This is a genomic window from Kitasatospora sp. NPDC038210, from assembly GCF_055600605.1.
Genome location: NZ_JBVJYK010000030.1, coordinates 1 through 56,799, shown reverse-complemented (window position 1 = coordinate 56,799; position 56,799 = coordinate 1). Strand labels below are relative to the sequence as shown.

49 protein-coding genes are annotated in these 56,799 nt (G+C 74.1%); 25 read left to right on the top strand and 24 right to left on the bottom strand.

Features of this window, described 5'->3' with window-relative positions; genetic code table 11:
* Positions 1-77: 77 nt before the first annotated feature.
* From ACZ7KX_RS36780 to ACZ7KX_RS36770, 3 genes are all read left to right on the top strand, one after another.
* The gene (locus ACZ7KX_RS36780; protein ID WP_470330308.1) at positions 78-1,241 is read left to right on the top strand and encodes a glycosyltransferase family 4 protein; all 1,164 of its coding nucleotides are present in this window, start codon (positions 78-80) and stop codon (positions 1,239-1,241) included.
* Between the two features lie 255 nt (positions 1,242-1,496).
* Entirely contained in the window at positions 1,497-2,168 is a 672-nt protein-coding gene (locus ACZ7KX_RS36775) for a thiol:disulfide interchange protein DsbA/DsbL (RefSeq protein ID WP_470330307.1), read from the top strand.
* A gap of 130 nt (positions 2,169-2,298) precedes the next feature.
* A complete protein-coding gene (locus ACZ7KX_RS36770) occupies positions 2,299-3,174 on the top strand; it encodes an alpha/beta fold hydrolase (RefSeq protein ID WP_470330306.1) in 876 nt (291 codons plus the stop codon).
* A 102-nt stretch (positions 3,175-3,276) separates the two neighbouring features.
* Here ACZ7KX_RS36770 and ACZ7KX_RS36765 read toward each other — a convergent pair whose 3' ends face one another.
* Together ACZ7KX_RS36765 and ACZ7KX_RS36760 are read right to left on the bottom strand one after the other, a co-directional pair.
* Positions 3,277-4,023 carry an SAM-dependent methyltransferase gene (locus ACZ7KX_RS36765; protein ID WP_470330305.1) on the bottom strand — a complete coding sequence of 249 codons (747 nt, stop codon included), beginning with the start codon at positions 4,021-4,023 and terminating at the stop codon, positions 3,277-3,279.
* 87 nt (positions 4,024-4,110) lie between these two features.
* The gene (locus tag ACZ7KX_RS36760) at positions 4,111-5,250 is read right to left on the bottom strand and encodes a glycosyltransferase (RefSeq protein ID WP_470330331.1); all 1,140 of its coding nucleotides are present in this window, start codon (positions 5,248-5,250) and stop codon (positions 4,111-4,113) included.
* Positions 5,251-5,316: 66 nt separating this feature from the next.
* On the opposite strand from ACZ7KX_RS36760, the gene ACZ7KX_RS36755 reads away from it, so the two are divergent.
* Positions 5,317-6,087: a glutamate racemase gene (locus tag ACZ7KX_RS36755; RefSeq protein ID WP_470330304.1), complete on the top strand. Its 771-nt coding sequence runs from the start codon at positions 5,317-5,319 to the stop codon at positions 6,085-6,087.
* A gap of 1,148 nt (positions 6,088-7,235) precedes the next feature.
* On the opposite strand, the gene ACZ7KX_RS36750 is transcribed toward ACZ7KX_RS36755, so the two are convergent.
* Positions 7,236-8,306 (bottom strand): polysaccharide deacetylase family protein, encoded by a 1,071-nt coding sequence (locus tag ACZ7KX_RS36750; RefSeq protein ID WP_470330303.1) that lies wholly within the window; start codon positions 8,304-8,306, stop codon positions 7,236-7,238.
* 501 nt (positions 8,307-8,807) lie between these two features.
* On the opposite strand from ACZ7KX_RS36750, the gene ACZ7KX_RS36745 reads away from it, so the two are divergent.
* Both ACZ7KX_RS36745 and ACZ7KX_RS36740 read left to right on the top strand, forming a co-directional pair.
* Complete coding sequence (locus ACZ7KX_RS36745) at positions 8,808-9,032, top strand: hypothetical protein (protein ID WP_350526197.1); 225 nt, start codon at positions 8,808-8,810, stop codon at positions 9,030-9,032.
* A gap of 548 nt (positions 9,033-9,580) precedes the next feature.
* Positions 9,581-10,069: an NUDIX hydrolase gene (locus ACZ7KX_RS36740; protein ID WP_470330302.1), complete on the top strand. Its 489-nt coding sequence runs from the start codon at positions 9,581-9,583 to the stop codon at positions 10,067-10,069.
* A gap of 22 nt (positions 10,070-10,091) precedes the next feature.
* Here ACZ7KX_RS36740 and ACZ7KX_RS36735 read toward each other — a convergent pair whose 3' ends face one another.
* On the bottom strand, positions 10,092-10,631 hold the full coding sequence (locus ACZ7KX_RS36735) for a PTS-dependent dihydroxyacetone kinase phosphotransferase subunit DhaM (RefSeq protein WP_396553098.1): 540 nt from the start codon (positions 10,629-10,631) through the stop codon (positions 10,092-10,094).
* Between the two features lie 348 nt (positions 10,632-10,979).
* Between ACZ7KX_RS36735 and ACZ7KX_RS36730 the strand changes: the two genes are divergently transcribed.
* The 4 genes from ACZ7KX_RS36730 to ACZ7KX_RS36715 all read left to right on the top strand — a co-directional run bounded on the left by ACZ7KX_RS36730 (position 10,980) and on the right by ACZ7KX_RS36715 (position 14,392).
* Positions 10,980-11,243: a DUF397 domain-containing protein gene (locus ACZ7KX_RS36730; protein ID WP_396553097.1), complete on the top strand. Its 264-nt coding sequence runs from the start codon at positions 10,980-10,982 to the stop codon at positions 11,241-11,243.
* Positions 11,244-11,981: 738 nt separating this feature from the next.
* A complete protein-coding gene (locus ACZ7KX_RS36725; protein ID WP_350526276.1) occupies positions 11,982-12,476 on the top strand; it encodes a hypothetical protein in 495 nt (164 codons plus the stop codon).
* A 115-nt stretch (positions 12,477-12,591) separates the two neighbouring features.
* On the top strand, positions 12,592-12,675 hold the full coding sequence (locus tag ACZ7KX_RS36720; RefSeq protein ID WP_350526312.1) for a putative leader peptide: 84 nt from the start codon (positions 12,592-12,594) through the stop codon (positions 12,673-12,675).
* Between the two features lie 538 nt (positions 12,676-13,213).
* Positions 13,214-14,392 (top strand): acyl-CoA dehydrogenase family protein, encoded by a 1,179-nt coding sequence (locus tag ACZ7KX_RS36715; protein ID WP_470330301.1) that lies wholly within the window; start codon positions 13,214-13,216, stop codon positions 14,390-14,392.
* A 34-nt stretch (positions 14,393-14,426) separates the two neighbouring features.
* On the opposite strand, the gene ACZ7KX_RS36710 is transcribed toward ACZ7KX_RS36715, so the two are convergent.
* On the bottom strand, positions 14,427-15,665 hold the full coding sequence (locus ACZ7KX_RS36710; RefSeq protein ID WP_350526278.1) for an aminoglycoside phosphotransferase family protein: 1,239 nt from the start codon (positions 15,663-15,665) through the stop codon (positions 14,427-14,429).
* 512 nt (positions 15,666-16,177) lie between these two features.
* Between ACZ7KX_RS36710 and ACZ7KX_RS36705 the strand changes: the two genes are divergently transcribed.
* Complete coding sequence (locus ACZ7KX_RS36705) at positions 16,178-17,659, top strand: DNA-binding protein NsdB (protein ID WP_470330300.1); 1,482 nt, start codon at positions 16,178-16,180, stop codon at positions 17,657-17,659.
* A 154-nt stretch (positions 17,660-17,813) separates the two neighbouring features.
* Here ACZ7KX_RS36705 and ACZ7KX_RS36700 read toward each other — a convergent pair whose 3' ends face one another.
* Positions 17,814-18,389, bottom strand: a complete 576-nt coding sequence (locus ACZ7KX_RS36700; RefSeq protein WP_470330299.1) for a hypothetical protein — start codon at positions 18,387-18,389, stop codon at positions 17,814-17,816.
* A gap of 287 nt (positions 18,390-18,676) precedes the next feature.
* Here ACZ7KX_RS36700 and ACZ7KX_RS36695 point away from each other — a divergent pair, with 287 nt between their 5' ends.
* Positions 18,677-20,188 (top strand): HEAT repeat domain-containing protein, encoded by a 1,512-nt coding sequence (locus ACZ7KX_RS36695; protein WP_470330298.1) that lies wholly within the window; start codon positions 18,677-18,679, stop codon positions 20,186-20,188.
* 149 nt (positions 20,189-20,337) lie between these two features.
* Here ACZ7KX_RS36695 and ACZ7KX_RS36690 read toward each other — a convergent pair whose 3' ends face one another.
* Positions 20,338-21,180 carry an undecaprenyl-diphosphate phosphatase gene (locus tag ACZ7KX_RS36690; RefSeq protein ID WP_470330330.1) on the bottom strand — a complete coding sequence of 281 codons (843 nt, stop codon included), beginning with the start codon at positions 21,178-21,180 and terminating at the stop codon, positions 20,338-20,340.
* 287 nt (positions 21,181-21,467) lie between these two features.
* Positions 21,468-22,211 (bottom strand): class I SAM-dependent methyltransferase, encoded by a 744-nt coding sequence (locus ACZ7KX_RS36685; protein ID WP_470330297.1) that lies wholly within the window; start codon positions 22,209-22,211, stop codon positions 21,468-21,470.
* Positions 22,212-22,353: 142 nt separating this feature from the next.
* Between ACZ7KX_RS36685 and ACZ7KX_RS36680 the strand changes: the two genes are divergently transcribed.
* Positions 22,354-22,881 (top strand): DUF4396 domain-containing protein, encoded by a 528-nt coding sequence (locus tag ACZ7KX_RS36680; protein ID WP_470330296.1) that lies wholly within the window; start codon positions 22,354-22,356, stop codon positions 22,879-22,881.
* 156 nt (positions 22,882-23,037) lie between these two features.
* On the opposite strand, the gene ACZ7KX_RS36675 is transcribed toward ACZ7KX_RS36680, so the two are convergent.
* A complete protein-coding gene (locus ACZ7KX_RS36675) occupies positions 23,038-23,571 on the bottom strand; it encodes a PadR family transcriptional regulator (protein ID WP_470330295.1) in 534 nt (177 codons plus the stop codon).
* Positions 23,572-23,700: 129 nt separating this feature from the next.
* Between ACZ7KX_RS36675 and ACZ7KX_RS36670 the strand changes: the two genes are divergently transcribed.
* Positions 23,701-24,468: an alpha/beta fold hydrolase gene (locus ACZ7KX_RS36670; RefSeq protein WP_470330294.1), complete on the top strand. Its 768-nt coding sequence runs from the start codon at positions 23,701-23,703 to the stop codon at positions 24,466-24,468.
* Between the two features lie 132 nt (positions 24,469-24,600).
* Positions 24,601-25,524 carry an aminoglycoside phosphotransferase family protein gene (locus ACZ7KX_RS36665; RefSeq protein ID WP_470330293.1) on the top strand — a complete coding sequence of 308 codons (924 nt, stop codon included), beginning with the start codon at positions 24,601-24,603 and terminating at the stop codon, positions 25,522-25,524.
* A gap of 82 nt (positions 25,525-25,606) precedes the next feature.
* Here ACZ7KX_RS36665 and ACZ7KX_RS36660 read toward each other — a convergent pair whose 3' ends face one another.
* The 5 genes from ACZ7KX_RS36660 to ACZ7KX_RS36640 all read right to left on the bottom strand — a co-directional run bounded on the left by ACZ7KX_RS36660 (position 25,607) and on the right by ACZ7KX_RS36640 (position 30,140).
* The gene (locus ACZ7KX_RS36660; RefSeq protein WP_470330292.1) at positions 25,607-26,470 is read right to left on the bottom strand and encodes a 5-oxoprolinase subunit C family protein; all 864 of its coding nucleotides are present in this window, start codon (positions 26,468-26,470) and stop codon (positions 25,607-25,609) included.
* A gap of 118 nt (positions 26,471-26,588) precedes the next feature.
* Entirely contained in the window at positions 26,589-27,338 is a 750-nt protein-coding gene (pxpB, locus tag ACZ7KX_RS36655; RefSeq protein ID WP_470330291.1) for a 5-oxoprolinase subunit PxpB, read from the bottom strand.
* Positions 27,335-28,111, bottom strand: a complete 777-nt coding sequence (locus tag ACZ7KX_RS36650; RefSeq protein ID WP_350526290.1) for a LamB/YcsF family protein — start codon at positions 28,109-28,111, stop codon at positions 27,335-27,337. Before ACZ7KX_RS36650 ends, pxpB begins: the two co-directional genes overlap by 4 nt.
* Before the next feature lie 152 nt (positions 28,112-28,263).
* Positions 28,264-28,797 (bottom strand): hypothetical protein, encoded by a 534-nt coding sequence (locus ACZ7KX_RS36645; RefSeq protein WP_470330290.1) that lies wholly within the window; start codon positions 28,795-28,797, stop codon positions 28,264-28,266.
* Positions 28,798-29,012: 215 nt separating this feature from the next.
* Positions 29,013-30,140, bottom strand: coding sequence for an IPT/TIG domain-containing protein (locus ACZ7KX_RS36640; RefSeq protein ID WP_470330289.1), 1,128 nt, complete (start codon positions 30,138-30,140; stop codon positions 29,013-29,015).
* 194 nt (positions 30,141-30,334) lie between these two features.
* On the opposite strand from ACZ7KX_RS36640, the gene ACZ7KX_RS36635 reads away from it, so the two are divergent.
* The 4 genes from ACZ7KX_RS36635 to ACZ7KX_RS36620 all read left to right on the top strand — a co-directional run bounded on the left by ACZ7KX_RS36635 (position 30,335) and on the right by ACZ7KX_RS36620 (position 38,272).
* Positions 30,335-31,864 (top strand): hypothetical protein, encoded by a 1,530-nt coding sequence (locus ACZ7KX_RS36635; protein WP_470330329.1) that lies wholly within the window; start codon positions 30,335-30,337, stop codon positions 31,862-31,864.
* A gap of 128 nt (positions 31,865-31,992) precedes the next feature.
* A complete protein-coding gene (locus ACZ7KX_RS36630) occupies positions 31,993-32,868 on the top strand; it encodes a hypothetical protein (RefSeq protein WP_470330288.1) in 876 nt (291 codons plus the stop codon).
* Positions 32,869-32,913: 45 nt separating this feature from the next.
* Positions 32,914-37,476, top strand: a complete 4,563-nt coding sequence (locus tag ACZ7KX_RS36625; RefSeq protein ID WP_470330287.1) for a hypothetical protein — start codon at positions 32,914-32,916, stop codon at positions 37,474-37,476.
* A gap of 19 nt (positions 37,477-37,495) precedes the next feature.
* Entirely contained in the window at positions 37,496-38,272 is a 777-nt protein-coding gene (locus ACZ7KX_RS36620) for a metallophosphoesterase (RefSeq protein WP_470330286.1), read from the top strand.
* 1 nt (position 38,273) lies between these two features.
* Here ACZ7KX_RS36620 and ACZ7KX_RS36615 read toward each other — a convergent pair whose 3' ends face one another.
* Both ACZ7KX_RS36615 and ACZ7KX_RS36610 read right to left on the bottom strand, forming a co-directional pair.
* The gene (locus ACZ7KX_RS36615) at positions 38,274-38,744 is read right to left on the bottom strand and encodes a hypothetical protein (RefSeq protein ID WP_470330285.1); all 471 of its coding nucleotides are present in this window, start codon (positions 38,742-38,744) and stop codon (positions 38,274-38,276) included.
* 177 nt (positions 38,745-38,921) lie between these two features.
* Positions 38,922-39,617, bottom strand: a complete 696-nt coding sequence (locus ACZ7KX_RS36610; protein ID WP_470330284.1) for a FadR/GntR family transcriptional regulator — start codon at positions 39,615-39,617, stop codon at positions 38,922-38,924.
* A gap of 149 nt (positions 39,618-39,766) precedes the next feature.
* On the opposite strand from ACZ7KX_RS36610, the gene ACZ7KX_RS36605 reads away from it, so the two are divergent.
* Together ACZ7KX_RS36605 and ACZ7KX_RS36600 are read left to right on the top strand one after the other, a co-directional pair.
* Positions 39,767-40,321 carry a gluconokinase gene (locus tag ACZ7KX_RS36605; protein ID WP_470330283.1) on the top strand — a complete coding sequence of 185 codons (555 nt, stop codon included), beginning with the start codon at positions 39,767-39,769 and terminating at the stop codon, positions 40,319-40,321.
* On the top strand, positions 40,318-41,712 hold the full coding sequence (locus ACZ7KX_RS36600; protein ID WP_470330282.1) for a GntT/GntP/DsdX family permease: 1,395 nt from the start codon (positions 40,318-40,320) through the stop codon (positions 41,710-41,712). Before ACZ7KX_RS36605 ends, ACZ7KX_RS36600 begins: the two co-directional genes overlap by 4 nt.
* 110 nt (positions 41,713-41,822) lie before the next feature.
* Here ACZ7KX_RS36600 and ACZ7KX_RS36595 read toward each other — a convergent pair whose 3' ends face one another.
* Positions 41,823-42,443 carry a TetR/AcrR family transcriptional regulator gene (locus tag ACZ7KX_RS36595; RefSeq protein ID WP_470330281.1) on the bottom strand — a complete coding sequence of 207 codons (621 nt, stop codon included), beginning with the start codon at positions 42,441-42,443 and terminating at the stop codon, positions 41,823-41,825.
* Positions 42,444-42,532: 89 nt separating this feature from the next.
* On the opposite strand from ACZ7KX_RS36595, the gene ACZ7KX_RS36590 reads away from it, so the two are divergent.
* Positions 42,533-43,753: a metal-dependent hydrolase family protein gene (locus ACZ7KX_RS36590; RefSeq protein WP_470330280.1), complete on the top strand. Its 1,221-nt coding sequence runs from the start codon at positions 42,533-42,535 to the stop codon at positions 43,751-43,753.
* A gap of 102 nt (positions 43,754-43,855) precedes the next feature.
* On the opposite strand, the gene ACZ7KX_RS36585 is transcribed toward ACZ7KX_RS36590, so the two are convergent.
* From ACZ7KX_RS36585 to mmuM, 5 genes are all read right to left on the bottom strand, one after another.
* The gene (locus ACZ7KX_RS36585) at positions 43,856-45,451 is read right to left on the bottom strand and encodes a glycerol-3-phosphate dehydrogenase/oxidase (protein ID WP_470330279.1); all 1,596 of its coding nucleotides are present in this window, start codon (positions 45,449-45,451) and stop codon (positions 43,856-43,858) included.
* A 173-nt stretch (positions 45,452-45,624) separates the two neighbouring features.
* On the bottom strand, positions 45,625-47,145 hold the full coding sequence (gene glpK, locus ACZ7KX_RS36580; protein ID WP_470330278.1) for a glycerol kinase GlpK: 1,521 nt from the start codon (positions 47,143-47,145) through the stop codon (positions 45,625-45,627).
* A gap of 132 nt (positions 47,146-47,277) precedes the next feature.
* Positions 47,278-48,015, bottom strand: a complete 738-nt coding sequence (locus ACZ7KX_RS36575; RefSeq protein ID WP_470330277.1) for an MIP/aquaporin family protein — start codon at positions 48,013-48,015, stop codon at positions 47,278-47,280.
* Between the two features lie 285 nt (positions 48,016-48,300).
* Entirely contained in the window at positions 48,301-49,065 is a 765-nt protein-coding gene (locus ACZ7KX_RS36570; protein ID WP_396553071.1) for an IclR family transcriptional regulator, read from the bottom strand.
* Between the two features lie 119 nt (positions 49,066-49,184).
* Positions 49,185-50,129 (bottom strand): homocysteine S-methyltransferase, encoded by a 945-nt coding sequence (gene mmuM / locus ACZ7KX_RS36565; RefSeq protein ID WP_396553070.1) that lies wholly within the window; start codon positions 50,127-50,129, stop codon positions 49,185-49,187.
* Between the two features lie 163 nt (positions 50,130-50,292).
* On the opposite strand from mmuM, the gene ACZ7KX_RS36560 reads away from it, so the two are divergent.
* The 3 genes from ACZ7KX_RS36560 to ACZ7KX_RS36550 all read left to right on the top strand — a co-directional run bounded on the left by ACZ7KX_RS36560 (position 50,293) and on the right by ACZ7KX_RS36550 (position 54,006).
* Entirely contained in the window at positions 50,293-51,240 is a 948-nt protein-coding gene (locus ACZ7KX_RS36560) for an NUDIX hydrolase (RefSeq protein ID WP_470330276.1), read from the top strand.
* A gap of 50 nt (positions 51,241-51,290) precedes the next feature.
* Positions 51,291-51,839, top strand: coding sequence for an NUDIX domain-containing protein (locus ACZ7KX_RS36555; protein WP_470330275.1), 549 nt, complete (start codon positions 51,291-51,293; stop codon positions 51,837-51,839).
* 130 nt (positions 51,840-51,969) lie between these two features.
* Positions 51,970-54,006 (top strand): acetoacetate--CoA ligase, encoded by a 2,037-nt coding sequence (locus tag ACZ7KX_RS36550; RefSeq protein WP_470330274.1) that lies wholly within the window; start codon positions 51,970-51,972, stop codon positions 54,004-54,006.
* A 78-nt stretch (positions 54,007-54,084) separates the two neighbouring features.
* Here the strand turns inward: ACZ7KX_RS36550 and ptsP are convergent, their stop codons facing one another.
* Together ptsP and ACZ7KX_RS36540 are read right to left on the bottom strand one after the other, a co-directional pair.
* Positions 54,085-55,755: a phosphoenolpyruvate--protein phosphotransferase gene (gene ptsP / locus ACZ7KX_RS36545; RefSeq protein WP_470330273.1), complete on the bottom strand. Its 1,671-nt coding sequence runs from the start codon at positions 55,753-55,755 to the stop codon at positions 54,085-54,087.
* A 101-nt stretch (positions 55,756-55,856) separates the two neighbouring features.
* A complete protein-coding gene (locus tag ACZ7KX_RS36540; protein ID WP_396553065.1) occupies positions 55,857-56,306 on the bottom strand; it encodes a PTS sugar transporter subunit IIA in 450 nt (149 codons plus the stop codon).
* Positions 56,307-56,799: the final 493 nt, after the last annotated feature.

Below are 56,799 nucleotides of genomic sequence, written 5' to 3'. Positions count from 1 at the left end.
CACGTGCGGGCGGATGGGCCACCATCAGGTTGCGCGAAGGGGCTGTCCCGGGCGGACCGCTGTGCCAAGGTCAGTCCATGTCCGACCATATGTCGGCCGATCCGGCCGGAACCCGTCCGCGTGTCCTGCACCTGATCAGTGATTCACGCCGCGGCGGCGCCCAGAACTTCGCCCGTGACCTCCACCGGGAACTGGGCCGCCGGGGCCAGTCCTCCGCGCTGTGCGCGCTCGCCCCGCACCCGGCGGTCCACCCGGGTGCTTCGGAGGCCGACCCGGGGGACTGTCCGGGCGCTTCCGGCCTGCGCACCGCCGCCGTCCTCGGTCCCGGCCGGCTGCGTCCGAGCACCCTGCGGGCGCTGCGTTCCGCCTCGCGCGCCGCCGACGTCGTCCTCGCACACGGCTCCGACACCCTGGCCGCCTGTGCGCTCGCCCTGGCCGGCACCCGCACCCCGTTCGTCTACGTCTCGGTCGGCCACCCCCGCTACTGGACCGCGAACCGGATGCGCCGGGTGCGCGGCGGCGCGCTGATGCACCGCGCCGCCGCCGTCACCACGCTCACCGACGAGGCGCGGGTCGTCCTGGAGGAGCAGTTCGCGCTGCCCGAGGGCAAGGTGCACGTGATTCCCAACTCCCGTGCCGCCGAGAGCTATCCGCCCGCCGACAGCCGGGACGACCGGCGCGCCGCCCGGCACGAGCTGGGCCTGCCGGCCGATGTCCTGCTGGTCGCCTGGATCGGCGCGATAGCGCCCGAGAAGCGGCTCGACCTCGCCCTCGACGTGCTCGACCGCCTCCCTGACGTCCGGCTCGCCGTCGCCGGGGACGGCCCGCTGCTGGAGACGCTGGCCCGCCACCCGGCCGCCGCCCGCGCCCACTTCCTCGGGCCCCTGCCCGATCCGGCCCCGCTCTACCGCGCCGCCGACGCGCTGCTGCTCACCAGCGACAGCGAGGGCGTTCCCGGAGCGCTGATCGAGGCAGCACTGGCCGGTGTGCCCGCCGTCGCCACCGACGTCGGCTGGGTGCGCGAGGTCGTCCGGGACGGCGCCACCGGCGCGCTCGTGGCCCCCGGCGACCCGCTCGCCCTCGCCGAGGCGCTGGGCAAGGTGCTGGCCGTCAACCGGGCGGGCCTCGGCGCGGCGGCCCGGGCGCACGCGCTGGAGCACTTCGAACTGGGCGCGGTGGTGGACGCCTGGCAGCGGCTGGTGGCCGAGGTGTGGACGGCGGGCACGGCTCCGGCGGACTGACGCGGGACCGGTCGGTCGGGCCCGGGCGGATCGGCCGGCTCGGGACCGACGGGCCAGGAACCGGCCGGCTCGGGACCGACGGGCCAGGAACCGGCCGGCTCGGGACCGACGGGCCAGGAACCGGCCGGCTCCGGACGGGTCGCCCCGAGGGACGGGCCGACGCCGCGGGCCCCGGCTGCGCCGTTCGGGCGAATTCCGGGACGCCGCCGCGCACGGACTCGCCGGTAATGAAACGCGGCCAGCACACTGCCCGGTGTGAACTCGAAGTCGCTGCTGCGGTCCACCGTCCTGTTCGTCGCCGCCGCCGGGATCGCCGCATCCCCCGTCCAGGCCGGCGCTGCGAGCCACCAACTCCCTTCCGAGGGTGCCCGGTTCGCGAGGTCCGACACCCCGCAGCCGGTGCGCGAGAGCGCCCGGACCGAGGCGGTGGAGTTCTTCTGGTACGACTGCGGTCACTCCCAGGCGCTCGAACAGCCCCTGCAGGCCTGGGCGGAGAAACACCGCGAGGACGTCTCGCTGAGCCGCGTCCCGGCGATCTGGCCGGGCAGCCCGGAGGAGAACGTACAGCGCGGCCACGCGCGGCTGTACTACACACTGGAGCGCCTCGGTCTGGTGGAACGCCTGCAGACCAGTGCGTTCCGCGCCATTCACAGCGATCACGTCGACCTCGGCACCGAGGACGCCTCCACCGACTGGGCCGCCCGCCACGGCGTCGACGCCCAACTCTTCCGCCGGACGTACCGGTCCACCGAGGTGGGGCAGTCGGTCGACGACGCTGCCGCCGCGTTCGTCCGCTACGGCATCAACGAGCTCCCGACGGTCATCGTCCAGGGTGAGTACCGGACTTCGCCGAGCAGGGCCGGCGGTGTCTCGGCGATGCCCGGGGTGCTCGACGAGCTGGTGCAGCAGGAGCAGATGAAGAAATGAGACTGCGACTCCACTGACGACGGATCAGGTGGAGTGCCTCGTCGAGATTCGACGGCCCGTGGCGACTCCACCACCCCCTGATGCCCCCAAAGCCCTTGTCTAACCATTCAGATGCTGTTTAATGGTTAGCATGAGTGAGCTGACGATCCCGCAGGTCCATCACCGCCGCGTCGACGTCGACGGGCTGCGCATCTTCTACCGCGAGACCGGCCCGGCCGACGCCCCCGTCCTCCTGCTGCTGCACGGCTTCCCGTCCGCCTCCCACCAGTACGCCAGGCTGCTCGACGCGCTCGGCACCCGCTACCGCCTGATAGCCCCCGACTACCCGGGCTTCGGCCACAGCGACAGCCCCGCGCCGGACGCCTTCACGTACCGGTTCGACACCCTCGCCGACGTGATCGAAGGCTTCTGCCTCACCCTCGGTCTGGACCGCTTCGCGCTGTACGCCTTCGACTTCGGAGCCCCCGTCGGCCTGCGCCTGGCCACCCGCCACCCGGAGTGGATCACCGGCCTGGTGGTCCAGAACGGCAACGCCTACGAGGAGGGACTCTCCGACCAGGCAAGGGAGTTCATCGCCAACCGGCGCGGCGCCCCGGGCGCCGGGGAAGCCGCGCGGTCGATCCTCACGCTGGAGATCACCCGCAGCCAGTACGAGGGCGGCACCGGGGACCCGAGCCTGGTCGCCCCCGACGGCTGGACCCTCGACCAGCACTTCCTCGACCTGCCCGGCCGCAAGGACATCCAGGTCGAGCTGGCCCTCGACTACTTCTCCAACGTCGAGCTCTACCCCTCCTGGCAGGCCTGGCTGCGCGCCGACCAGCCGCCGACGCTCGTCCTCTGGGGGCGCAACGACCCCTTCTTCACCGAGGCCGGCGCCCGCGCCTACCTGCGAGACCTGCCCGGGGCGGAACTGCACGTGTTCGACACCGGGCACTTCGCGCTGGAGGAGAAGCTGCCCGAGATCGCCCCGCTGATCGACGACTTCCTCGCCCGCACGCAGAAGTAGCCGGTAGCCCGCGGAAGTTCAGAGGTAGCCGGTCGTTCGGGGAACTGCAGAAGCAGACGGCCGTCCGGGGCGCTTCGGCCGTGGATCCCGGGTGGGTGGGCGTCAGTCGCGGCGCAGCAGGTAGGTGACGAAGCCGAGCGTCCCCCGGTAGCCGTGCAGCCACTCGGTGCGGTGCCGGTCCGCCGCCTCCCGGGCGGCCTCCGCGTCCGGGTGGTCCGGGTGGTCCAGCGCCCACTCGGCCAGCGCGCCCGTCCACGCGAACTCGTAGTCCTCCCACTCCCGTTCCGTGCTGACGTGCCCGAACACCGGGGTCCAGCCGTCCGCGAGGACCCGGTCGGTGGTCGTTGCCAGGTCCGCGAACTCGTCCCGGGTCGTACCCAGCCCGTCCAGGGCGGCCCGGGAAGGCTCGCGCTGCCAGAAGCCGTCGCCGACCAGCAACCGGCCACCCGGCGCCAGGAGTTCGCGGGCCGCCGCGAGCGTGGGCAGCAGTCCGCCGAACGCGTGGGCCGAACCGACGCACAGCACCAGGTCGAAGGGCTCCTTCGCGGTGAACTCCCGTGCGTCCAGGTGGTGCAGGCCGATCCGGCGCACCACACCGAGGGCGGTCGCGGTCTCCCGGGCGCGGGTCAGCGCCCCGGGGTCGAGGTCCACCCCCACGGCCCGCCAGCCCGGGCGCGCGGCCAGCGTCCGGATCAGCCAGGCGCCCTCGCCGCAGCCGAGGTCCAGGGCCCGGCCGTCCTCACGGCCCGCCGTCGCGCGGTCCAGCAGACGGGCCACCGACTCGTCCGCCAGCGGGGCCGCGATCGGGTGGTGGGCATGGGCGAGGCGGGAGATCTGCTGACGGTCCATCCGAGCAGTATGGATCCGATCGGGGTGCCGCGCCGGGGAAATCCCCGCCCGCGGGGGAGGCCGACTGCTCGCGGGCGGGTACGGGGGTCACGCCCGCGAGTAGGTCCGGCCCTTCCAGGCCGCGCCCCGGCCGCGCCAGTGCTGCACCGCCGAATCGACCGTCATCAGCAGGTACAGCCCCGCCGTGAACGGCAGCAGCAGCACGGCGGGGGCGGGCTGCCCGTAGTACCGGACCATCGGCAGGTACGTGCCCGCCATCAGTGCCCACGCCGCCCCGCCCAACGCCGCCACCGCCGGGTCCCCGGCCACCGGGCCGGCCACCGTCGCCAGCGGCGGCACCAGGTACACCAGCCCCAGCCCCAGCACCGTCCCGAGCAGCAGCAGCGGCGAGTGCCTCAGCTGGGCGTACGCGCTGCGCGACACCATCCGCCACAGCTGCTCCAGGCGCGGGTACGGCCGGACGCTGTCCACCTGCTCGGCGAGCCCCAGCCAGATCCGGCCGCCGGTGGACTTCACGGCCCGGGCCAGCGACACGTCGTCGATCACCGCGCCCCGGATCGCCGCCACCCCGCCGGCCCGCTCCAGCGCCTCGCGCCGCACCAGCGAGCAGCCGCCCGCCGCGGCCGCGGTCCGGGAGCCCGGACGGTTGCTCCGGCGGAACGGGTACAGCTGGGCGAAGAAGTACACGAAGGCCGGCACGATCAGGCGCTCCCAACGGGTCTCCACCCGCAGCCGGGCCATCTGCGACACCAGGTCCAGGTCGTTGGTCCCCGCTGCCGCCACCAGTTCGGCGAGCGAGTCCGGGCCGTGCGCGATGTCCGCATCCGTCAGCAGCAGGTACTCGACGTCCGGGCCGGCCAGCTCCACGCCGTGCCGCAGCGCCCACAGCTTGCCCGTCCAACCGGGCGGCAGCGGGGGCGGGGTGGTGACGGTCAGCTCCAGCCCGTCGATCGTCCGCAACGAGGCGGCCAGCGGGCCGGTGCCGTCCGAGCTGTGGTCGTCCACCAGGATCACCCGCGCCTGCCCCGGGTACTTCTGCGCCAGCAGCGTCGGCAGGCTCGCCGGGAGCACCCCCGCCTCGTCCCGGGCCGGCACCACGATCGCCGCCTGCGGCCAGCGGGCCGGCGGACGGCGCGGCGGCAGCCGCACGTCGGTGCGCCAGAACGAGCCGTGGCAGCACGCCAGCCAGACCCAGACCAGTAGGGAGAACGCGGCGATCCACAGCAGGACGGTCACCCCGGCAGTCTGCCGCAGGACGGGGTCGGGTGGGTGGATCGACTAAAGTCTTGACCCGTGAAGATCGCACTGATGGACTCCGGAATCGGCCTGCTGGCCGCCGCCGCCACCCTTCGGAAGCTGCGCCCGGACGCGGACCTGGTGCTGTCCTCCGACCCGGCCTCGATGCCCTGGGGGCCGCGGACGCCCGAAGAGGTCACCGAGCTGGCCCTCGGCTGCTGCCGGGCCGCCGCCGCGCTCGAACCCGACGCGCTGGTGATCGCCTGCAACACGGCCACCGTCCACGCGCTCGCCGCCCTCCGCGCCGAGCTGGAGCCCGGACTGCCGGTCATCGGCACCGTCCCCGCCATCAAGCCCGCCGCCGCGCTGGGCGGCCGGGTCGCGATCTGGGCCACCCCGGCCACCACCGGGAGCGACTACCAGCGCGGGCTGATCCGCGACTTCGGCGGGACGGCGGACATCACGGAGGTCGCCTGCCCGGGCCTCGCGGACGCCGTCGAGCACGGCGACGACGACGCCATCACGGCCGCCATCGCCGACGCCGCCGCCCGTACGCCGGCCGGCACCGACGTCCTCGTGCTGGGGTGCACCCACTACGAGCTCGTCGAGGACCGCATCCGCGCCGCCGTCACCCCGACCGCCTCCCCGGCGCTCACGCTGCTCGGTTCCGCCGACGCCGTCGCCGCCCAGGCCCTCCGGCGCGTCAGTGTCCCCACGCGCAAGGGGGCGGGCACCCTCACCGTGCTCCACGCCGGCGTCCCCGCCGTGCTCCCGCCGGCCGCCGCCCTCTACCCGCAGGGCAACGTGCTGGCCACGCTCATCGGCTGATCCCCGCACCACCGGCCACACCCTCACGGACCTCCCCGCACAGCGGGGAGGTCCGAGTCGTCTCCGCCGCCGCACCGGCCCCGATCGCCGCTCGGCATGAAGAACACCCCGCGCGCCCACCGTGCCGAATCCGGCCCTCCGGATTTCCCGCGGGCGAGCTTCGCATCCGATTTTCCTCGCCCGGGGGCGAAATCCGGTGGGGATATTCGGAGGGGTGATCCATATGACGTCCGGCATGAACTGACGGCGTCCGCGTGGATACGGCGCCCCCACCCGCGCCCGGCCCCGAAGATCGCGCACAGGAAGTCGGATCGGCCGACCTTCGGTGCGAGCCCGCATTCCATGATCAGGCCGCTGGCCTGGGCTTCAGTGTGTTGCACCGGAAGTCGGTCGATCCGACTTCCCGCGCCTGAGGGGAGTCGGCCCAGGGTGGATCTACTCGCGTAGATAGTTGAGGGCATTACTGTCGTGGACATGAAAGAAATCACCGCGGCCTCCGCGGGTGAATCGACATCAAGGGTTCGTGCGGCGCGTGGGGCTGCGGCTTGGCGCGCGGGAAGTCGGCGGGTCCGACTTTCCATGCTCGGTGAGGTGGCGTGCGGGTCGCTGTCTCGATCTACTCGCGTAGACGGGCTGCCTGTGTGGGTGCCCGTGCCCCGCACGGGAAGTCGGCCGGGTCGACTTCCCGTGCGGGGGCTGTTGTCGGATGGCCGATGGCTGCGGGCGGGGTGGTCGCGTTGCGCGAGCGGGTCGGTCCGCGCGGCCGGTTGTGTCGCCCGGGTGGATCTATCCGCGTAGATGGTGAGGGTGAGATACGTGTGACGCGTGGGAAGTCGGTCCTGTCGACTTCTCGCGCGCAGTGGTGTCTCGATGGCGCGCCGGTGTGCGGATATCGGGTGATTGGACTTCTCTGTCCGGTGATGTCCGGGATCTATCCGTGATCGTCCTTCCGTCCGGGCGGAAGGGGTGGCGCGCACAGGAAGTCGGTCGTGTCGACTTCCCGTGGAGAGCTACTCGCGTAGATTTCTCATGAGGGCCAATGTTGTGCCTTGGTGGCATTTCGGGTGACTTCCGGGCAATCGGGCAATCGACCCGTCTCCGTGGCCTGCGCGGGAAGTCGGCCCGGTCGACTTCCCGCGGTCCGGAGGTCAGGCGACGGCCTGGCGGCGCCAGCGGCGGTAGGCGGGTTCGAGGCCGGAGAGGATGGTGTCGAAGCGGCGGGTGGTGGTGGAGGAGTCGACCTGGAGGCGGCTGATCTGGAGGGGGTGGGAGGGGAGGCGGGGGCCCAGGCGGTGGTCGGAGAGGAAGCCGAGGCGGTAGCCGAGTTCCTGCAGAACGGTTTCGGCACGGGGGTCGTGGCCGCCGTCCGGGTACGCGAAGGCCGTCGGCGGCTCGCCGAGCCAGCGGGTGAGGGCCTCGTGCGCGCCGGTGATCTCGGCGCGGACGGTGTCGTCGTCGCAGCGCCCGAGGCACGGGTGCCCCTGGGTGTGGTTGCCGATCGCGACGCCCCCGTCCCGCAGGGCGAGGAGGTCGGCGGGAGTCAGCTGTTCCTGGCCGGGTGGCCGGCGGTCGGCGCTGACCCGCAACTCGTGCAGGCTGCGTCGGCGGTCCGGGTCGGGCATGGCCTTCAGCCGGCGGAGCAGCTGGGAGGGGTGGCCGCAGTCGAGGGACCGGGCGCGGCCGCCGTGTCGGGCGAGGAAGTCGGCCTCGTGCCACCAGAACGGCCGCTCGGTGCCGATGAGCTCCGAGATGACGAAGGCGGTGGCCGGGATGCCGCGGGCGTCGAGCGCGGGCAGGGCGTGGGTGAGGACGCTCCGGTCGGCGTCGTCGAAGGTGACCAGGACGCTCCGGGGTGGCAGCGGCCGCCGCTCGGTCACGGCCTGGAGGACCGCGGCGAGCGAGACGGGCGTGGCGAGCCGTTGGAGCCGGTCGAGCTGGGCGCCGAACGACCGGTGGTCGGTGACCCCGTGGTACGCCAGCACGGCGAGGCGTTGGGCGGCCCGGGCCCGGAACAGCGGCTGGACGGGGGCGAACCGCAGCCATTCGCCCCGCGTGTCCTGCTGTTCCGCCTCGACGGTCGGACGGCTACGGCCCCCGCCGTGCCCTCCGGCCTCGTGCCGGTCCGCCGCGTACCCGAGGGGCGGCGGCAGTGCGCGCACGCCAAGCGCGGGCCTGGCGCGGGCCGTGGAGATCGATGTTGTGGACTGGGACTGCGGCACGGTTCCCCCTCGTTCGCCGAGCGGCGTGGCGGTACCGCCGGAGGACGGAGCCCGGCCTCCGACTCCAGGGGTCGGCGGCTCCGCCCCTGGATTTTCCTGTTCTCGGTGGGGGGTTCTCGCCCACCCCTCGAACGGCTCCTGGATCACTCAATGCCATTGAGACCGTTGCACCACGGGGATGGTTGTACCGGGGGGACGAGGATTTTTCGTGGACTGATTGTGGAGTAGGAATGCGCATCCGCGGTTCCCGGACATCTCCGGCGGAAGTCTTCGGACGAGCCCCCGGGCCGCCCCCGGGGTCAACCCCCGGATCGGCCGGATCGGCCTCCGCTGCGCCCCCGCGACCACCCCCGTGACACCCCGAACCGGCTCGGGTGCCGCGGTTGCGCAGCGTGTCGGGTGCTGCACTCCGTGCGGGCTGCCTCCCGCGTCGGGCGGGGGTACCTTGGGCTCATGGCAGATGCGGACCGTGACCCCTTCCACTTGCACGGAGCCTCACGGATGGCCCGCGCGTGCAGTGGCGGAGCCCTGGTCACCCACCAGCTCCCGTTGGCCGTGGTGGGCCTGGCCTGCCTGGCAGCGGGCATCGTCGTCGCAGTGATCGTTCCGGACAGCGGCGGCCCGGCCTGGGCGATGGCGGTGGCCGGATGTCTGGCGGCCGGTGTCCTGCTGCTCGGCCGGATCGCCTTCGGGCGTCTCCGCGATCGGCGGCGCACGGCGGTCTAGCGGAGCCCGGTCCGAGCCGGGGGCCGGGACCGGACCGGCGAGACCGGGCCGGACCGGACGGGGGCACCGGGCCCGGCCGCAGCACATCACCCTCACCTGCCCGTCGTGTGTCGACGGTGTTCTGAATTCAGAAACAGCAGATCGAGCGGAATTGGTCAGGACGACCGGATACCGTCCGGCCGGACAGAATTAAGCCCCCTTCTTTCACCATTCTCGGACGACGTCCTCATCGCGTCCTTACTGTGAATGCGTTCTTCCGGCCGAAACACCGTGGAGGGGAGCGATGAGCGACAGGCCGGATAACGCCGTGCCCGTCTCGTGAAACGCGGTGGCGATCTCGCCGTTGTCGCCCCGGCCGCGATCGTGGCACCTCCGCCGGCCCCGTCCTGCTGCGCCGCACCGGCCGTGGTCCGGTGCTCCGGCGGCAGACCCGGGCCGGGCAGCACGCCCGGGGCGCGGCAGGCCACGCCCGGCAGAGCACATCGGGCCACGTCAGGCCGGTCGGCCGCCCCGCGCCGTCGGCGGACCACCCGACTAGGCTGCGGCCCATGGCCATTCCTCCCTTCCTCGCTGACCTCCGCGCCCTCGTGGGCAACCGCCCGCTCTGGCTGAGCGCCGTCGTCGCCGTCGTGCTGGACGACCGCGACCGGGTGCTGCTCGCCCGCCGCGCCGACGACGGCCGCTGGGCGCCGGTCGGCGGGATCCTCGACCCCGGTGAGCAGCCCGCCGACGGCGTGGTGCGCGAGTGCGAGGAGGAGACCGGCGTGGTGGCCGTGCCCGAGCTGCTCGCCTCGGTCACCGTCTCGCCGCAGGTGACGTACCCGAACGGCGACGTGACGCAGTACCTGGTGCTGACCTTCCGCTGCCGCGCGATCGGCGGCGAGGCGCGGGTGAACGACGACGAGTCGCTGGAGGTCGGCTGGTTCGCGCTGGACGAGCTGCCGCCGATGGTCGAGTCCGAGCACGAGCGGCTGCGCCACGCGATGGAGTGCGAGGGCCCGGCCGTCTTCACCTGGGACGGCAAGGAGCGCCCCTGACCCGCGCCGGCTCCGGCCGCGGTCAGCCCTTGTACTGCCGGTAGGCCTCCTCGGCGGCGTCCAGCACCGCCGCCAGGTCGCCGCCCGCCGTGGCGGTCGCTGCCGCGGCCACCGCGCCCTCGACGAACGGGGCGTTGGCGAACCGGACCGGGAACGGCAGGCCGTGCTCGTCGGCCTCGGAGAGCAGGGCGCGGACGGTGGTGACGGCGCCGCCCAGGTCGGCGAGCACCACCACGCCGTGGCCCTGGTCCACCCGGCGGGTCGCGGCAGCCACCAGGACGGCACTGATGCCGGGCCCGTCCGACGGGTCGCCGCCGGTCGCCGAGATCGGGGCGGGGGAGTCGGATCCGGTCAACGCGAGCGCGAGGTTGCGTACGGCGGTGGCCAGTTCCTGGCTGTGCGAGACCAGGGCGATGCCGACCCGCCCGTGCGCGGGGGGCCGGCCGGGGGTCGGCCGGGGCAGGGGCATGGGCGAGGGGGGCGTGCGGGGTGCCGGGGGGTGTGCCGAGGGTGCGTCGGAGATGGGGATGACGTCGGCGCGGGTGCCGTCCCGGCGGCTCATCGGCTGCTCCCTTGGGCGGGTCGTGGGGTTGGGGCGGGCGGGACCGTCCGCAGGCGCGCTCCGGTCCCCGTGCGGGGCCCCGGAGGTCCCGTACGGGCCACGGAGGTCCCCGTACGGCCCGGGGGTGCCCTCCCGCGCCCTCGCAGGCCCGGGCGGCGCCCTGGCAGCACTCTGGCAGCTGCCCGGCGCCCCCGCCGGTCGGGACACGCCTCGACCCTCCGCGGGGCGGTTCCACCGCCCCTCCGGCGGTGCCCGACCGGGGCCGGGGGAGTCCTCGTCAACCCGCTGACCGGGGCCGGGCGGTGTGGCTAGGCTGGCCCCGGAACGCCGTCGGGAGGAGATCGGTCAGTGGCAGTCAACAGCGGTACGGACACGGAGACCGTGGGCGCGCAGCCGGAGCTCGCGCCGAGCGGGAAGCCCAAGGTGGACTTCACCGGTGCGGAGTGGCTGTGCAGCAGCCAGGGGGTCGGAGACGTCCAGATCGCGTTCGTGGACGGGTACATCGGGATGCGGGACGGCCGCCAGGAGGACGGGCCGGTGCTGGTCTTCACGCCGGCGGAGTGGCGGGCCTTCGTGCTCGGCGCCCGGGACGGCGAGTTCGACCTCACCTGAGCCGCTCGTTCGAGCGCCTCGCCACTGCGGAGCGGGTCCCCGGATGACGACCGGGGACCCGCTCCGCAGGCGGTTTTCCGGTCGGAACATCACAACTGATGATCTATTGAGCGTGCCCCGTCAGAATTTCTGTTGACTGTTAGACAAACGCAGCTCAGAGTATGAGCACAGGCAGACGCCGTGCCCACCGCCCCCACGCGGCCAGACACGGCGCCTGCTGTGCGGCCCGGCAGTGCTGCCAGGCCATCCTCCCAGTCATCCCCTGCGCACCGGGGTGCGTCGGCCGGTCCCGGCCCACGAGGGGCCGGCAGTCGCCGGGAGGCTGGCGCCGATTCCGAGAGCGACTCGGAGGCCGGCACCGATGCTCGGGACCCGCACGCCCCCACGCGGCGGCGTCCCGAGCAGATCCGCGGGAGCGACGGGCCGGGGCCCCGCGGATCTGGCTTGTGATGCATGGAACTGTTGGCTTGTGTGTTCGTGCTGTGTGCGATGACGAAGCTGGGTGCTCGGCAGTTCGGCACGACAAGTGCACAGTGAGGGATACGCGTGTAGGGCCGCGTCGCGACATGCCGTCCCCCCGGAGGGTGAAACCCAGAACGGCTGTCGTGCTGAACCGAACGTAGCCCGGACGGTTGCTCAGAGTCAACATTGGTCTCTGAGCGTCGATCTCCCGCTCGTCCCCCGTCGGCGTCCCACCCACCTCGCGAGCGCGGTGTGCCGGACACGTACGATGTTCCCATGTCTTTTCTCCGCCGTCGCTCCGGACAGCCCGCCGGCCCGGACTTCGACGTGCTCGCGATGGACCCGGGTGACTGGCCCGGCGACTTCGGTGCGGCCATGATGACCGGCCCGGACGGCTCCTGCCAGGGGATTTTCCTGCGCTACGACCTGTTCGGCGGCAGAGGCCCGGCGATGTTCATCGGCAACCTCCCCGAGGGCTCGCCCGCCCGGGAGACCGGCGACAACGTGCCCTTCGAGGTGCGGCAGCTGCTCGCGGCGCTGGAGAACGACGAGCCGGTCGACTTCGTCTCGGCCGAGGACTTCCCGGTCATGCTCGGGGACGACCTGCTGATCGTGAAGAAGGTCAAGGTCAGCGAGGAGCGCGTGTTCTGCGCCCAGTTCGGCCGCAGCGACGGCGTCCTGGTCACGATCGCGTCCTGGGACCGACCGATTTCGGACGACCTGTATCAGCTGCTGAAGCCGCTCCCGGCGGACATGTTCCAGCAGGGCTGATCCCCGGGGGCCCGCCGAGGGGCCCGGGCACCGATTTCCGGCCGGTCGGCCGACGCCCGCCCGGTGCCGGTCCGCAGCTTGACGGTATCGATCAACGGTTCGTACAGTCGCGAACATGCCGTGCCGTCTCCCGCTGCTGACCCGTCGCAGGCACCTGGACCTGCGGCGCACCGCCAGCGCGGCGTGTCCGGGGCGCTGAGGGGGATCCGTCCCCCGGCGGCGGGTGTCGGCCGGGTCCGGTCGGCGCCGGATCCGGGGGCGGGCCGTGAACCGACCTCCGGGGCCGCCAGTCGGTACCGCGCGTCCGTACGGGCGTGCCGCCCGCCCGTCGAGCCCACGCTGCCGCCCGGAGGCACCGCATCATGACGACCCGCGCCGCCGACCGTCCGCCCGTCGACCGTGCGTCAGAGGGGCGGCCCCCCGGTGACGGCCCCCTCGACGGCGGTTGCCCTGCCGACCGTTCCCCCGCCGACCGTTCCCCCGCCGACCGTCCGGAGGCACCCCGTCCGTCGGCCGCCCGTTCCCGGGCCGCCTCGCCGTCGTCGACTTCCGGACAGGCCGATTCCGGCCAACCGGCCTCCCCGCCGGCCTCCCGATCGGCCGGCCGTTCCCGCTCGGGGGGCCGCCCGGGTTCCCGAGCGGCCTCCGGGTCGGCTTCCCCGCCGACCGAGCCGTCGACCGAACCGTCGCCGTCCGACCGCGCGGCGGTCGAGGACGCCCTGGCCGGGCTGCCCCGGGTGGTCGACCTGCTCGCCGCCCGGGCCGAGGAGCACGACCGCGACGCGACCTTCCCCTACCAGGGCATCGAGGCGGTCCACGAGGCCGGACTGCTCACCCTCACGGTCTCCCGCGCGTACGGCGGACCGGGCGGCACGCTCACCGACACCGTCCGGGTGCTCTCCCAACTCGGCCGCGGGGACGCCTCGGTGGCCGTGGTCACCGCCTTCACCCTGCTCCGGCACGCCGAGCAGGCCCGCCGCGCCGACTGGCCGACGGCCGGCTACCGGCGGCTGCTCACGGAGTCCCGGCGCGGCCCCGCGCTGGTCAACACGCTGCGCGCGGAGCCCGGCGCCGGACCGGGTGGACTGCCGGAGACGGTCGCCCGGCGGGACGGTGACGGCTGGCTGCTGACCGGCCGGAAGACCTACTGCACCGGCGCCGAGGCACTTGCTTGGATGGCGGTGACCGCGCGGACGGACGAGGAGGAGCCGAGGACCGGCACCTTCCTGGTGCGCGGGGAGAGCGAGGGCCTGGAGATCGACCCCACCTGGGACCAGCTCGGTCTGCGGGCCAGCGCCAGCCACGACGTCGTGCTGGACCGGGTCCGGGTGCCGGCCGACCTCGCGCTCGGCCTCGGCACCCGCGAGCCGCGGAAGGGCGCCGGGAGGAGCGGCGCCGAGCACGCCGCCGGTGCCGGGAGCAGTGCCGAGCACGGCGCCGGGAGCGTCGCCGAGGCCGAACTGTCGCGCGCCTGGCACGATCTGGCCCTCTCCGCCGTGGCGATCGGCGTGGCCCGGGCCGCCGAGTCCTGGCTGGTCCGCTTCCTCGGCCGGCGCACCCCGGCCGATCCGACCGAGCCGCTCGGCACCCCGTCCCGCCACCGCTGTGCGCTCGGCGAGATCGAGGCGCAGCTGATCGGCGCCGAGGAGCTCGTCGAGGGTCTGGCCCCCCGGGTGGACCGGGGCGAGCCGGACGCCGTCGCCAGGACCGGCCCGGCCCACCTGCTGGCCACCCGGGCCGCGACGGCGGCGGTCCAGCAGGCCGTCGCCCTGGCCGGCAACCCCGGCCTGAGCCGGCGCCACCCGCTGGAGCGCTACCTGCGGGACGTGCTCAGCAGCCGGGTGCACCTGGCTGCCGAGGAGGTCGTCCTGGAGGCCGCCGGCCGGGCCGCCCTGGAGCGTGGCGCCCGGCCGTGACGGGCCCGTTCGGCGGCGGGCCCGGGCCGCCGGTTCAGCGCGTCCCGACCGCCGCCCGGACGGCCCGGCGGGCGAGCGCCGCGTCGTCGTAGAGGCGGCGGATCATGATCCGCTGCTCCTCGCCGGCGCCCGGCACGTCGTACAGCCGGATCTCCCGCATCAGCACCAGCACCAGGTTCACCAGGAACGCGTCCCGGGCCATGGTGCCGCCGCTCTGGGCGAGTTGGCTGATCTGACGGCGGGCCGCGGTGTCCCCGGAGAGCACGCTCCACAGCACCGCCAGGTCGTAGCCGGGCAGGTACCAGCCAGCCTGTTCCCAGTCGACCAGCACCGGGCCGGACGGCGCCAGCAGCATGTTGCTGAGCAGGGCGTCGCCGTGGCACAGCTGCATCGGGGTGTGGCCGAGGCCGTGCAGCAGGCCGCGCAGGTCGCCGGCGTCCCGGTCGGTGAGCTGGCCCACCGAGTGGTAGCGGGCGATCTCCAACTGGTAGTCCAGGCGCGGCTGGAACACGTCGGTCGGCGGCCGCCACAGGTTCAGAGTCCGGACGGTGTTGAGCAGCGCCCGCACCTCGCCCGGGGTGGGCGCGTTGACCGGGTGGCGCTCCCGGGCGGCCGGGCGGCCGGGGACGCGTTCCATGACCAGCACGCAGCGGTCGTGGTCGGCCGCGACCAGCCGGGGCAGCCGTACCGGCGGGCGGTGCCGGACGAACGCCCGGTAGACCGCGACCTCGTGGTGGAAGTCGGCCACCAGCTGCTCGAAGTACTCACTCCGCACCGCCTGCGGCGCCAGGCACTTGGCGACCACCGGAGCCCGCCCGATGGTGCCCGCCACCAGGATGTGGCGGCTGCCCTCGCGCAGGACCTGGCGCGGGGTGAACGCGGGACATATCCGCGCGACGCCGGCCAGCGCGGCCCGGACCGACGGGGTCTGCAGCGCCGACGGGTCGATCCGCTCCGGCCCGCCGGGCTGGCCGGGCCGCCGGGCGCGCAGCACCTGGCCGTCGGCCTGGCGGGCGAGCGGGATCCGGCCGCCGACCGGCGGAGCGGTCTCGGGTGCGCGCAGCCCCAGCGCGGTACGGCCGGTGGGGCCCAGTGCCGTGCGGCCGGTCGGGACGACCCGGGTGTCCGTGGCCCGGCCCTCGACGCCCCGCGGAGCCACCGGGCGGCTGGCCGGGGGCACCTGCTTGGGGCCGGGTCGGCCGGTGGCTGCGGTGGGGGGGCGCAGCGCGGGGCGGGTCGCGGTCGGCGTGGGGGTCGTCGCTGAGGAGTACATGGGCTGAGGGAGGTCCCTTCCGGTCCGTCGGCGGGGTGCGGCCCCGCGGGGGCGGGGTAGGGCCGGTGCCGTGTGCTTCCTGGCGTGACGGCGGCCCTGCGGGTGGTGCGGTGCTGCGGGCGGGTCGTGCGCCGACGCGGTGCGGCGGGTGGTGCGCGGGCGCCGGGCACGGACGCGGGGTCAGGAACCCCTGTTCGGCGTGTGCTCCGGCCGTCCGCACCCTGGGGAATGCGGTCGGCCGGACTGCCGTGGCCGTGCCCGGCGCCCCCGCGCCACCCGGCCGCGCCACCCCCTCGGGTGAGTGCCGGGAGCGTCCCGTGACACCGTCGGGGGACTGCTCCGACGCCGGTGGGACGCCGTCCGACCCGGGGGGCGAGGTGGCGCACCCCTACAACACACCCGTCGGGCACTGGCTTAGTAGTCTGGCGGGCCCTGGCGAACGGTGGCGAATGCTCGCCTGGCACTTGCCGGAGCCTCTAGCCTCGAAGGAGCCGAGGAACCTGGGGGCTTCATTGAGCAGGGGACCCAACACCCGACTCGCCGATCTGTTCGTCCTGACCGGATGGTCCAAGGGCGAGCTCGCGCGGCTGGTCAACCGCCGGGGTGCCGCGATGGGGCAGATGCAACTGTCCACCGACACTTCGAGGGTACGGCGTTGGATCGAGCAGGGGGAGATCCCGCGCGATCCGGTGCCGAGGGTGCTGGCAGCCGTGTTCACGGAGCGGCTCGGCCGTGTCGTCACCACTGAGGACCTCGGTCTGGAACGACACCGGCCCACCAGGTCCGGAGCGGAGCCGTCCGCAGCAGTGCCATGGTCGCCGGATCGAACAGCCGCGGTCCTCACCGAGTTCACGGGAATGGACCTCATGCTGAACCGACGTGGATTGATGGGCGCCGGAGCCGCGCTCACGGCCGGGGCGGTCATCGCCGACTCGCTGAAGGGCTGGCTGGACGGGGACGCCGTCGCGTACGCGGCCTCCGTGCCCGGGCCGCGACAGGTGGTCACCGGGAGCGGGGCGCGCCCGGTGGTGGACGTGTACGACGCGGGCCCGGTCGGGCTCGACGAGGTGGAGTCGCTGGAGCGCTCGGTGCAGGTGTTCCGGGCCTGGGACGCGGCCCGCGGGGGCGGGTTGCAGCGCAAGGCGGTGGTCGGACAACTCAACGAGGTCGGCGGCCTGTTGACGCACCGGCACCCGCCCGCCGTGGAGCAGCGGCTGTGGGCGGTCGCGGCCAACCTCGCGGTGCTGGCGGGCTGGATGTCGCACGACGTGGGCCTGGAGCCCACCGCCCAGCGGTACTTCATGATCGCGGCCGAGGCGGCCAAGGAGTCCGGCGACCGGCCGCGGGCCGGTGAGGCGATCTCCCGCGCCGCGCGGCAGATGGTCCACCTGGGCCGGGCCGACGACGCGATCGACCTCATGGCGGCGGCCAAGGCGGCCGGCGGGAAGCCGGCGCCCAGAACGCGCGCCATGCTGAACACCGTCGAGGCCTGGGCGCACGCCTCGATCGGGCACTCCCAGGACACCTACCGGCTGCTCGGCGAGGCCGAGGACCTCTTCGCCGAGGATTCGCCGGAGCCGCCTCCGTGCTGGATGCAAGTGTTCGACGAAGCCGAACTGCGCGGCATGCAGGCCCTGGTGCTGCGCACGCTGGCCGAGCACGACCGGGCGGCGGCGCCCACGGCGCGCAGGCGCGCGGAGCAGGTGATCGCCCTGCGCGAGGGCACCGGGCAGCTGCGCTCGGCCCTGTTCGACCGGATCACGCTGGCCTCGGTGCACCTGATCACGGGCGAGCCGGACGCCGCGGAGCTTCAGGCCAAGATGGTGATGAACCTGATCGGCCAGAACTCCTCGCACCGGACGTGGGACCGGCTGCGGGAGATGTACCGGCTGACCGCGGAGTACCGGGGGCTGCCGGTGGTGGACGAGCTGCGGGCCGAGCTGGGACGGGAGTTGCGGGCGGCGGACGCCAAGAACCGGCCGCGGCTGACCTGAGGGGCCGGGCCGACGTGCGGGGCCCCGGGGTGCCGGGGTGTCGTGGTTCAGTTCGCTTCGGCCGCGCTTCGGCCGCGCTTCGGCTCAGTTCGGCTTGGCTCGGCTCGGTGGCCCGGCAGTGTCGCGGCCCGGGCCTGCCCGGCCGTGCCGTGGCTCAGTCCGGCGGTGCCGGGCGGAGCAGCATGCGCAGCGCGGTGACGGTGCCGTCGGAGCCGAGGACGGGTTCGCCCGAGCACTCGACGCTGTCGTGCCGTCCGCCGGGTCGGCGGATCCGCAGGGTGCCGGCGGCGATGCGGCCGTGCACCAGGGCGTCGGTCATCATCCGGCGCAGCAGCGGCCGGTCCGCCTCGGGGAGGCGGTCGGGCAGCCGGTCGAGGCTGAGCGGTCCGTGGTCCGGGTCGCACCCGAGGAGGAGGAAGGTCTCCGCGTTCCAGTGGACGCCGTCGGTCAGCAGGTCCCACTCGGCCGAGCCGAGGACGCCGTCCTCGCCGTCGCCGCCGAGGTAGGGGCCGGACGGCTCCTGCGCCGTGCCGTCCACTCTGCCGTCCGTTCCGCTGTCGGCGTCGCCGCCGCTGCCGTCGTCGCCCGTCCCGTCACCGGCGCGCCCCGCTCGGCCCGTACCCGGGCCGGCTGCGCAGGAGGCGTTCGCGCCGGAGCCGTTCGCGCCCGCCGGGGCGCCGTCCACCGTGGCGGTGCCCGGCGGGCGGGCGGCGCCTAAAGGCATGTTCATGACGGGTCCATCGCTCGGTTCGGCCCGCTTTGTGCGGGTCCTTCGGGTAGTGAGAAGACTGTCGCACAACGTCCTCACCCTCGTGGGCGATTTGGACAGATCGCAGGCAAAATTCCCCTGGCATATGCCACTGTGGCAGCGGGCGCCGTCGCCCTGTGTGCGGAAGCGGGCGCGAGGCGGTAACCTTCGGTGATTCCGGCGCCCGGGCGCCCACCGCAGTACCGACCAGAGACCCCGGCGACGGAAATCCCGTTGCCACTACGACCGCCGCAACGGATGCTGACCTCATGTTCGAGCCAGTGATAGCACCCAGTGCCAGCCTCCTAGGCCTCCTGCAGCGAGGCCGTGGTGACGGGCAGCTCCATGCGCTGGCCGCCGACCGTGCCGAGGCCATCGCCGCGCTGGAGGAGTGTGTCACCAGGGATCCGCGAGCCGACTGGCAGGTCGAGAGCCGCTCCCTCTACTACGCCCGCCTCTACATGGAGCTGGAAGCCCCCCTCGACGGCATCGAGGACCACCTCCACTCCGCCGAGGACCTCGTCACCGATGACGAGGGCCGCACGGGCCTCGCCCTCTCCGTCCTGGGCCACCTCGCCGCGTACGGCCGGCGCGACGCGCTGCTGATGCTGCGCGAGTACGCCGCCACGGGCGCCAACTGGGCCTGGGCCCTCGACGAGCTCGCCCTGCGCGACGACGACCGCGGCCTGCTGCTGCTCGGCACCGCCGTGCTGGACCACTTCCCGCCGGGCCCCGAGGGCGACGCCGAGCTGCGCGAGTTCATCCGCAACGCGTACGAGCCCCGGCCGTGGCGGCTGTGGGCGGCCTACCACCCGAGAGTGGCGTCCGCCGCCGAGCAGTCCCCCTTCGACCTCTGGCAGCGCCAGGTCAACCGCAGCGGGGTCACCCCAGGCTGGTCCACCGCCGACGTGCTGGCCTGGGCCGACCAGGGCGACCTGGGCGGCCTCGGCGCCGGCGCCTTCCTCGGCCGGCCCGACGCCCGGCCGGAGCCCGCGCGCGACACCGACTCCCCGGGCGGCCCCGACGCGGTGGACCGCCGCGCCGCCGCGGCCGCCCGCTGCCTGACCGCCGTCGTGCGGCCCGAGGACCGTCCGCTGCTGCTGGAGGCCGCCCGCAGCGGCCTGCCCGGCGCCCGCCGTGCGGCCCTGCGCCACCTCGTCGAGCAACGCGACCCGGCCGCCGTGGAGCTGATCGAGGCGGCCGCCGCCGACGTGGACGACCGGATCGTCCGGGCCGCCCTGGAGCTGCTCGGCCGGATGCGCGGTCCCGAGGTGCTGGCGCAGGCCCGCCGCTGGGCCGACCCGGCCACCGGGGGCGCGGACAGCGCGCTCGGCGAGGCCGCCGCCCAGCTGCTGGCCGACGCCGGGGAGCCGCAGGACGCGCCGCTGGTGGTCGCCGGGCTGCGCCGCTGGGTCTCCGTCCGGGGGGTCTCCGGTACCGGGCTCGGATCGTTGGTCGACGGTGCGGGGCGGCTGGCCGCCGCCGACGCCGTACCGGTCCTGCGCCACATCTACGGGGAGGCCGCCTCCTCCGAGCTGCGCGGACGTGCCGCCCGGGCGCTCGCCGCCACCGACGTGCACTTCCCCGAGGGGCCCGCCGTCGAGTGCCTCTGGGACTGCGAGGAGTCCACGCGTGAGCTCGCCGCGCGCCATGTCGCCACCACGGGCGACGCGCGTGTGCTGGAGCGGTTGCGCAGGCTCGCCGCCGACCCGGCCGAGGAGGCCGAGGTCCACGCCGCCGTGCGCGGCCGATTGACCGCAGCCCGGGAGTTCGGGCGTTAGGTCCTCGACGTTCAGTGGGCCGGGACACCGTCGGGTGTCCCGGCCCACTGCTTTCCCCGGAGCCGTCCGGCCGGATCCGCGCCGCTCCTCGGAGGTGGCGGGTTCCGGGCCGCGGTGATCCTGCGGCGCGCTGGTTCTGAAACGCGGTTCTACTTCACCGAGCCCGCGTCCGGGGTCAGGACGCCGCCGGCCACCAGTCCGACGATCAGGACGCCGAGCAGCACCCGGTACACCACGAACGGCATGAAGCTGTGCGTCGAGATGTACTTGAGGAACCAGGCGATCGCCGCGTAGCCGACCGCGAAGGCGATCAGGGTGGCCAGCACGGTCGGACCCCAGGCGGGTGCCGGGCCCTCGCCGATCTTGAACAGTTCCAGTGTCCCCGAGGCGAGCACCGCCGGGATGGCCAGCAGGAACGAGTAGCGGGCCGCCGCCTCCCGGCTGTAGCCGAGCAGCAGGCCCGCGCTGATCGTGCCGCCCGAGCGGGAGACGCCCGGGATCAGCGCCAGCGCCTGGGCGAAGCCGTAGATGCCCGCGTGCGGCAGCGTGAGGTCGCTGATCGGACGGGCGTGGCGGACCGCGCGGGTGCGGTCGGCGAAGGCCAGGATCAGGCCGAAGACGATCAGCGTGGTGCCGATGATCCGCAGGTCGCGCAGGTGGGTCTCGATGGTGTCCTGGAACAGCTTGCCGAGGATGCCGATCGGCAGGGTGCCGATGATCACGAACCAACCCATCCGGGCGTCCGGGTCCGAGCGCAGTGCCGGGCGGACCAGCGACCGCGCCCAGGTCTTCACGATCGCGGCGATGTCCTTGCGGAAGTAGATCAGCACCGCCGTCTCGGTGCCGAGCTGGGTCACGGCCGTGAAGGCCGCGCCCGGGTCGTCCCAGCCCAGCAGCGCGGAGAAGACCCGCAGATGGGCGCTGGAGGAGATCGGCAGGAACTCGGTGAGCCCCTGGATCAGGCCGAGGACGGCCCCGTGGAACCAGTTGATCACCGGGCACCCGCCGGGGGTATCCGTCGGGCAGTGGGCAGGGGCGGCATGGGCGGGTCCTTGCGGGTCGGAAGGGGCGTGCGGACGACCGCGACCCGCCCGGCCCGCAGGCCGCGCGCGCCCGGCGCGCGGCTGATGGTACGGGGTGAAAGTGACAGTTCTTTGTTCACCCTTTGTTCGGCCTTTGCGTGCAGGGCCCTTTCCGGCCGCGCAGCGGGGGCGCCCCGGTCCGGCCCCGTCCGGGGCCCGCATCCGGGACTACGTCCGGGGCTGCGACCGGGCCGCTCCTACTCCGGCGCCCGCTCCCCGGCCTGCTCGGAAGCCTGTGCCGGGAGCCGCTCCGAGGGTCGCGCCCGGACCCAGGTGCGGTCCTCCGTCAGGTAGTGCTCGACCGTCAGGCCGGCCTCGGCCAGGGCCTGCTCGAACACCTCGGTGCTGAGCGGGCGGGACAGGAAGGTCTGCGTCCAGACGCCGTCCGGGAACTCGTACTCGCAGCGGACGGAGTTCACGCCGTCGCCGACCGGAGTGGCGGAGACGAGCCGGGACCACGCGCCCGGGCCGATCGCGGTCTCGCGCGGCACGTTCAGGTGCCAGTCCTCGCCCTCGCGCTGCACCAGCACGCAGCCGTCCTCGGCGACGTGGCGGCGGCACGTCTCCAGCAATCCCTGACGGACCGTCACATCACCTGCGTGCACCAGGAAGGAGGCGAGCATGACGACGTCGAAGCGTTCGCTGAGGCTGAGGTGCTCGATCGGGCTGCGCACCGTGCGGACGTCCCCGCGGACCCGGGCCAGCATCTCGGCGGACTCGTCCACGGCCGTCACGGTGAAGCCGCGGTCGGTCAGCGGGTGCGTCATCCGGCCCACGCCACAGCCCAGTTCGAGGATGTGTGCGCCGGGCGGCACCGCCGCCTCGATCACGTCCGGGGCGTTGCCCGCGGGGAGCCGGCTCCACACCTCGACGGCGCAGCCGTCCGGCGTGATCGCGCCCTCGCCCGTTCCGTCGTAGCCCGTGCGGCGGTCGTCGGTCATGCCCTCATCCGAACACGGATGGGCGGGTGGGGGAAGAGGGCGTAGCCGGGGCTTGCGAGATACCCCCAGGGGGTATAACTTCGATCACTGACGGAGCGAGGGAAGCGGCGCCGGACGGGCGTCGGGGCAAGCGGAGGACGACATGGCACACCCCGCACAGCACGAGCACCACGGTCACCACGGTCACGACGGCCGGCCCGGACACGACCACCACGCCGCCGCCGGGGGCGGAACGAGCTGGCGGGCGGCCGCGCAGGCGACCCTGCACTGCCTCACCGGGTGCGCCATCGGCGAGATCCTCGGCATGGTCCTCGGTACGGCTTTCGGCCTGCACAACGGCGCGACCGTGGTGGTCTCGATCCTGCTGGCTTTCGTCTTCGGCTATGCGTTGACCATGCGCGGCGTGCTGAAGGCCGGTCTGGACGTCGGGGCCGCGGTGAAGGTCGCGCTGGCCGCCGACACGGTGTCGATCCTGGTGATGGAGCTGATCGACAACACCGTGATGGTCACCGTCCCCGGTGCGATGGACGCGGGCCTCGGCGACCTGTTGTTCTGGGTGTCGCTGGCGGGTTCGCTCGTCCTGGCCTTCGGGCTGACCGTGCCGGTCAACAGGTGGATGATCGGCCGGGGGCGCGGGCACGCCGTGGTCCACGCCCACCACCAGCACTGATCGGCCACCCGTCGGCGCCGATCGGCCATCCACCGGCACCGATTGCGCACCCGCCGATGCCGATCGCACTCCGGAGCACGTGCCGGAGACTCCGCCCGCTGCCCGTACCGACCGCTCGCCGGCCGGCGCGGGCAGCGGCGCGTTCCGGTGCGCCCGCTATCCCTCGCGGCCCTCAAGCTCCGCCAATGTCGCGTGCAGCCAGCCGAGTTCGGCCTCGGTGGTCGCGCGGGCGATCAGCAGCTGGCCGCGCCGGAACGGGTCGGGGAACTCCTCGGCGCCCATCGGGCGGTCGCCGTCGTAGAAGAAGCTGGCCGGCTCGGACAGGAACGCCAGCCGTCGGCGGAGCACGGCCGCCTGGGCGGTGGGGTCGTCGAGGTGGCGCAGGAAGGCGAGCAGGGTGAACCAGCGGTTCTCGTCGCTGATGTCCAACTGCTCGGGCTCGCGCAGCTGGTCGAGCAGTGCGGCCCGGCCGGCCTCGGTGAGGTGCAGGGTGTGCCGGGGTGCGGCGGCGCTGCCGGGCTCGGTCCGGCGGACCAGGAGTCCGGCGGTCTCCAGGCGCTTGATCGCGGGGTAGAGCGTTCCGTCGCTGATCGGCTGGACGTGTCCGGAGAGCGCGGAGAGGTGGCGGCGCAGCTCGTAGCCGTGCAAGGGCCGGTCGTACAGGAACCCGAGGATCGCGAGCTTGAACATGGGGCCACCCTCTCACGGCCGTCCCTCGATCCGCGGGTATATCGAATGCGGGGTACCTCGATGGCGAGGTATGGTCTCGACGTTCCCGGGAGCTCCCGGTGTTCCCCTTCCGGAAGAGGAGTCCGTGCGATGCGCCATGCCCCCGTCACCCCCGGCGGCGACCTGATCCGCTGGGTCGAACTGCCCGGCGCCGAGCCGGCCCGGCTCTACCTGCACGGTCTGGGCGCCACGTCGCCCGTCTACTTCGCCGCGGCCGCCGCCCACCCGCTGCTGGCCGGGCGCCGCTCGCTGCTGATGGACCTGCTCGGCTTCGGCATCAGCGACCGCCCGACGGACTTCGGGTACACGCTGGAGGAGCACGCCGACGCGGTCGCGGCAGCGGTGCGGGCGGCCGGGCCGAGTCGGGTCGAGGTGGTCGGCCACAGCATGGGCGGCGCCGTCGCGATCGTCCTCGCGCACCGGCACCCCGGTCTGGTCTCGCGGCTCGTCCTGGTGGACGCCAACCTGGACCCGATCGCGCCCGACCGGCAGCGGCTCGGCAGCAGCGGCATCGCGGGCTACACCGAGGAGGAGTTCCTGGCCGACGGCCGGGCCGAGGTCGCCGAGCGGGTCGGCCGGTTCTGGTGGTCCACGATGCGGCTGGCCGGCCCGGAAGCGCTCTACCGCAGCGCCCGCCACGTCGCCCGCGCAACGGTCCCGACCATGCGCGAGTTGCTGCTCGGCCTCGACCTCCCGCGCACCTTCCTCCATCCGGCGGCGGACGGCGAGCCGGCGGGTGCGGACGGGCTCCGAGCGGCAGGCGTACGGGTGGTCGCCGTCCCGGACTGCGGGCACAACATCATGCTCGACAACCCGGACGGCTTCGCCGCCGCCGCGGCGGAGGGGCTCCGAGCCTGACCACGGTCGGCCGGGGGCGATGGACGCCGCCCCCCGCCGGCCCCGCCGCCCAGGCCGCCCCACGCCGCCCCGGCCGGGCCGTTCCAGGCTGACCGAACCGTCTCGCGAGACCGCCCGAGAGGAGACCGTCCGATGACCGTCGAGGTCCCGCCCGCCCTGGCCGCGTCCCTGACGGAGTTCCTCGGCGCGACGGGCCACGCCTGGGCACTCCGACTGCCCGCCCTGGCAGGCGAGTTGCTCGACCGATGGGAGCTGCGCCCGGAGGGGCCGGCCGCGCACGGCGTCGTCGGCCTGGTGCTGCCCGTGCGGTGCGCCGACGGGACGCGTGCCGTGCTCAAGCTCCAGCCCGTGGACGAGGAGACGGCCGGCGAACCGCTCGCCCTCCGGGCCTGGGACGGGCACGGCGCCGTGCGACTGCTGGACCGCGAACCCGACTCGGGCTCCATGCTGTTGGAGCGCCTGGACCCGACGCGCTCGCTCCTCGCGCTGCCCGACGATCTCGCGGCCGTGCGTGTGATCGCCGATCTGCTCGGCGAATTGACGAAGCATCAAGCTCCTTCGGAACTGAGGACGTTGACCGACCTGGCGGCGCGGCTGTCGGACCGTGCCGCGGAGGTCGTCGCCGCCCTCGACCACCCGGAGGAGCGCCGCCTGCTCGCCGACTGCGCGGCCGCCCTCCGCGAGGTGCGCGCCGAACCCGGCGACCGGCTGCTCCACTGGGACCTCCACTACGGCAACGTCCTCGCCCCGCTCCCGGGCAGCGGTCGCGCCCCCTGGCTGGCCATCGACCCCAAGCCGCTCGCCGGGCACCCCGGCTTCGAGCTGCTTCCGGCGCTGCGCAACCGCTGGGACGACGCGGTGGCCGCCGGAGACCTCGCAGGGGCGCTGCGGCGGCGCTTCGACCTCCTGACGGAGGCGCTGGAGCTGGACCGCGAGGTCGCGGCGGCCTGGACGCTCGCTCGGGTGCTGCAGAACGCGGCCTGGGCGGCCGAGGAGGGTGAGACCGCGCTGGATCCGGCCCAACGGGCCATCGCCGAGGTGCTGTTGGGAGGATGAGCCGCACCGGACCGCACCGGGACCGCATCGAGGAGCGCCATCGACGCGCCCGCGGCGGTACGGACCGCACCGAGGAGTGCCGTCAACGCTCCCGTAGTGGCACGAACCGCACCGGCGTCCCCGGCCGGGCCTGCGCGGCGGCCGCGAGGTCGGCGGCCGGGACGACACCGATCACCGGATAGCCCCCGGTGGTCGGGTGGTCGGCCAGGAAGACCACCGGCTGCCCGTCCGGCGGGATCTGCACCGCACCCGACGCCATGCCCTCGCTGGGCAGTTCACCGTCCCGGGCCCGGGCGACCGCCGGGCCCTCGGTGCGCAGCCCGACCCGGTTGCTCGTCGAGGAGACCCGGTACCCGTCGCGGCCCAGCCGGGCCGCCGCCTCCGCCGTGAACCAGTCCGCGCGCGGCCCGAGCCGCAGCCGCAGCACCAGCTCGGCCGGGGGAGCGGGCAGCGGCACCAGTTCGGCCCGGGCCCGGTACGGCGGCGCGGCGCCGACCGGCAACCGGTCCGCGGCGGCCAGCGGGGCAGGCCCGAGGCCGGAGAGCAGGTCCGCCGAGCGGCTGCCGAGCACCGGGGGGACGGCGATCCCGCCGGCCACCGCCAGGTAGCCGCGCACCCCGTCCGTCGCTGTTCCCACCTCGACCACAGTGCCGTCCGGCACCACGACCGGCGCACCCCACGCCGCCGGTCGCCCGTCCACCCGGACGGGCGCGGGTGCGCCGGTGACCGCGACGACCACCGTCCCGACGGCACGCAGTGCGACCCCGCCGAGGGTGGTCTCCAACCCGGCGGCCCCGGGCTCGTTGCCGACCAGCCGGTTCGCCGCCCGCAGGGCCGGCTCGTCCAGCGCTCCGGCCCTGGGCACGCCGAGGTGGGCGACCCCGCGCCGCCCGAGGTCCTGAACCGTGGTCAGCGGTCCGGGCCGCACCACCACGAGTTCGCTCATCGCCGTCTCCTCCCGTCGGCCGCCGGAGCTCCGAACGGCCCTTCGCCCATCCTCCCGGCCGTCGGTCCGATGCGGTGCCGCGTCAGCGGGCCGAGCCGGTGCCGCCGGCCCGGCCGGCTCACCCGCGCTGCGCCGTGAAGCGGACCCGGACGCCCGGCGCCAGCAGGGCCGGAGGGTCCCGGTCGGTGTCCCAGAGCGGGAGCGCGGTGCGGCCGACGAGCTGCCAGCCGCCGGGGGAGGGGTGCGGGTAGACCCCGGTGTACGGGCCGGCCAGGGCGACCGAGCCGACCGGCACGGAGCTCCGCGGAGTGGCCCGGCGCGGGACCTCGTACCGTCCGGGCAGCCCGGTGAGGTAGCCGAAGCCGGGGGCGAAGCCGCAGAAGGCGACCACGTACTCGGGCTCGGTGTGGATCCGGACGGCCGCCTCCTCGGACACCCCCCACAGTGCGGCTACCTCGGCCAGGTCGGCGCCGTCGTACACGGTCGGGACCTCCAGCACCGGCCCGCGCTCCGCCCCGGCCGCCGCGGCCGCCGTCGGACGGGCGGTGCGCAGCAGCCGTGCCACGGCGTCGACGTCCGCGACGCCGTCCAGCAGCACCGTGCGGGCGGCCGGCACCAGCTCCTCGACCTCGCCGAGCGCGCCCGCCTCCCGCTGCTCGCGCAGCCATCCGTACAGCGACGTGACCTCGGCCGTGCCGGGCAGCTCGATCAGCAGTGCCCGCTCGCCGACCCGCCGTACCGGCCCGAGCGGCTGCCCCGATCCACCCGGCCGCGCAGCGTCAGGCCGGGGTTCGCCGCCGCTGCCGCCGCCGCTGTCGCCGCCGCTGTCGCCGGGGCCGGCGTCGCCGTCGGCGCTGCCGGCCGTCACGTGAAGGCCTCCACCCGGACCCCGGCCGAGGCCAGGGCGCCGCGCACCCGCCAGGCGAGCTGGGCGGCGCCGGGGGTGTCGCCGTGGACGCAGAGCGACCGGGCCTCGACCGTGATCCGGTCGCCGCCGACGGCCTCCACCGCGCCGTCCCGGGCGATGTCGACCGCGCGGGTGATCACGGACTCGGGGTCGTGCACCACCGCGCCGGGTTCGCGGCGCGGGACGAGGGTGCCGGTGCGGGTGTACGCCCGGTCGGCGAAGGCCTCGGCGACCACGGGCAGTCCGACGCCCTCGGCGACCTGGAGCAGCCGGGAGCCGGGCAGTCCGAGGACGGGCAGCGGGCCGTCGCAGACCGCGCCGGCCCGCAGCACGCCGGCCACCACGGCCTCGGCCTGGTCCGAGTCGGCGACCACCCGGTTGTAGAGGGCGCCGTGCGGCTTGACGTAGGAGACCTTCGAGCCGGCGGCGCGGGCGAAGACCTGGAGGGCGCCGATCTGGTACGCGATCTCGTCGGCGAGCTCCTCCGGGGGGACGTCCATCGCGCGGCGGCCGAAGCCGGCGAGGTCGCGGTAGGAGACCTGGGCGCCGATCCGGACGCCGCGCTCGGCGGCCAGTGCGCAGACCCGGCGCATCGTCGAGGGGTCTCCGGCGTGGAAGCCGCAGGCGACGTTGGCGCTGGTCACCACCGACAGCAGGGCCTCGTCGTCGGTCAGCGTCCAGCGTCCGAACCCCTCGCCGAGGTCCGCATTGAGATCGATCACCGCATCGGCCACGCCCGTCCGCCTCCCAGCAGCTGTTGAGCCAGATGGTAGGGCCTGCGGGTGAAGGCCGTTGTCGGTGACCCGGGGCCCACCGGACCCGCGGCGTGCGACCGGGCCCGCACGCCCCGGGGCGGCGCCACACGGGGCCTGCGGGCCGGGTGGGCTCAGCGCGCGGGCGCCGGTTCCGCGAAGGAACGTTCCAGCGGACGCAGCGCGCGCAGCACGAGCAGCAGCGGGATGACGCCGAAGACTCCGAACGACATGTCGACGAATCTCCACACCAGCGGGATGCCCCGCAGCGGCCCGCAGATCAGGGCCAGCGGGATGACGGCTCCGCAGGCCAGTGCGGCCCAGCGGATCACCCAGATGTTGCGGACCGGGTCCTTCAGCGGCCCCCAGAAGGCGGCGCCGATCACCAGGTGGGCGAAGGCCAGCCAGTCGGTGCCGTAGGCCAGGAAGGGGTAGCGCTCGTCGGTCTCGACGATGCCCGTGTGGACCCGCTCGAACCAGGCCGTCGCGGCGGGGAAGTGGTCGGCCAGCGGGGCGGCCGGGCCGGTCACGAATTCGACCAGCAGGCGGGTCTCGGTCTCCAGCGGGAAGGCGGTCAGACCGCTGAGCACCAGGCAGGCCAGGAAGAACCACAGCCAACGCCGGACCTTGCGAAGGACGACCGCGGGGTCGTCGTCCGTCTCGTACACCTCTGCACCTCCGAACTGCAGGCGGAGCCTTGTCCCGTCTGCGCGGAACCGACTCTAGACCCTCCTTTTGAACATGTTCAACTCCCGCCTCCGGCGGCCCCTGGCGGACCTCCGGAGGACCCCGGTCGGACCCCGGGCACGCCCGGGAGGCCCACGGAGTGTCCGGAAACGCGAGGTGCCCGGGTGCCGAGGCACCCGGGCACCGACGGTGGCCGCTACGCCGAGTAGGTGTACGTCACCGGCGCGCTGGTCCCGCCCGCCGTGGTGACCGTGACGTTCGCCGGCCCGGCCTGGGAGCCCGCCGGAGCGGTGGCCGTGCAGAAGGACGGGCCGCAGGACACGTGCGTGGCCGGCACCCCGCCGAACGCGACCGTCCCGTACGTCAGGTTGCTGCCGATCACGTTCACCCGGGTGCCGCCGGCGACCGGGCCGGTGGCCGGGCTCAGGCTGGTGACCGCCGGCGCGGGCGGCGCCGGGGGAGCGGCCCCGGTGTAGTCGAAGCCGGCCGGCGCGGCGGCGGTGCCGCCGGGCGTGACCACGCTGACGGGAGCGCTGCCCGAGCCGCCCGGCGTGGTCACCGTGCAGGCGGTGTCGGTGCAGGTGCCGGGCGCGGGGACGCCGCCGACCAGCACCATGCCGTGGGCGAGGTTGCTGCCGCTGACGGTCACCGCCGTGCCGCCGGTGCCCGGACCGGTGGTGGTGTCGAGGCCGGTGACGGCCGGGGCGGCCTGGACGGTCGCCGGCAGGTAGCCGCCGGTGCCGAGGTCGTAGCGGGAGACGTGGCCGGTCGGGTCGGTGTCGTTCGGGTTGGCGGCCGTCACCGTGATCACGCCGGTGATCGGGACGCCGGGCGTGGTGCTCAGGTTGAGCTTCATGAACTCACTCTTGCCGACCACCCGGGTGCCGGTGAGGACGGCCTCCAGGTGACGGTGGTCGGGCGAGAGGGTCGTGGTGAAGGTGTAGTCGTACGGCGTGGAGTAGAACATCGCGCCGTCGGTGATGACGCCGGGCGGCAGGTCGACGGTGAAGTGCGTCGGGCCGGTGAGGTCGGCGGTGCCGGCGGACACCCAGCTCGCCGACATGGTGCCGGTCTTGAAGAAGCCGCCGGGGTAGTTCCCGCTCTGCGACACGGTCACGTGCTGCGCGGAGGTCGAAGCCGTGGCGGTCGGCGCCTTGGTGGCCGGCGTCTTGGTGGTCGGCGCCTTGGTGGCCGGCGTCTTGGTGGTCGGCGCCTTGGCTGCCGGCGCCGCCGCGGCCGCGCCGGCGGTGAGGACGGCACCGGTGGTGAGCGTGGTCACGGACAGCGCGACGGCGAGGCCGGCTTTGGCCAGTCGGGTGATCATAGGTCGATCATCACCGAACCATTGCGCGGCCCCCACGGGTTTCTCGAATGTCGGTTCGAGAATGGCGGAATACCGTCGAAACCTCGTTCTGAAAACGATCCCCGGACCGCCGCCCACCTGCCGCTCCGTCCGGCCGCAAGGTCCGTTTCGGTCGATGTCGGTGCGAACCTCTAATCTTGTCCTCCGTGACCGCCATCGCAGACCCGTCCACCGAGCCCGGCATCCGTCCGTCCGCCGGCCCGGCCGTCGCGCGCCCCGCGCCCGGCCCCGCCGCCGACGAAGGACTGGCCCGCCGGCTCAAGGCGCTGGCCTGCACCGCCCCGCTGCACGACCTGGACAACCGCAAGGTCAACCTGGCCGGCGAGTACGGCGGCTACGCGATGGCCGAGGTCGGCCTCGCCGCGATCGACCTGGTCACCCTGAACATGGACTTCGACACCGGGGCCGACCGCGACGCCGTCCTCGCCCGCCTGCTGCCCCGGGTCGCCGCCCAGGCCGCCGGCCGTCCCGCCGCCGAGCACGAGCGGGTCGCCCGCTGGGTGCTGGAGTCGCTGATCAACGTCGGCAGCGTCGACCGAGGCTTCCGCGCCGTCTACGGCACCTTCGGCGCGGACGGCGCGTACGTGCGCCGCGACTACGACTTCAAGCTGATCGAAGAGGTCCCCGGCCCCGACGGCGGCGTCTACCTGCGCACCACCGACGAGGCGGTCAACGTCCTGGTCGGCGCGCTCGACACCGACGTCACCTCGGCCCAGATCGCCGCCGAGGTCAAGCTGGAGGTGCTGATCCGCCGCGGCCGCCTGGCCGACGCCCAGCTCGCCGCCGAGCAGGCCCGCTACCGCACCGTCCAGTACGCCGAGACGCTGCGCCGCGCCCTCGACGCGACCCGCCGCAACGTCCGGGCCGTCGACTGGATGCGCGCCGTCCCGGACCTCATCGAGGAGGCGCTGGACCACATCGCCGACCGCTACCGGCACGAGAACGCGATTCTCACCAACATCCGCAAGGCCCGCGACGAGGCCGAGGACCCGGAGCACAAGCGCCGCGCCGCCGAGCTGGTCGACATCGTCAAGGACTGCATCCGCCGCCACACCCAGCTGCAGACCCGCCTGCTGGAAGCCGGCCCGCTGTTCCGCGCCGAGCAGGACCGCCAGGCCTTCGCCACCCCCGGCGCCCGCAGCGGCATCGACCTGTACGGGCAGCTGCTCGCCCCGGTGCTGCGGCTGCCGGTGGAGCAGGCCGTCCGCCCGACCGGCGCCTTCTTCGCCCGCGGCGTAGGTCTGCGCACCCCGGTCTCGGTCCGGGTCGCCGACCTGGTCGACCTCCTGCTCACCCCGCCGGTCGAGCGCGAGCACCTCGGCGCCGAGCTGCCCGACCCGGACCTCGTCGCCACCCCGGACGACAGCCGGTTCTCCGAGGCCCAGCTGGAGGCCGCGCTGGTCCTGCTCGACCTGCCCGCGGACGCCCCCCGCCGGCTCTCCGGGCTGCTCGCCGACGCCCGCAAGCAGGACCCGGACCTGCCGTACCTGGTCGCCCTGCTCGCCGTGCACGCCGCCAGCCCGCCGGTCGGCACCGCCTACCGCCAGGGCGAGGAGCGGCTGCTCTTCGCGGTGGACGACGGCACCCCGCTGCGCGACCCGGAGTTCGGCGGCGCCGACCTGATCGTCGGCAGCGCCCTGCTCGACGCGGTCGGCATGGCCGCCGACCGCAAGGACGCCGGCTGACCGGCCGGGACGCACCGCCGGAACCCCCGCCGTGACGCACCGCCCGAACCCCCGAACGTGACGCACCACCCGAACACCCGCAGCGACACCCCGAACACCTGCAGCAACAGCCCCGAGGAGCACCGCCCGTGACGACCCACCACGACACGTCCTGGGCGACCGAGACCGAACCGGCCGCCCCCGCGCCGATCACCCCGGCCGACGTCGCCGACGCCGCCCGGCTGGTCTCCTTCGGCCTCCAGGCCAAGCTGCTGCCCGCCCGGGACGTCGAGTACGCCGAACTCGTGCGCCGCCACCGCGAGGACCCGCCGTTCGCCCGGCTCGCCGACGCCATCGCCACCGGCATGGGCCTGGTCGTCCTGGAGGTCTCGCCGCGCGCCGGCATGGCCGTGGCCGCCGCCGAGGACTCGCTGTTCGCCGTCCGGATGGGCGACTACTCGCGCCGCGCCGCCTCCGAGTCCACCGACCGCTTCCTGCACGGCCTGGCCCACCTGGCCGTCGCCGCGATGGCCTTCCCCCGCCCCGAGGACCTCGCCGACGACGCCTACCTCGGCCGGATCACCGTCAACGGCGTCGACTCCTTCGTCCGCCAGGCCTGCCGCCGCCTGGAGGAGCAGGCCGACGTCGAGGGCGCCAACACCGACCCGCACTCCGACGCCCCCGGCCTGGAGGCCGCCTGGCGGGTCTGGGCCCGGCGCACCGCCACCGGCGCCACCAAGGACGCCCGCCGGCTCTCCGGCTCCACCATCGGCATCGTCGCCAAGGCCGTGATGTTCCTGGTCGACTCCGGTTTCCTGCAGAAGGTCTCCGACGACTCCGGCGGCACCTACCGCACCACCGCCCGCTACCAGCTCCAGGTCCGCGACCTGGCCGGCAGCGCGGCCATGGCCGAACTGCTCGACCTGGGTGTCGTCCCGGTCTCCGACGGCACCGCCAGCCTGCTGCCGCCGGACACCTCCGACGAGCTGGTCGCCGACGCAGGCCTGCCGTTCCACTCGCTCTGACAACCCCATAGACGCACCCCACAGACGCACGGAGAACCGCCGCACATGTACGAGCTCAACCGGGTCCGCCTCTACTCGATCGGACCGGCCGGCGCCCGCTACGCCGACACGGTGCTCGACCTGCGCGGCGTCGGCGAGCCCGTCGCCGACCCGGCCCCGCAGCAGATCGGCCTGTTCGGCGAGGACATCGACGGCCCGGTCCGCCGCCCCGCCCCCGCCGGCGTGCTCTTCCTGGAGAACGGCGGCGGCAAGTCCGTCCTGCTCAAGCTGATCTTCTCGGTCATGCTCCCCGGCCACCGCAACACCCTCGGCGGCGCCAGCTCCGGCGTGCTGCGCAAGTTCCTGCTCGCCGACGACTGCGGCCACGTCGCCCTGGAGTGGCAGCACACCGTCACCGGCGAACTGATCGTGGTCGGCAAGGTCAGCGAGTGGCGCGGCCGCCAGGTCTCCTCCGACCCGCGCAAGTTCGCCGAGACCTGGTACTCCTTCCGCCCCGGCCCCGGCCTCACCCTCGACTCCCTGCCGGTCGCCGAGCGGGTCAGCCTGGCCGGCGACCAGAAGGCCCGCGGCCGCCGCCGCACCATGAAGGGCTTCCGCGACGCCCTCACCGAGGCCGGCAAGGCCCACCCCCACCTCGACCTGGTCTTCGAGGACGGCCACGACCGCTGGACCGAGCACCTCGGCGAACTCGGCCTCGACCCCGAACTCTTCCGCTACCAGCGCGAGATGAACGCCGACGAGGGCGAAGCCGCCGGCCTCTTCGCGGTCAAGCACGACAGCGACTTCACCGACCTCCTGCTGCGCGCCGTCACCGACACCCGGGACACCGACGGCCTCGCCGACCTCGTCCACGGCTTCGCCGCCAAGCTCGGCCGCCGCGCCGAACTCACCGCGGAACGCGACTTCACCGCCGGCTCGCTCGACCTGCTGGAGCGCATCGCCGAGGCCACCACCGCCCGCGAGACCGTCCGCGAGGCCCACCGCACCGCCGAGCGCCGCACCCGCCGCCTCGCCCACGCGCTCGCCTCCCGGGCCGGCGCCGAACGCGACCGCGCCCAGGACCTCGCCATCGAGGTCGCCGCCGCCGCGAGCGCCGTCACCGCCGCCGAGTCCGACCGCACCCGGCACACCCTCATCACCGAGGAACTCACCTACCGCCACGCCACCCTGAGCCTCGCCGCAGCCACCGCCGAAGCCGCCGCGCTGCGCCGCGAGCTGATCGACGCCCGCACCCTGCACTCCGCCTGGCAGGCCGCCGAAGCAGTGCTGCGCCAGCGCGCCGCCGCCGACCGGGTCACCCGGGTCGCCGCCGCCATCCGCGAGGCCGAGCTGGACGCCGCACCGGCGCTCGCCGCCCGCGCCCGCGCCGCGACCGCCCTCGCCCGCGCCCTGGAGGCCGCCGCCGCGGCCGCCGAGTCCCGCGCCGACACCGAGGAGCAGCGCGCGGGCGAACTCCAGGAGGACGGCGCAAAGGCGCAGTCCGGCGCCACCGAGGCCGCCACCGCCGCCCAGAAGGCCCGTAGCGAGGCCGAGCACCTGCGCCAGCGCCTCGCCGAGGTCGAGCAGGAGACCGAAGCCGCCGTCACGGCCGGCTTCATCGACGCCGACGGCGACGTGGACCCGGCCCGCGCCGCGCTGCACGCCGCCGACGTCGAGAAGGCCGCCACCGCCGCGCTCGCCCAGGCCCGTACGGCCGCCGAGGCCTGCGCCGCCCGGCTGCGCGAGGCCGCCGCCGCCACGTCGCGCGCCGAACTCGCCGCCGAGCGCGCGGGCGACGCCCGCAAGGCCGCCGCGCGGGCCCTGGCAGGCGAGCAGCGCACCGCCGCCCTGCTCGCCACCGAGCAGCGCCTCGCCGACCTGCTCTCCCTCACCCCTTACCAGGAGGACGCCGAGGAGGACGCCGGCTTCCTCACCCCCGCGCTCCTCGACCGCAACGCCGAGTACCTGCGCGAACTCCTCGACGAGGCCATCGCCACCGCCGAGCGCACCCTGTTCGACCTGCGGACGGCCGCCGCCGACGACTCCCGCATCCTCGCCGCCCTCGGCGACGGCGGCCTGCTGCCGCCCGGCCCGGACGTCCTCGCCACCGTCGAGTACCTCGCCGAGCACGGCATCCCGGCCCTGCCCGGCTGGCGCTACCTCGCCCAGTCCGTCGACCCGGCCGACCACGACGCGATCCTCGCCGCCCGACCCGAACTCGTCGACGGCGTCGTGGTCACCGACCCGTCCTCGCTGGAGCGCGCCCGCGAGGCCCTGCAGTCCGCCGCCCTGCTGCCGCGCTCCACCGTGGCCGTCGGCGCCGCCGCCTCCCTGATCGCGCCCATCACCGACGAGCCCGCCTTCTTCCTCGTGCCGCCGAACCCGGCCATGCACGACGAGTCCGCCGCCGACGGCGAGCGCCGTGAGCTGCGCGCCCGGGCGAGCGCCCGCGAGGAGCACATCCGCGAACTCGCCGGCCGCCTCGGCGCCGACCGCGCCCTCGCCGCCCGCCTCGCCTCGTGGCACGCCAGCTGCCCGCCCGGCACCCTCGCCGAACTCGCCGCCGCCGCGGAGGCCGCCCGCGAGCACGCCGAGCAGTCCGCCGCCGCCCTGGCCACCCTGCGCGCCGACCACGACGAGGCCGAGACCGACCACGCCGCCGCGGCCTCCGCCCACGAGGAGCACCGCGAGGCCGCCCAGCGCGCCCGCCGCCGCGCCGACGCGCTCTCCGGCCTCGCCTTCCGCCTGCGCGAGCGCTCCAACTGGGCCCGCCGCCAGCGCGAACTCGCCGAGGACGCCGCCGAGTGCGACCGCCGCCAGGCCCTGTGCGCCGACCGCGCCCGCACCTGCGACGAGGACCGCCGTGCCGCCCAGCGCGCCGCCGACGACGCCCGCCGGACGACCCGCGCGCTGCGCGCCGAACGCGCCGAGATCCCCGCCGCCGAGCAGACCGACGACCCGGCCGACACCGCCCCCGCCGCGCTGCCCGCCCTGCGCGAGGCCTACCGCGCCGCCTCCCAGCTGTACGAGAAGGTCGGCGTCGGCGCCGACCTGCGCGCCGAACAGGCCCGCGCCGAGGGCGACGAGGCCGCCGCCGCGGCCGAACTCGACCGCCTCACCAACAAGGTGCGCACCCGCGCCGAAGAGCTCCTCGGCAGCCCCGACGGCGCCGACGGCCCGGCCCGCCAGGCCGCCGCCGCCCGCGCCGAGGAACTGGTCGCCACCATCGAGGCCCGCTCCGCCGCCGCCAGCGAGCAGCTCGGCCGCCTGCGCGGCGACGCCGAGCGTTCCGCTCCCAGCGACGGCGAGGCGCACACCGAGCTGCCCGAGGACCTCGTCCCCGCCGACCCGGAGCACGCTCAGGCCCTGCTGCGCACCGCCACCAGCCGCCTCGCCGAACGCCGGGAGGCCCTGGACGCCGCCCGCACCGCGCACGCCGACCTGCAGCGCACCTTCGACACCGCCCAGTCCGCCGCCGCCGACTTCGACGAGCTGGCCGGCCAGCTGCGCGACGGCCTGCGCGACCACCAGGAGGACCCGGACGACCCGGTCGAGCCGTACCTCGGCTCCCTCACCGAGGCGCGCAACGGCGCCGCCGACGCCCGCCGCGGCCTGCGCACCGCCGCCGGTGAGCTGTCCAGCGCCGAACTCGCCGTGCGCGACGCCGCCGACGCCCTCGTCCGGCACGCCAACGCCGCCCGCTACGAGGCCGTCCGCACCCCCGCCCGCCAGCAGATCCGCGAACTGCCCGCCTCGGCGCTGCCCGAGCACGCCGCCGCCTGGGCCGCCGCCTTCGCGCCCCGACTGCGCGTGCTCACCGACGAACTCGCCCAGCTGGAGAAGAACCGCGGCTCGATCGTGGACCGCCTGCGCGGCCTGGTCGAGTCCTCGCTCACCACCCTGCGCGCCGCCCAGCGGCTGTCCCGGCTGCCCGAGGGCCTGGGGGAGTGGTCCGGCCAGGAGTTCCTCCGGATCCGCTTCGAGGACCCGGACCACGCCACCCTGGTCGAGCGCCTCGGCGAGGTCATCGACGAGGCCACCCGCGCCGCCGTCAGGAAGAACAGCGACCTGCGCCGCGACGGCATGTCCCTGCTGCTGCGCGGGGTCGCCGCCGCGATCGGCCCCAAGGGCGTCAGCGTCGAGATCCTCAAGCCGGACGCGGTGCTGCGCGCCGAGCGGGTCGGCGTCGGCCAGATGTCCGACGTGTTCTCCGGCGGGCAGCTGCTCACCGCCGCCATCGCGCTGTACTGCACGATGGCCGCGCTGCGCGCCAACGACCGCGGCCAGTCCCAGCTGCGGCACGCCGGCACGCTGTTCCTGGACAACCCGATCGGCCGCGCCAACGCCACCTACCTGCTGGAGCTCCAGCGCGCCGTCGCCGACGCGCTCGGCGTCCAGCTCATCTACACCACCGGTCTGTTCGACACCACCGCGCTCGCCGAGTTCCCCCTGGTGATCCGCCTGCGCAACGACGCCGACCTGCGGGCCGGCCTCAAGTACATCTCGGTCGAGGAGCATCTGCGCCCCGGCCTGCCCGCCGCGCAGGACCCGGACGGCCCGACCATCCACGGCGAGATCACCGCCACCCGGATGTTCAAGCGCCCTGCGGACGTTCCCGCCCAGCCGTGAACTGGCTAGCGTGATCGGCATGCTGACGATCGCGCACCTCAGTGACATCCACCTCGGACAGGACCACCGCCGGGACCGCGGCAAGCGGGCCCGGCGGCGGGCCGAGCAGGTGACGGCGTACCTCGACGCCCTGCCCGGCCCGCTGGACGCGGTGCTGGTCACCGGGGACCTCGCCGACCACGGCCTGCCCGCCGAGTACGAGCAGGTGGCCGAGGTGCTGAGCTCCCGGCACCCGGTGCTCACCTGCCCCGGGAACCACGACGCCCGGGCGCCCTACCGGGAGGTACTGCTCGGCGAGGCGTCGGGGGAGGGGCGCGGGTCGGGCCCGGTCAACCGGCTGCACGAACTCCCCGGCGCCGACGTGCTGATGCTCGACTCGTCGATACCCGGGCAGCACGACGGCCTGCTGGACGACGAGACGCTGGACTGGCTGGACACCCGACTCGCGGAGGGGCGCACCGGGTTGCCCGCCCTGGTGGCCTTCCACCACCCGCCGGTCGAGCTGCACATGCCGATGGTCGACGGGATCCGGCAGTTCGGCGAGGTGCGCCTGGCGCGGGTGCTGCGCCGGCACCCACGGGTGGCCGCCCTGCTCTGCGGTCACTCCCACACCCCGGCCGCGACCACCTTCGCCGGGCTGCCGCTGCTGGTCGCGCCCGGCGTGGTGTCCACCGTCACCCTGCCCTGCGAGGGCGGGCGCGGCATCTCCTTCGACCACCCGCCGATGCTCGCCTTCCACGTCCTGGACGGGGACGCCAGGATCACCACCCACTACCGGGTCGTCCCGGTCGACTGAGTCACGGCCGCGGGGCCGACACCCGTGGCTGGTGCGGCGGTTGTTGCGGCCGCTGCTGGTGGGGCTGCTGGTAGGGCTGCTGGTACACCGACTGGTGGGGTTGCTGGTAAGGCTGCTGGTAGACCGACTGGCTCGGCTGCGGCGGGGCCGACGAGCCGGGCCGGGGGAAGGGCCGGGCGGCCAACGGCTCGGGCGGCACCCTGCTGCCCGCCATCGGGTGCGCGGATCCCGGCGTCCGCATCCGCTGCGAGGCGACCTGACGGGAGATCAGGATCTCCAGCAGGCACCACATGGTGGCGAACACCCCGAGCCCCATGGCCATCAGCGCGGGTGTCAGCATCCAACTGCCCGCGTACGAGGCCAACGTCGCGACGACCACGCCCACCAGGGTGAAGGCGAGGGAGAGCACCGCCCGGACTGCGGCGGCGCGCACCTCGTCGGGCAGGCGGCGACGGCGGCGTGGCACGGACATCGGGCGACCCCCAGGCGCGGACTTCGATGACGGGTACGGACCGGGCGCACACGAAATGCGCCCCCCGAGGCTCACTCTGCCCCGCCGAACCGGGACTATGCGTCCGAAACCACCGAACTGGCCTCAAAACGTGCCATCCGGGAAACGGCCGCGGGAAGGCCCGGCCCACGCGTGCGCTCAGCCCAGCTGCTGGTTGAGCTCCTCCAGCGCGCCCGTGACGATCGTCCGCATCGCCTGCTCGGCCTCCTCGGCGTGGCCCGAACAGATCGCGTCGGCGACCTCGCGGTGCAGCCGGATCGCGTACGGCTCCGGCTGATGGGGCATCAGATGGTACTCGGTCCGCCCGGTGAGCACCGCCCCCACGGTGTCCCCGAGGTGGGCGAACATCTCGTTGCCGGAGGCGCGCAGCACCAGGGCGTGGAAGGCGATGTCGTGCCGGAGGAAGGTGGTCAGGTCGGCGTCGCGCGCGGCGACCGTCAACTCGACGGCCAGCGAGCTGAGTTCACGCCGGTCATCGTCGGTGGCGTGGGTCGCGGCGAGTGCCGCCGCGGCGGGTTCGACGGCCATCCGCAGCGAACCGAGCGAGCGCAGCTGGGCGGGCCGGTCGGCCCCGGCCAGGCGCCAGCGGATCACCATCGGATCGAAGACGTCCCAGAGCGACTTCGGCAGCACGGTGATCCCGACCCGGCGCCGGGACGCCACCATGCGCATTCCCTCCAGGACCCGCACCGCCTCCCGGACGACCGTCCGGGACACCCCGAACCGCTCCTCCAGTTCCTCGCCGCGCAGCACCGAACCCTCGGGAAGCTCCCCGGACGCGATCGCCGGCCCGAGCTCGTCAAGCAGCCGCCCGGGCAGCCCCTGGATCTCCATCCGCCCAGCCTAGACGTTCGACCCGAGGGCGGCCGCGCCGCCCTGCGACCCAGCCCACACCGTAAAAGTATGACGATTTGGTTTCCGGTACTTGAATACGTCATATCTTTGAGGCGATAGTGGCGGCCAGGAAACGAAGGAGCACCACCATGGCTCTCAGCGTCGAGAACCACGACCGCCCCACGGCTCCCCTCACCGTCGTGGTGATGGGCGTCTCGGGCGTCGGCAAGACCACCCTGGCCCGCATGCTGGCGGACCGCCTCGGCCTCCCCTTCGCCGAGGCGGACGACTTCCATCCGGCGGCCAACATCGCCAAGATGTCGGCCGGCATCCCGCTGGACGACGAGGACCGCGCCCCCTGGCTGCGCGCCATCGGCGCCTGGCTCAAGGAGCGGACCGAGGACGGCACCGGCGGCGTGGTCACCTGCTCGGCGCTGAAGCACCACTATCGCGACACCCTGCGCGCGTCCTGCCCGGGCGCCTTCTTCCTGCACCTCAGCGGTGGCCACGAGCTGGTCGAGGGCCGGCTCAACCACCGCACCGGCCACTTCATGCCGTCGTCGCTGCTCGACTCGCAGTACGCCACCCTGGAGCCCCTGGGGGCGGACGAGTGCGGCGCGGTCCTGGACGTCGGCCCGTCCCCCGAAGAACTCGTCGAGATGGCCGCGGCGCTGCTGCGGCCCGTCAATGGAGACCTCGCGTGAGAACTGCCCCCACCCTGCTGGCGGCCGCCCCACCGGCCCTGGCGCACGCCAGTAGCGACTCCCGGCTGCTGGTCGCGGTGCTGCTCAGTATCGGTGCGATCGTCATACTGATCACCAAGCTGAAGCTGCACCCGTTCCTCGCCCTCACGCTCGGCTCCGGCCTGCTGGCCGCCGTCGCGGGCGCTCCGTTCGACAAGCTGCTCAACAGCTTCTCCACGGGCTTCGGCGCCACCGTGGCCGGCGTCGGCCTGCTGATCGGCCTCGGCGCGATGCTCGGCAAGCTGCTCGCCGACTCCGGCGGCGCGAACATCATCGCGGACACCGTGCTCTCCCGCACCGGCACCAAGGCGCTGCCCTGGGCGATGGCGCTGATCGCGGCCGTGCTCGGCCTGCCGCTGTTCTTCGAGGTCGGCGTCGTCCTGCTGATCCCGATCGTGCTGCTGGTCGCCCGCCGCGGCAACGTGCCGCTGATGCGGGTCGGCATACCGGCCCTGGCCGGCCTCTCGGTGCTGCACGGCCTGGTGCCCCCGCACCCCGGTCCGCTGGTCGCCGTCGACGCCCTGAAGGCCGACCTCGGCATCACCCTGGCCCTCGGCCTGCTGATCGCCGTCCCGACGCTGGTCATCGCCGGCCCGCTGTTCGCGCGGGTCGCCGAGCGCTGGGTCGGCCCGCTGGAGATCCCGGCCGCCACCGCCCCCGAGGCGACGGCCGAGCACGACCGCACCCCGTCCTTCGGCGCGGTGCTGGCGACCATCCTGCTGCCGGTCGTCCTGATGCTCGGCAAGGCACTGGCCGACGTGGTGATCGACGACCCGAAGGCCGTGGCCCAGCGGGTGTTCGACTTCATCGGCTCCCCGCTGATCGCCCTGCTCGCCGCGACCCTGCTCGGCATGGTGACCCTCGGCCGGGCGGCCGGCTTCGACAAGGCCCGGATCTCCGAGACCGTCGGCAAGTCCCTCGGCCCGATCGCGGGCATCGTGTTCATCGTCGGCGCGGGCGGCGGGTTCAAGCAGACCCTGATCGACGTGGGCGTCGGCAACGCGGTGAGCGAGTGGTCGAGCGAGTGGCACATCTCGGCACTGCTGCTGGGCTGGCTGATCGCCGTGCTGATCCGCCTGGCCACCGGCTCGGCGACGGTCGCCACGATCACCGCGGCGGGCATCGTCTCCCCGCTCGCGGCGAACATGTCCTCGACCCACGCGGCCCTGCTGGTGCTCGCGATCGGGGCCGGCTCGCTGTTCTTCTCGCACGTCAACGACGCCGGCTTCTGGCTGGTGAAGGAGTACTTCGGGATGAGCGTCGGGCAGACGCTGAAGTCCTGGTCGGTCATGGAGACGGTGATCTCGGTCGTCGCCATCGCCCTGATCCTGCCGCTGAGCCTGGTCGTCTAGCGGCCCTCCGGTTCCACCACAGCCGCACGTCGCGCCCGCGCGCTTCGGCCGCCGCAGCACCGCCGAGGGGCGGCACCCGTGACCGTACGGGTGCCGCCCCTCGGCGTTCCTCAGCCCAGCAGTCCCGACAGCACCGCCGCCGTCGCCTCCAGCAGGTCCTCCGCGACCACCCCGCCCGCCGCGGTACGGGCCAGCAGCCCCTCCCGGGCGGCCAGGATCACCAGCGCGGCCTGCCCGGCGCTCACGCCCGGGGGCACCAGCTCCGGCAGCGCCCGCTCCAGGACGTCGGCCAGCGCCGTGGCGACCGCCCGGTCGTGGGCGGCGACCTGCTCGGCCAGCGCCTCCGTACGGGCCGCGACCAGGCGGAACTCCAGGAACAGCAGGATCCATCCGCTCTCCGCGGGCTCGACCCGCAGCAGTGCCCCGACCAGCCGCCGGGCCCGTTCCTGCGGAGCCAACTCCTCGCAGGCGGTGGCGAGTTGCTCCAGCTCGGCCATCCGCAGCGCCGCCTGGTCGTCGAAGAGCGCCAGCAGCAGGTCCTCCTTGCTGCCGAAGTTCGAGTAGAAGGCGCCGCGGGTGTAGCCGGCGGCGGCGCAGACGTCCTCGATGCTCGTCCGCGCGAAGCCGACGGCGAGGAACAGCTCGCTCGCCGCGGCCAGCAGCCGGGCCCGGGTGTGGACGCGGCGGCGGGGCGGCCGGGGAGCGGCGGTATCGGCGGGGGGTGGGTTCACAGGAGAACGATACATGGTGTATTCAGTACGAGTCGTATTCAATACGAGCCGTACTGAACCTGTCGCCGGACCCGAGGGGGACCACCGCCGTGAGCCGACTGCTGATCACCAACGCCCACCTGCTCCACCCCGAGGACGGAACCCGCACCGACCTCGGCTGGCTGGAGGCCGCCGACGGCCGGATCGCCGCCACCGGAACCGGCCGCCCACCCGTCGCGAGCGAGGGCGTCCGGGTGGTCGACGCCGGCGGTGCCACCGTGTTGCCGGGCCTGATCGACGCCCACGTCCACCTGCTGGTCACCACGCTCGACCTGCACGACGTCGCCGGCTGGACCCCGGGCTACGCGACCGTCCGCGCCCTCGCCGAGGCCGAGCGCATGCTGCGCCGCGGCTTCACCACCGTCCGGGACGTCGGCGGCGCCGACCACGGCATGGCCCGCGCCCTGGCCGAGGGCCTGGCGCTCGGCCCCCGGCTGCTGCACGGCGGCAAGGCGCTGTCCCAGACCGGCGGCCACGGGGACCTGCGCCCGCTCGGCGACGACGCCCTGCCCTGTTGCGAGTCCCGGCCGAACTTCGGCCGGATCGCCGACGGCGTGGACGCGGTCCGGGCCGCCGCCCGGGACGAGTTCCGCAAGGGCGCGCGCCACCTCAAGGTGCTGCTCTCCGGCGGCGTCGCCTCCCCGCACGACGAGATCGCCGCCGTCCAGTACAGCGAGGAGGAGATCCGCGCCGCCGTCGAGGAGGCGGAGAACCACAACCGCTACGTCACCGTGCACGCCTACCACCCGCGCGCGATCGACCGCGCCCTGCGGGCCGGGGTGCGCTGCGTCGAGCACGGCAACCTGCTGGACGACGCCACGATCGCCCTGCTGCTGGAGAAGGACGCCTTCCTCGTCCCGACCCTCGTCGCCTACGAGCAGACCGCCAAGCTGGGCGCGGCCTCCGGCCTGCCGCCCGCCTCCGTCGGCAAGCTCGCCGAGGTCCGCGACCGGGGCCTCGACGCCCTGGAGCGCGCCCACCGGGCGGGCGTCAACCTCGTCTACGGCAGCGACCTGCTCGGTCCGCTGCACCCCGCCCAGCTGGAGGAGTTCACCCTCCGCGCGCAGGTCCAGCCGGCCGCGGACGTGCTGCGCTCGGCGACCACAACGGCGGCCCGGCTGCTCGGCATGGCGGGGGAGATCGGCACCCTCGCGCCCGGCGCCCACGCCGACCTGCTCGTCGTCGACGGCGACCCGCTGGCCGACCTCTCCGTCCTCACCCGCCCGGAGCGGCACCTCAGGCACGTGGTGAAGGCCGGCGCGCCGATCTGACCCCACGCCCGAGCAGTGACGCTCCCGCGCAACGGCGGCCGGGCACGACGACGGGCGGGCGCCCGGGGAAACCCCGAACGCCCGCCCGCCGTACGACAGCCGTTACTTGCCGGCCCGCTTCGCGAGGAAGGCGTCGACCTCGTCCCGGATCTCCGGGGTGTCCAGGCCGCGCACCGTCATCGTGGTGCGGCGGCGCAGCACGTCGTCGGCCGTGTACGCCCACTCGTTGTCGGCCGCGTACGCGACCTGCGCCCAGACGTCCGGCCCGTCCTGGTGGATCGGCCGGCCGAGCTCCGGGTTCTCGTCGATCATGCGGGCGATCTCGAAGGAGAGCGTGCCGTAGTGGCTGGCCAGGTGCTTGGCGACCAGCGGCTCCATGCGCGAGCCCGGCTCGCGGTCGATCAGCAGGCGGTGGGCCACCGCGTTCGGCGCGCCGACGCCCGGCAGCGGGACGGTCGGGGCGATCGGGGACATGTCCTCGCCGAGGCTGGTGCCGGGCACGTGGGCCAGCTTCTCCAGCACGGTGCGGCCGATGTGGCGGTAGGTGGTCCACTTGCCGCCGGAGACCGACAGCATGCCGCCGCGGCCCTCGGTGACGACCGTCTCGCGCTTGGCGGCGGCGGTGTCGCCCGGGCCGCCCGGCAGGACGCGCAGGCCGGCGAAGGAGTAGGTGATCAGGTCGCGGTCGAGGTGCTCGTCGCGGATCGCGTGCGCGGCCTCGCCCATGATCTGGTCGATGTCCGCGTCGGTGGCCCGGACGTCCTTCGGGTCGCCGGTGTACTCCTCGTCGGTGGTGCCGAGCAGGACGTGGTCCTCCCACGGGATGGCGAAGGAGACGCGGTACTTGTCGATCGGGATGGTCAGCGCGGCGCGCCACGGCGAGCGGCGCTTGACCACGACGTGCGCGCCCTTGGAGAGGCGGATCGACGGCGCGGCGCCGGCGTCCTCCATCTTGCGCAGGTGGTCGACCCACGGGCCGGTGGCGTTGAGCACCAGGCGGGCGTCGATGCCGAACTCGCTGCCGTCCAGACGGTCGCGGAGCTCGGCGCCGGTGACCCGGCCGCCGGTGAAGCGCAGCCCGGTGACCTCGGCGTGGTTGAGCACGACGGCGCCGGCGTCGACCGCGGCGCGCACGGTCATCACGGCGACGCGCGAGTCGTTCATCTGGTGGTCGCCGTAGACGGCCACCGAGCGCAGGCCCTCGGTGCGCAGCGCGGGCACCTGCTGGGCGGCGTGCGCGGCGGTGGAGACCCGGCCCATGCCGTCGCGGAAGGCGGACAGCGCCGAGTAGAGGAAGACGCCGGCGCCGAGCTTGGCGGCGCCGTGCGGGCCGCCCTTGTAGACCGGCACGAAGAAGGTCAGCGGGTTGACCAGGTGCGGGGCGACGTCGGTGGAGAGCGCGCGGCGCTCCTTGTGGTTCTCCGCGACGAGCTTGACCGCGCCGGTCTGCAGGTAGCGCAGACCGCCGTGGACGAGCTTGGAGGAGGCGCTGGAGGTGGCGCCGGCGAAGTCGCCGGCGTCGACCATGGCGACCTTCAGGCCGGCCTGGGACGCGGTCCAGGCGACGGCCGTGCCGAGGATGCCGCCCCCGATCACCAGCAGGTCGTAGGTGGCCTTGCCGAGCAGTTCGCGGGTCTCGGCGCGGGAGGCGGTGCGGCCGGCGGTGCGCTCGGCGCCCAGGGTCGGGATGGTTGCCATGGTGATTGTGTACGGCGCGCGGGTCGGGCGCGCCGTTACTCCTCTCGTGTGCGGTGCGGCCCCTGCGGGAGGGACCGGTCGGCCCGGTGCGGCGGGCCGGTGAAACGCGGTGACACCCGCTGCCGGAACAGCGGGCGGCCGGCCGGGGCCAGCGGCCCCGACCGGCTCGTCGGTCAGTTGTTCTCTTCCTCCTCCACCCAGCCCATGGTGCGCTCCACGGCCTTGAGCCACTTCTTGTACTCGCGCTCCCGGGTGGCCTCGTCCATGCGCGGGGTCCACTCGGCGGCGCGGTGCCAGTTGGCCCGCAGGGTGTCGAGGTCGTTCCAGAAGCCGACGGCGAGACCCGCCGCGTAGGCGGCGCCGAGGGCGGTGGTCTCGGCCACGTACGGGCGCTCGACCGGGGCGTCCAGGACGTCGGCGATGTTCTGCATGAGCAGGTTGTTGCTGGTCATGCCGCCGTCGACCTTGAGGGCGGTGAGCTCGACCCCGGAGTCCTTCTGCATGGCGTCGACGACCTCGCGGGTCTGCCAGGCGGTGGCCTCCAGGACGGCCCGGGCCAGGTGGCCCTTGGTGACGTACCGGGTCAGACCGGCGATCACACCGCGGGCGTCGGAGCGCCAGTACGGGGCGAACAGGCCGGAGAAGGCCGGGACGAAGTAGGCGCCGCCGTTGTCCTCGACCGTGTTGGCGAGGGTCTCGATCTCGGCGGCGGTGGAGATGATGCCGAGCTGGTCGCGCAGCCACTGGACGAGCGAGCCGGTGACGGCGATCGAGCCTTCCAGGGCGTACACCGGGGCCTGGTCGCCGATCCGGTAGCCGACGGTGGTCAGCAGGCCGTGGTAGGAGTTGACGATCTTCTCGCCGGTGTTCAGCAGCAGGAAGGTGCCGGTGCCGTAGGTGGACTTGGCCTCGCCCTCGTTGAAGCAGGTCTGGCCGAACAGCGCGGCCTGCTGGTCGCCGAGCGCGGAGGCGACCGGGACGCCGGCCAGGTCGCCGACGGCCTCGCCGTACACCTCGGCGGAGGAGCGGATCTCCGGCAGGACGGCCATCGGCACGCCCATGGACTCGGCGATGCTCTCGTCCCAGGCGAGGGTCTTGAGGTTCATCAGCATGGTGCGGCTGGCGTTGGTCACGTCGGTGACGTGCTTGCCGCCGTCGACACCGCCGGTGAGGTTCCAGATGACCCAGGTGTCCATGGTGCCGAACAGGATGTCGCCGGCCTCGGCGCGCTCGCGCAGGCCCTCGACGTTGTCCAGCAGCCAGCGGATCTTCGGGCCGGCGAAGTAGCTGGCCAGCGGGAGGCCGGTCTCGCGGCGGAAGCGGTCCTGGCCGACGTTGCGGCCGAGCTCGCGGCACAGCCCCTCGGTACGGGTGTCCTGCCACACCAGCGCGTTGTGCACCGGCTCACCGGTGTTCTTGTCCCACAGGACGGTGGTCTCGCGCTGGTTGGTGATGCCGATGGCGCGGATGTCGTCCTTGGTCAGTCCGGCCTTCTCCAGCGCACCGCGCACGACCGACTGCACCCGGGTCCAGATCTCGGCGGCGTCGTGCTCGACGTAGCCGGGCTGCGGGAAGATCTGCCGGTGCTCCTGCTGGTCGACGGCGACGATCCGGCCGTCGGCGCCGAAGATGATGCAGCGGCTGGAGGTGGTGCCCTGGTCGATCGCGGCGATGTAGTTACCGGTGGAGGTCATGGGGAGGGTCCTCGGCTCGGGTTGAGGGGTACGGGGTGGGTGGGCCTGACACGCTTCTCGGTCAGTCCCCGTGTTCGGCGGGGTCCACTCTGCTGTTCGGCGGGGAGCCTTCAGAAGAGGGCGTCGTACCGCTTAGAAGAGGGCGTTGTAGACGCCGCCGGCCGCGAGGCCGCCGATGACCGGGCCGACGACCGGGACCCAGGCGTACGACCAGTCGGAGCCGCCCTTGTGGGGGATCGGCAGCAGGGCGTGGGCGATGCGCGGGCCGAGGTCACGGGCCGGGTTGATCGCGTAGCCGGTCGGGCCGCCCAGCGAGAGGCCGATGCCGACGACGGTGAAGGCGACCATCAGGGTGCCGGTGCCGGACTGCGAGAGGCCGGCGTTGGTGCCGATGGTGAGGATCGCGAAGCAGAGCACGAAGGTGCCGATGACTTCGGTGAGCACGTTCTGGAACGGGTTCCGGATCTCGGGCCCGGTCGAGAAGATGCCGAGGGTGGGCTCCTCGTTGGCGTTGAACTGGCCGAGGTAGGTCGCCCAGACGAGGACGGCGCCGATGATCGCGCCGAGCATCTGCGAGCCGATGTAGAGCGGCACCTGGCTCCACTCGCCGCTCTTGACCGCGAGCGCGAGGGTGACGGCGGGGTTGAGGTGCGCGCCGGACTTCGGAGCCGACATGTAAGCGGCGATGAGGACCGCGAATCCCCAGCCGAAGGTGATCGCCAGCCAGCCGGCGTTGATCGCCTTCGACTTCTTGAGGGTCACGGCGGCGCAGACGCCGCCGCCGAGGAGTATCAGGGCGGCGGTGCCGAGGGTTTCGCCGACGAAGACGTCGCCGTTGGAGAACGCGGACACAAAGACTCCCTTGTCCATATGGCCCGGAGGTGCGGGTGGGGGTGGGCGGCCGGGTCGATCGCTGTGCGGGTGAGCGCGCTGTGGGAGTGATCTCCCGGCCATCGTTCGACAATGTCGACCGTCATGCGGAAGCTTCCTCCCCAGGTCGCCTCCACGTCAAGGCAGGGTTACGCAGCTGTGACCCTTGTCCCCGCCCGTCCCCAGAAGTTACCGAGCGGAGCGCCCCGAAACGGGGCAAAACGCCAAGGCGCGGACAGGCCGACCGCCCGTCCGCGCCTCAGCGTGACGAAATGAATGCGTCCCTCAGAACCGGCCTGCGCCCAGGTCGCGCGAGATCGCGCGCGCCGCACTGCGCACCGAGGCCACCAGCGAGGGCTTCACGAAGCCGTCCTCGCAGACCCGTTCGACCGGCCCGCTGATGCAGACCGCACCCACCGGATTACGCCGTCGGTCCTGGATCAGCGCGCCGATCGAGGCCACGCCCTCCCAGGTCTCCTCGATCGAGTCCGCCCAGCCGCGTTCGCGGATCAGCGCGCACTCGGCGTCCACGTCAGCCGCCTCGGTGAGCGTGCGCACGGTGTACGACTCGTACGGCCCGTCGCCCAACTCCCCCCGCGCGACAGGGTCGTAGGCCACCAGCACCTTGCCCAGCGCGGTGCTGTGCAGCGGCTGCATCGAGCCGACCTCCAGCACTTGCCGGGTGTCGTCCGGCCGGAACACGTGGTGCACGATCAGCACGCCCTGCTGGTGCAGCACCCCCAGGTAGACCGTCTCCCCGGCCGCCCGGGCCAGGTCGTCGGCCCACACCAGGGCCCGCGCCCGCAGCTCGTGCACGTCCAGGTAGCTCTGCCCCAGCCGCAGCAGCTCGGCGCCCAGCTGGTACTTGCCGCTCTCCGGGTCCTGCTCGACGAACCCCTCCTGCTGCAGCGTGCGCAGGATGCCGTGCGCCGTCCCCTTGGCCAGGTCCAGCGCCGTCGCGACCTCGGACAGGCCCAGGCGGCGCTCACCGCCGGCCAGCAGTCGCATGATCGCGGCGGCCCGGGAAAGCGACTGGATCGGGCCGGGCATGAGAACCTCCGCGCTGACAGGCGGTCGACAATGTCGACCACAGTGGTGACGGCACGAGTCTGCCAGGCCGTACTGACTCCGTGCACCTTCCCCCTCGGTAACCCGCCCTCGGCCGGGTGTTAACCTTCCGCGCCGCTCGACGGCCCCCGGCGCACCGCCACCTCCGCCGCGAGCGCCGCGATCCCGTCCGGTCCGACCCGGCAGCAGCCGCCCACCAACCGGGCCCCGTCCGCGAGCCAGCCGCCCACCCGGGCCGAGCGGAAGGTCGCCTCGCCGCGCCAGCCCCGGCACTCGGCGTCCCACTGCTCCCCGCTGTTGGGGTAGACGACCACCGGCTTCCCGGTCACGTCGGCCGCCACCGCCACCGCCCGGTCCGCGTCCCGCGGCGTGCAGCAGTTGACGCCCACCGCCAGCACCTCGTCCACCTCCGCCGCGAGCGCGAACGCCTCCGCCAGCGGCTGCCCGGCCCGGGTCCGGTCGCCCTCGACGCTGTACGACAGCCAGGCCGGCACCCCCAGCCCGCGCACCAGCTCCAGCAGCGCCCGCGCCTCGTCCGCGTCCGGCACCGTCTCCAGCGCCAGCACGTCCGGCCGAGCCGCCGCCAGCACCTCCAGCCGGGGCCGGTGGAAGGCCACCAGCTCGGCGACGCCCAGCCCGTAGCGGCCCCGGTACTCGGAACCGTCCGCCAGCACCGCCCCGTACGGGCCCACCGACGCCGCCACGAAGCGTCGCCGCCCGCCCGGCTCGGCCCGCGCCGCCTCCCGGGCCAGCTCCACGCTGCTCGCCAGCAGCCGGGCCGCCTCCGCCCGGCCGATGCCGCGGTGCGCGAAGCCCTCGAAGCTCGCCTGGTAGCTCGCCGTGATGGCGACGTCCGCGCCGGCCTCGAAGTACGCCCGGTGCGCCGCCACCACCGCCGCCGGTTCGTCCGCCAGCAGCCGCGCCGACCACAGCTCGTCCGAGAGGTCGTGCCCCTCCGCCGCCAGCTGGTTCGACATCCCGCCGTCCAGCACCAACGGACCGGCGGCCAGGGCCGCGGCGAAGTCCGGCGGGGGAGCAGTGGGCATGTCGGTCTCCTCTGGCGCGGTCGTTGCTGGTCACAGCCTAGAAGGCGGACGCCCCGGCCGACCGGGAAAACCATTTGCCGCCGGGGAACGCAAATCGCTACGTTGTGCTCATTCCGAGAACGACACGACCGATCAGCGAAGCGAGCACGGAGAGGGCAGGGCGATGGCAGCGGACGACCGGCCCGGCAGCGGGCCCGCGGCCGAGCAGGAATGGCTCGCCGCGTACGACCCGCGCGCCTACGCCCCCATCGCCGTCACCGTCGACGTCGTCGCCCTGACCCTGCGCGACGGCCTCCTGCACGTCCTGCTCGTCGAGCGCGGCGCCCCGCCCCACCAGGGCTGCTGGGCGCTGCCCGGCGGCTTCCTGCGGGCCGGCGAGGAGGGCCTGGACGAGGCCGCGGCCCGCGAACTCGCGGAGGAGACGGGCCTGCAGGGCGCCGCCGACGCCGAGGCCAGGCTCTGCCGGCTCCACCTGGAGCAGCTCGGCACCTACGGCGCGCCCGAGCGGGACCCGCGGATGCACGTCGTCTCCGTCGCCTACCTCGCCTTCGCACCGGACCTCCCCGACCCCCGGGCCGGGACGGACGCCGCGGCCGCCGCCTGGCACCCCGTCCGCGACCTGGACCTCCGGCCCGGCGGCCGGTCCCGAGCCGCCGGCGCGCCCGCCGACACCCACGGGGGTGGCGTCGACGGGCGCGCCGGCACCACTGCGCTCACGCTGGCTTTCGACCACGCCCGGATCCTCGCAGACGGGCTCGACCGGGTCCGCGCCAAACTCGAATACAGCCCGCTGGCCACGGCCTTCCTGCCCCACGACTTCACCATCCCCGACCTCCGTGCCGTCTACGAGGCGGTCTGGGACGAGAAGCTGCACCCCGGCAACTTCCACCGCAAGGTCCTCTCCGTCCCCGGCTTCGTCGAGAGCACCGGCAGCACCACCCAGCGCGGCGGCGCCCGCGGCGGCCCCCGCGCCCGCACCTACCACGCCGGCGGCGCCGCACTGCTGCACCCCGCCCTGCTCCGCCCCACCCGCGAGGACCAGCCCGGCGACGGGCCATCCGGCGAGAGCCCGACCGGCGAGAACCCGACCGGGGCGATCCCACCGCACTGATTCACCGGACACCCCGGGATCCCCGTCGGCCACCGGGCTACCATCCGGCCATGACCACCGACGAAGCGACCCAGACCGTCCACCGGCCGTTCTCCCACTGCCACTTCTGCGGCACGCCCTACCCGCCCGACACCCGCGCCTGGCCCCGCACCTGCCCCGGCTGCGCCGAGATCAGCTACCGCAACCCGCTGCCGGTCGCGGTCACCGTCCTCCCCGTCACCCGCCCCGACGCCGACCCGGCCCTCGTCGTCATCCGCCGCACCATCGAACCCGGCTACGGCGAACTCGCCTTCCCCGGCGGCTACATGGACTACGGCGAGAGCTGGCAGCAGGCCTGCGTCCGCGAACTGCACGAGGAGACCGGCATCGCGGCCGACCCCGCCGAGGTCACCCTGATCCACACCGCCTCCGACCCCAACGGACGCTTCGTGATGCTCTGCGGCCTGCTCCCCGCCCGCCCGCTCGCCGAGCTCCCGCCCTCGCGCCCCACCGACGAGACCGAAGGCTGGCTGCTCGCCACCGCCGACACGCCGCTGGTCTGGGACTTCCACAACGGCATCCTGCGCCGCTGGTTCAGCGGGGAGTTCACCTCCCGCTGACCACCCGACCGCCCGCCGGCCGACCCTGGCGCGACGGCCGCTCACATGGCATGGTCTGCACCGACAGCCCAACCGGACGGGTCTGCCACAAGCCCTCCCGTCCCCACCCACCGGCCGGGAGACCACCACCGTGAGCACCCCACCCCAGGACCAGCCGCTCTGGCGCCCCGCCCCCGCTCGCGCCGCCGCCACCAGCCTGGTGGCCTTCCAGGCCTGGGCCGCCGAACACCACGGCGCCCCGGCCGCCCCGCTCGCCCCCGCCGCCGACGACCGGCAGGCCGCCGAGCGCTACGCCGACCTGCACGCCTGGTCCACCGAGGACCTCGACCGGTTCTGGGCAGCGGTCACCCAGTGGTTCGACGTCCGCTTCACCCAGGCCCCCGAGGCCGTCCTCGCCGACCCGGCCATGCCCGGCGCCCGCTGGTTCCCCGGCGCCCGCCTCAACTACGCCGAGCACGCCCTGCGCGCCGCCGAGCCCGGCCCCGACGGAGCGGAGGGGCCCAACGCCGACCGCCCCGCGATCCTCCACCTCGACGAGACCACCGACCAGCCCGTCGTCCTCACCTGGGCCGAACTCCGCCGCCAGGTCGGCTCCCTCGCCGCCGCCCTGCGCGCCCGCGGCATCGGCCCCGGCGACCGCGTCGGCGCCTACCTGCCCAACATCCCGCAGGCCGCCGTCGCCCTCCTCGCCACCGCCGCCGTCGGCGCGATCTGGACCAGCTGCGCCCCCGACTTCGGCGCCCGCAGCGTCCTCGACCGCCTCCAGCAGATCGAGCCCGCCGTCCTCTTCGCCGTCGACGGCTACCACTACGGCGGCAAGGACCACGACCGCACCGAGGTCGTCGCCGAACTGCGCCGCGAACTCCCGAGCCTGCGCACTGTCGTCCACGTCCCGCTGCTCGGCGGCCCCGCCCCCGAGGGCGCGCTGACCTGGGACGACCTGGTCGCCGACGACGTGGAGCCGGTCTTCGAGCCGGTCCCCTTCGACCACCCGCTCTGGGTCCTCTACTCCTCCGGCACCACCGGCCTGCCCAAGGCCATCGTCCAGAGCCAGGGCGGCATCCTGCTCGAACACCTCAAGCAGGCCGGCCTCCACCTCGACCTCGGCCCCCAGGACCGCTTCCTCTGGTACACCTCGACCGGCTGGATGATGTGGAACTTCCTGCTGGCCGGCCTCCTCGTCGGGTCCACGATCGTCACCTACGACGGCAGCCCCGGCCACCCCGACACCGGCGCCCTCTGGTCCGTCGCCGCCCGCACCGGCGCGACCGTCCTCGGCACCTCCGCCGCCTACGTGATCGCCAGCCGCAAGGCCGAACTCCACCCCGGCCGCGACCTCGACCTCTCCGCCGTGCGCTGCATCGGCACCACCGGCTCCCCGCTCCCGCCCGACGGCTTCCGCTGGATCTACGACGAGGTCAAGGCGGACGTCTGGCTCGCCTCCGTCAGCGGCGGCACCGACGTCTGCTCCTGCTTCGTCGGCGGCGTCCCCACCCTCCCGGTGTACCTCGGCGAGATCCAGGCCCCCTGCCTCGGCGCCGCCGTCGAGTCCTGGGACGTCCAGGGCAAGCCGCTCACCGACGCGGTCGGCGAACTCGTGGTCACCAAGCCCATCCCCTCCATGCCCACCGGCTTCTGGAACGACCCCGAGGGCACCCGCTACCACGACAGCTACTTCGACACCTACCCCGGCGTCTGGCGCCACGGCGACTGGATCACCGTCACCTCCCGGGGCACCGTCGTCATCCACGGCCGCTCCGACTCCACCCTCAACCGCCAGGGCGTCCGGATGGGCTCCTCGGACATCTACGAGGTGGTCGAGCGCCTCCCCGAGATCGCCGAGTCCCTGGTCATCGGCCTGGAGGAGCCCGACGGCGGCTACTGGATGCCGCTGTTCGTCGTCCTCGCCCCCGGCGCCGAGCTGACCGACGACCTCATCGGCCGCATCCGCACCTCGCTGCGCACCGAACTCTCCCCGCGCCACGTCCCCGACGAGGTCATCACCGTCCGCGGCCTCCCGCACACCCTCACCGGCAAGCGGATCGAGGTCCCGGTCAAGCGCATCCTCTCCGGCACCCCGCTGGAGCAGGCCGTCAACCCCGGCTCCGTCGACAACATCGAGCACCTGCGCTACTTCGAGCAGCTCCGCCTCGACCGCCAGGCCTGACCCCGACGCACACGAGGAAGGGGCGCCCCCACCGCCGTGGTGGGAGCGCCCCTTCCTCGTTCGTCCTGCCGCCGCGACCTACTCGCCGGACAGCACCTGCTGCGCCGCGGCCCGTGCCTCCTCGGCGCTGTCCGCGGCCCGGGCCGCCTCGGCCGCCCGCCGGCACTGCGCCAGCGTGTACTTGGCCAGCGCGGTCCGCACGTACGGGATCGACGCCGAGCCCATCGAGAGGCTGGTGACGCCGAGGCCGGTCAGCACCACGGCCAGCAGCGGGTCGGAGGCCGCCTCGCCGCAGACGCCGCAGCTCTTGCCGCTCACCCGCGCGGCCTCGGCGGCCGCGGCGATCAGGTCCAGGAGCGCCGGCTGCCACGGGTCCTGCAGCCGCGCCAGCGCACCGACCTGGCGGTCGGCCGCGAAGGTGTACTGCGCCAGGTCGTTGGTCCCCAGGGACAGGAACTCGACCTCCTGCAGGATCGCCCGGGCCCGCAGCGCGGCCGACGGGATCTCCACCATCGCGCCGAACTTGGCCTGCAGCCCGGCCTCGCGGCACGCGGTCGCGAAGTCCCTGGCGTCCTTGCGGTCGGCCACCATCGGGGCCATCACCTCAAGGTGCACCGGCAGACCCTCGGCAGCCGTGGCCAGCGCCCGCAGCTGGGTGCGCAGCACCTCGGGGTGCTCCAGGAGGGTCCGCAGACCGCGCACGCCGAGCGCCGGGTTCGGCTCGTCCGCCGGGGTCAGGAAGTCCAGCGGCTTGTCCGCGCCCGCGTCGAGCACCCGGACCACGACCCGGCCCTCGGGGAAGGCCTCCAGCACCTTGCGGTACGCCTCGACCTGCTTCTCCTCGCCGGGCGCCTTCGCCGAGTCGTCCAGGAACAGGAACTCGGTACGGAACAGGCCGACGCCCTCGGCACCGTTCTCCAGCGCGGCCGGCACGTCCGCCGGGCCGCCCACGTTGGCCAGCAGCGGGACGCGGTGCCCGTCGGAGGTCTGCCCCGGGCCGGAGGAGGCGGCCAGCGCGGCCTTGCGCTCGGCGGCGATCGCCCGCAGCTCGTCCTGCTTCTCCTGCGACGGCTCCAGCAGCACGTCACCGGAGCTGCCGTCCACCGCGACGACGGTGCCTTCGGCGACATCGGTCGCCCCGGGCAGCGCCACGACGGCCGGCACGCCCATCGCCCGCGCCAGGATGGCGCTGTGGCTGGTCGGCCCGCCCTCCTCGGTCACGAACCCGAGCACCAGCATCGGGTCCAGCAGCGCGGTGTCGGCCGGCGCGAGGTCCCGCGCGAACAGCACGTACGGCTCGTCGCTGTCCGGCACACCCGGCATCGGCACGCCGAGCAGCCGGGCCACGATCCGGTTCCGCACGTCGTCCAGGTCGGCGACCCGACCGGCCAGGTACTCCCCGGCGGAGGCGAGCAGCGCACGGTAGGCGGCGAACGCGTCGTAGACACCACGCTCGGCACTGCTGCCGACGGCGATCCGGCGGGACACGTCGGCCATCAGCTCCGGGTCCTGCGCCATCAGCGCCTGGGCCTCCAGAACGGCCTGCGCCTCGCCGCCCGCCAGGTTGCCGCGCGCGATCAGGTCGGCGGCGACCGCGTCCACGGCGGCCTGGGCACGCGCCTGCTCCCGCGGGGCGTCCTCGGTCGGGATCCGGGTGGCCGGGGGCTCCAGCACCGCCGTTCCCATGTGCCGCACCTGGCCGATCGCGACCCCGTGGCTGACACCCACGCCGCGCAGTGTCTTCTCCATCTACCTGTCTCCGCTGAGAGGAGCGGCCCCGCCGGGAACCGCTGAGTGCCGGGCCGCCCCGTCACTTCCTGCGGGGCGGGTGTGTGTCCGTGGTCGAGAGGTCAGCTCCAGCTGAACAGGGCGTCGCCGGACGCGGCCTCGCCGTCCTCCCGGAGGCCGCCGAGCGAGTCCGGAGCGGCCTCCAGCGCGACGATCGGCGAGATCGGCGACTTGCCGGCGGCCTCCACGGCGGCCGGGTCCCACTTGATGACGGCCTGGCCGCGGGTCACCGTGTCGCCCTTGTTGACGAGCAGTTCGAAGCCCTCGCCGTTGAGCTGGACGGTGTCGATCCCGAGGTGGGTCAGCACCCCGTGGCCCTCGGCGTCCACGACGACGAAGGCGTGCGGGTGCATGGAGACCACGACCCCGTCCACCGGAGCGACCGCCTCGGTGGGCCGACGGACCGGGTCGATCGCGGTACCGGGACCGACCATCGCGCCCGAGAACACCGGGTCGGGCACGCCGGCGAGCCCGACGACCCGACCGGTCAGCGGCGACGTCACAGTGGTCATGGTTGTGCCTCCCAAGTGCGCAGTACAGCGAGCGGCCGCGAGGAGCGGCACGACGATCAGCTGAAGACTAAATCATGTCAACTTCGGACATCTGTCGACATTCCAGGGCGAACAACCCGCCCTCCGCCCACCTACCGGCCGGCGTCCCATCGGCCCGCGAGTGGTCTAGTCCTCTCGGTCGATGCGCCGCACTCTACAGGCATCTTGGCGAATCGGGACCATTGCTGTATATGCTCGCGAGAGCAACAAATCATGCCGCCACCCGGGTGACACCGGGCGCGCCTTGATTCGCGCTCCGGACACCGACCCGCTATGGTTGGTCGAGTCGCCGCAACTCGGCGGTTAACTCCAGATTTCAGATGTGAAAAGCCCCGGTAAACGGAGCGGAAAACATCTGGTAAGCTGGAAACACGAAAGAACGAAGCCCGGAGGGTCCGCTGGAAGGCGGTCCGAAGGAAGCGTCCGTTCCTTGAGAACTCAACAGCGTGCCAAA

Coding starts and splice junctions, on each gene's coding strand:
- ACZ7KX_RS36675 (WP_470330295.1), bottom strand. CDS start 23,571: ATGTTCAAGCTCGCGATCCTCGGGTTCCTGTACGACCGGCCCTTGCAC.
- ACZ7KX_RS36725 (WP_350526276.1), top strand. CDS start 11,982: ATGTCTTTTCTCCGCCGTCGCTCCGGACAGCCCGCCGGCCCGGACTTC.
- mmuM (WP_396553070.1), bottom strand. CDS start 50,129: ATGCCCACTGCTCCCCCGCCGGACTTCGCCGCGGCCCTGGCCGCCGGT.
- ACZ7KX_RS36685 (WP_470330297.1), bottom strand. CDS start 22,211: ATGACCGACGACCGCCGCACGGGCTACGACGGAACGGGCGAGGGCGCG.
- ACZ7KX_RS36695 (WP_470330298.1), top strand. CDS start 18,677: ATGTTCGAGCCAGTGATAGCACCCAGTGCCAGCCTCCTAGGCCTCCTG.
- ACZ7KX_RS36615 (WP_470330285.1), bottom strand. CDS start 38,744: ATGTCCGTGCCACGCCGCCGTCGCCGCCTGCCCGACGAGGTGCGCGCC.
- glpK (WP_470330278.1), bottom strand. CDS start 47,145: ATGACCTCCACCGGTAACTACATCGCCGCGATCGACCAGGGCACCACC.
- ACZ7KX_RS36640 (WP_470330289.1), bottom strand. CDS start 30,140: ATGATCACCCGACTGGCCAAAGCCGGCCTCGCCGTCGCGCTGTCCGTG.
- ACZ7KX_RS36780 (WP_470330308.1), top strand. CDS start 78: ATGTCCGACCATATGTCGGCCGATCCGGCCGGAACCCGTCCGCGTGTC.
- ACZ7KX_RS36710 (WP_350526278.1), bottom strand. CDS start 15,665: ATGTACTCCTCAGCGACGACCCCCACGCCGACCGCGACCCGCCCCGCG.
- ACZ7KX_RS36570 (WP_396553071.1), bottom strand. CDS start 49,065: ATGCCCGGCCCGATCCAGTCGCTTTCCCGGGCCGCCGCGATCATGCGA.
- ptsP (WP_470330273.1), bottom strand. CDS start 55,755: ATGGAGAAGACACTGCGCGGCGTGGGTGTCAGCCACGGGGTCGCGATC.
- ACZ7KX_RS36605 (WP_470330283.1), top strand. CDS start 39,767: ATGGCTCTCAGCGTCGAGAACCACGACCGCCCCACGGCTCCCCTCACC.
- ACZ7KX_RS36670 (WP_470330294.1), top strand. CDS start 23,701: ATGCGCCATGCCCCCGTCACCCCCGGCGGCGACCTGATCCGCTGGGTC.
- ACZ7KX_RS36680 (WP_470330296.1), top strand. CDS start 22,354: ATGGCACACCCCGCACAGCACGAGCACCACGGTCACCACGGTCACGAC.
- ACZ7KX_RS36665 (WP_470330293.1), top strand. CDS start 24,601: ATGACCGTCGAGGTCCCGCCCGCCCTGGCCGCGTCCCTGACGGAGTTC.
- ACZ7KX_RS36720 (WP_350526312.1), top strand. CDS start 12,592: ATGCCGTGCCGTCTCCCGCTGCTGACCCGTCGCAGGCACCTGGACCTG.
- ACZ7KX_RS36560 (WP_470330276.1), top strand. CDS start 50,293: ATGGCAGCGGACGACCGGCCCGGCAGCGGGCCCGCGGCCGAGCAGGAA.
- ACZ7KX_RS36740 (WP_470330302.1), top strand. CDS start 9,581: ATGGCCATTCCTCCCTTCCTCGCTGACCTCCGCGCCCTCGTGGGCAAC.
- ACZ7KX_RS36765 (WP_470330305.1), bottom strand. CDS start 4,023: ATGGACCGTCAGCAGATCTCCCGCCTCGCCCATGCCCACCACCCGATC.
- ACZ7KX_RS36770 (WP_470330306.1), top strand. CDS start 2,299: ATGAGTGAGCTGACGATCCCGCAGGTCCATCACCGCCGCGTCGACGTC.
- ACZ7KX_RS36540 (WP_396553065.1), bottom strand. CDS start 56,306: ATGACCACTGTGACGTCGCCGCTGACCGGTCGGGTCGTCGGGCTCGCC.
- ACZ7KX_RS36745 (WP_350526197.1), top strand. CDS start 8,808: ATGGCCCGCGCGTGCAGTGGCGGAGCCCTGGTCACCCACCAGCTCCCG.
- ACZ7KX_RS36700 (WP_470330299.1), bottom strand. CDS start 18,389: ATGAACATGCCTTTAGGCGCCGCCCGCCCGCCGGGCACCGCCACGGTG.
- ACZ7KX_RS36625 (WP_470330287.1), top strand. CDS start 32,914: ATGTACGAGCTCAACCGGGTCCGCCTCTACTCGATCGGACCGGCCGGC.
- ACZ7KX_RS36555 (WP_470330275.1), top strand. CDS start 51,291: ATGACCACCGACGAAGCGACCCAGACCGTCCACCGGCCGTTCTCCCAC.
- ACZ7KX_RS36660 (WP_470330292.1), bottom strand. CDS start 26,470: ATGAGCGAACTCGTGGTGGTGCGGCCCGGACCGCTGACCACGGTTCAG.
- ACZ7KX_RS36575 (WP_470330277.1), bottom strand. CDS start 48,015: ATGGACAAGGGAGTCTTTGTGTCCGCGTTCTCCAACGGCGACGTCTTC.
- ACZ7KX_RS36735 (WP_396553098.1), bottom strand. CDS start 10,631: ATGAGCCGCCGGGACGGCACCCGCGCCGACGTCATCCCCATCTCCGAC.
- ACZ7KX_RS36585 (WP_470330279.1), bottom strand. CDS start 45,451: ATGGCAACCATCCCGACCCTGGGCGCCGAGCGCACCGCCGGCCGCACC.
- ACZ7KX_RS36610 (WP_470330284.1), bottom strand. CDS start 39,617: ATGGAGATCCAGGGGCTGCCCGGGCGGCTGCTTGACGAGCTCGGGCCG.
- ACZ7KX_RS36620 (WP_470330286.1), top strand. CDS start 37,496: ATGCTGACGATCGCGCACCTCAGTGACATCCACCTCGGACAGGACCAC.